The sequence below is a fragment of the Bradyrhizobium oropedii genome (assembly GCF_020889685.1).
GTDB classification, from domain to species: Bacteria; Pseudomonadota; Alphaproteobacteria; order Rhizobiales; family Xanthobacteraceae; genus Bradyrhizobium; species Bradyrhizobium oropedii.
In genome coordinates, this window is the sequence record NZ_JACMYO010000014.1 from 1 (window position 1) to 57,671 (window position 57,671).

At 65.0% G+C, this 57,671-nt stretch carries 45 protein-coding genes and 3 pseudogenes; 26 read left to right on the forward strand and 22 right to left on the reverse strand.

Features of this window, described 5'->3' with window-relative positions; all coding sequences use genetic code 11:
- Both H8A95_RS06380 and H8A95_RS06385 read right to left on the reverse strand, forming a co-directional pair.
- A partial coding sequence (locus H8A95_RS06380) for a xanthine dehydrogenase family protein molybdopterin-binding subunit (RefSeq protein ID WP_229182390.1) occupies positions 1-2,311 on the reverse strand: 2,311 nt, incomplete at its 3' end.
- The gene (locus H8A95_RS06385) at positions 2,311-2,778 is read right to left on the reverse strand and encodes a (2Fe-2S)-binding protein (RefSeq protein WP_229182391.1); all 468 of its coding nucleotides are present in this window, start codon (positions 2,776-2,778) and stop codon (positions 2,311-2,313) included. The genes H8A95_RS06385 and H8A95_RS06380, both read right to left, overlap by 1 nt.
- Before the next feature lie 276 nt (positions 2,779-3,054).
- Here H8A95_RS06385 and H8A95_RS06390 point away from each other — a divergent pair, with 276 nt between their 5' ends.
- The 8 genes from H8A95_RS06390 (at position 3,055) to H8A95_RS06425 (ending at position 11,292) form a co-directional block, all read left to right on the forward strand.
- Entirely contained in the window at positions 3,055-4,503 is a 1,449-nt protein-coding gene (locus H8A95_RS06390; RefSeq protein ID WP_229182392.1) for a 6-hydroxynicotinate reductase, read from the forward strand.
- Positions 4,500-5,408 (forward strand): UPF0280 family protein, encoded by a 909-nt coding sequence (locus H8A95_RS06395; RefSeq protein ID WP_229182393.1) that lies wholly within the window; start codon positions 4,500-4,502, stop codon positions 5,406-5,408. The genes H8A95_RS06390 and H8A95_RS06395 overlap by 4 nt, the downstream gene beginning before the upstream one ends.
- Positions 5,409-5,424: 16 nt before the next feature.
- Positions 5,425-6,009 (forward strand): amino acid synthesis family protein, encoded by a 585-nt coding sequence (locus H8A95_RS06400; protein ID WP_029078203.1) that lies wholly within the window; start codon positions 5,425-5,427, stop codon positions 6,007-6,009.
- 28 nt (positions 6,010-6,037) lie between these two features.
- Positions 6,038-7,252 (forward strand): ABC transporter substrate-binding protein, encoded by a 1,215-nt coding sequence (locus tag H8A95_RS06405; protein WP_420839339.1) that lies wholly within the window; start codon positions 6,038-6,040, stop codon positions 7,250-7,252.
- Between the two features lie 187 nt (positions 7,253-7,439).
- The gene (locus tag H8A95_RS06410; protein ID WP_229182394.1) at positions 7,440-9,332 is read left to right on the forward strand and encodes an ABC transporter permease; all 1,893 of its coding nucleotides are present in this window, start codon (positions 7,440-7,442) and stop codon (positions 9,330-9,332) included.
- Positions 9,329-10,120: an ABC transporter ATP-binding protein gene (locus tag H8A95_RS06415; RefSeq protein ID WP_229182395.1), complete on the forward strand. Its 792-nt coding sequence runs from the start codon at positions 9,329-9,331 to the stop codon at positions 10,118-10,120. Before H8A95_RS06410 ends, H8A95_RS06415 begins: the two co-directional genes overlap by 4 nt.
- The gene (locus H8A95_RS06420) at positions 10,117-10,821 is read left to right on the forward strand and encodes an ABC transporter ATP-binding protein (RefSeq protein ID WP_229182396.1); all 705 of its coding nucleotides are present in this window, start codon (positions 10,117-10,119) and stop codon (positions 10,819-10,821) included. Before H8A95_RS06415 ends, H8A95_RS06420 begins: the two co-directional genes overlap by 4 nt.
- A 15-nt stretch (positions 10,822-10,836) precedes the next feature.
- The gene (locus H8A95_RS06425) at positions 10,837-11,292 is read left to right on the forward strand and encodes a MarR family winged helix-turn-helix transcriptional regulator (protein ID WP_229182397.1); all 456 of its coding nucleotides are present in this window, start codon (positions 10,837-10,839) and stop codon (positions 11,290-11,292) included.
- A gap of 141 nt (positions 11,293-11,433) precedes the next feature.
- Here H8A95_RS06425 and H8A95_RS06430 read toward each other — a convergent pair whose 3' ends face one another.
- Positions 11,434-12,630 carry an amidohydrolase family protein gene (locus H8A95_RS06430; RefSeq protein ID WP_229182398.1) on the reverse strand — a complete coding sequence of 399 codons (1,197 nt, stop codon included), beginning with the start codon at positions 12,628-12,630 and terminating at the stop codon, positions 11,434-11,436.
- Between the two features lie 172 nt (positions 12,631-12,802).
- Here H8A95_RS06430 and H8A95_RS06435 point away from each other — a divergent pair, with 172 nt between their 5' ends.
- Positions 12,803-13,576 (forward strand): ferredoxin--NADP reductase, encoded by a 774-nt coding sequence (locus H8A95_RS06435; RefSeq protein ID WP_050423388.1) that lies wholly within the window; start codon positions 12,803-12,805, stop codon positions 13,574-13,576.
- 149 nt (positions 13,577-13,725) lie between these two features.
- On the opposite strand, the pseudogene soxA reads toward H8A95_RS06435, so the two are convergent.
- The 5 genes and pseudogenes from soxA to H8A95_RS06460 all read right to left on the reverse strand — a co-directional run.
- Positions 13,726-14,118 (reverse strand): annotated as a pseudogene (gene soxA / locus H8A95_RS06440) (sulfur oxidation c-type cytochrome SoxA); the annotation flags it as partial.
- Positions 14,117-14,503: pseudogene (locus H8A95_RS06445) on the reverse strand ((2Fe-2S)-binding protein); the annotation flags it as partial. The pseudogenes H8A95_RS06445 and soxA, both read right to left, overlap by 2 nt.
- A 154-nt stretch (positions 14,504-14,657) precedes the next feature.
- A complete protein-coding gene (locus H8A95_RS06450; RefSeq protein WP_229182401.1) occupies positions 14,658-16,058 on the reverse strand; it encodes an MFS transporter in 1,401 nt (466 codons plus the stop codon).
- Between the two features lie 334 nt (positions 16,059-16,392).
- On the reverse strand, positions 16,393-17,373 hold the full coding sequence (locus H8A95_RS06455) for a Bug family tripartite tricarboxylate transporter substrate binding protein (protein WP_229182402.1): 981 nt from the start codon (positions 17,371-17,373) through the stop codon (positions 16,393-16,395).
- 93 nt (positions 17,374-17,466) lie between these two features.
- The gene (locus H8A95_RS06460; protein ID WP_229182403.1) at positions 17,467-18,255 is read right to left on the reverse strand and encodes an IclR family transcriptional regulator; all 789 of its coding nucleotides are present in this window, start codon (positions 18,253-18,255) and stop codon (positions 17,467-17,469) included.
- A gap of 102 nt (positions 18,256-18,357) precedes the next feature.
- Between H8A95_RS06460 and H8A95_RS06465 the strand changes: the two genes are divergently transcribed.
- From H8A95_RS06465 to H8A95_RS06475, 3 genes are read left to right on the forward strand one after another with little or no spacing between them, the layout of a single operon-like run.
- Complete coding sequence (locus tag H8A95_RS06465; protein WP_229182404.1) at positions 18,358-19,602, forward strand: acyl-CoA dehydrogenase family protein; 1,245 nt, start codon at positions 18,358-18,360, stop codon at positions 19,600-19,602.
- A gap of 47 nt (positions 19,603-19,649) precedes the next feature.
- Positions 19,650-21,470, forward strand: coding sequence for a flavin-containing monooxygenase (locus H8A95_RS06470; RefSeq protein ID WP_229182405.1), 1,821 nt, complete (start codon positions 19,650-19,652; stop codon positions 21,468-21,470).
- A 50-nt stretch (positions 21,471-21,520) separates the two neighbouring features.
- On the forward strand, positions 21,521-23,464 hold the full coding sequence (locus H8A95_RS06475; RefSeq protein WP_229182406.1) for an alkyl/aryl-sulfatase: 1,944 nt from the start codon (positions 21,521-21,523) through the stop codon (positions 23,462-23,464).
- 299 nt (positions 23,465-23,763) lie between these two features.
- Here H8A95_RS06475 and H8A95_RS06480 read toward each other — a convergent pair whose 3' ends face one another.
- The 6 genes from H8A95_RS06480 to H8A95_RS06505 all read right to left on the reverse strand — a co-directional run bounded on the left by H8A95_RS06480 (position 23,764) and on the right by H8A95_RS06505 (position 29,716).
- Positions 23,764-24,468 (reverse strand): ABC transporter ATP-binding protein, encoded by a 705-nt coding sequence (locus H8A95_RS06480; protein ID WP_229182407.1) that lies wholly within the window; start codon positions 24,466-24,468, stop codon positions 23,764-23,766.
- Positions 24,461-25,210 carry an ABC transporter ATP-binding protein gene (locus H8A95_RS06485; RefSeq protein WP_229182408.1) on the reverse strand — a complete coding sequence of 250 codons (750 nt, stop codon included), beginning with the start codon at positions 25,208-25,210 and terminating at the stop codon, positions 24,461-24,463. The genes H8A95_RS06480 and H8A95_RS06485 overlap by 8 nt, the downstream gene beginning before the upstream one ends.
- Before the next feature lie 10 nt (positions 25,211-25,220).
- Positions 25,221-26,207: a branched-chain amino acid ABC transporter permease gene (locus tag H8A95_RS06490; RefSeq protein ID WP_229182409.1), complete on the reverse strand. Its 987-nt coding sequence runs from the start codon at positions 26,205-26,207 to the stop codon at positions 25,221-25,223.
- The gene (locus tag H8A95_RS06495; protein ID WP_229182410.1) at positions 26,207-27,076 is read right to left on the reverse strand and encodes a branched-chain amino acid ABC transporter permease; all 870 of its coding nucleotides are present in this window, start codon (positions 27,074-27,076) and stop codon (positions 26,207-26,209) included. Before H8A95_RS06495 ends, H8A95_RS06490 begins: the two co-directional genes overlap by 1 nt.
- Before the next feature lie 16 nt (positions 27,077-27,092).
- Complete coding sequence (locus H8A95_RS06500) at positions 27,093-28,346, reverse strand: ABC transporter substrate-binding protein (RefSeq protein ID WP_229182411.1); 1,254 nt, start codon at positions 28,344-28,346, stop codon at positions 27,093-27,095.
- Positions 28,347-28,648: 302 nt separating this feature from the next.
- The gene (locus H8A95_RS06505; protein WP_229182412.1) at positions 28,649-29,716 is read right to left on the reverse strand and encodes a glycosyltransferase family 4 protein; all 1,068 of its coding nucleotides are present in this window, start codon (positions 29,714-29,716) and stop codon (positions 28,649-28,651) included.
- A gap of 316 nt (positions 29,717-30,032) precedes the next feature.
- Here H8A95_RS06505 and H8A95_RS06510 point away from each other — a divergent pair, with 316 nt between their 5' ends.
- From H8A95_RS06510 to H8A95_RS06530, 5 genes and pseudogenes are all read left to right on the forward strand, one after another.
- Complete coding sequence (locus H8A95_RS06510) at positions 30,033-31,796, forward strand: ABC transporter ATP-binding protein (RefSeq protein WP_229182413.1); 1,764 nt, start codon at positions 30,033-30,035, stop codon at positions 31,794-31,796.
- An 84-nt stretch (positions 31,797-31,880) separates the two neighbouring features.
- Positions 31,881-34,082, forward strand: coding sequence for an amylo-alpha-1,6-glucosidase (locus H8A95_RS06515; protein WP_229182414.1), 2,202 nt, complete (start codon positions 31,881-31,883; stop codon positions 34,080-34,082).
- 47 nt (positions 34,083-34,129) lie between these two features.
- The gene (locus H8A95_RS06520) at positions 34,130-34,660 is read left to right on the forward strand and encodes a PRC-barrel domain-containing protein (protein WP_229182415.1); all 531 of its coding nucleotides are present in this window, start codon (positions 34,130-34,132) and stop codon (positions 34,658-34,660) included.
- Between the two features lie 88 nt (positions 34,661-34,748).
- Positions 34,749-35,988 (forward strand): annotated as a pseudogene (locus tag H8A95_RS06525) (MFS transporter).
- Positions 35,989-36,220: 232 nt separating this feature from the next.
- A complete protein-coding gene (locus H8A95_RS06530) occupies positions 36,221-37,846 on the forward strand; it encodes a L,D-transpeptidase (RefSeq protein WP_229182416.1) in 1,626 nt (541 codons plus the stop codon).
- Between the two features lie 88 nt (positions 37,847-37,934).
- On the opposite strand, the gene H8A95_RS06535 is transcribed toward H8A95_RS06530, so the two are convergent.
- Together H8A95_RS06535 and glgA are read right to left on the reverse strand one after the other, a co-directional pair.
- The gene (locus tag H8A95_RS06535; RefSeq protein WP_229182417.1) at positions 37,935-38,993 is read right to left on the reverse strand and encodes a class I SAM-dependent methyltransferase; all 1,059 of its coding nucleotides are present in this window, start codon (positions 38,991-38,993) and stop codon (positions 37,935-37,937) included.
- Positions 38,994-39,184: 191 nt separating this feature from the next.
- Positions 39,185-40,612, reverse strand: coding sequence for a glycogen synthase GlgA (gene glgA, locus H8A95_RS06540; protein WP_229182418.1), 1,428 nt, complete (start codon positions 40,610-40,612; stop codon positions 39,185-39,187).
- A 154-nt stretch (positions 40,613-40,766) separates the two neighbouring features.
- Here glgA and H8A95_RS06545 point away from each other — a divergent pair, with 154 nt between their 5' ends.
- The 8 genes from H8A95_RS06545 to H8A95_RS06580 all read left to right on the forward strand — a co-directional run bounded on the left by H8A95_RS06545 (position 40,767) and on the right by H8A95_RS06580 (position 49,924).
- On the forward strand, positions 40,767-41,999 hold the full coding sequence (locus tag H8A95_RS06545) for a CaiB/BaiF CoA transferase family protein (RefSeq protein WP_229182419.1): 1,233 nt from the start codon (positions 40,767-40,769) through the stop codon (positions 41,997-41,999).
- A 236-nt stretch (positions 42,000-42,235) separates the two neighbouring features.
- The gene (locus H8A95_RS06550) at positions 42,236-43,777 is read left to right on the forward strand and encodes an ABC transporter substrate-binding protein (RefSeq protein WP_229182420.1); all 1,542 of its coding nucleotides are present in this window, start codon (positions 42,236-42,238) and stop codon (positions 43,775-43,777) included.
- 6 nt (positions 43,778-43,783) lie between these two features.
- On the forward strand, positions 43,784-44,734 hold the full coding sequence (locus H8A95_RS06555; RefSeq protein ID WP_163158115.1) for an ABC transporter permease: 951 nt from the start codon (positions 43,784-43,786) through the stop codon (positions 44,732-44,734).
- Positions 44,721-45,590, forward strand: coding sequence for an ABC transporter permease (locus H8A95_RS06560; protein ID WP_229182421.1), 870 nt, complete (start codon positions 44,721-44,723; stop codon positions 45,588-45,590). Before H8A95_RS06555 ends, H8A95_RS06560 begins: the two co-directional genes overlap by 14 nt.
- Positions 45,587-46,573, forward strand: a complete 987-nt coding sequence (locus H8A95_RS06565) for an ABC transporter ATP-binding protein (protein ID WP_229182422.1) — start codon at positions 45,587-45,589, stop codon at positions 46,571-46,573. The genes H8A95_RS06560 and H8A95_RS06565 overlap by 4 nt, the downstream gene beginning before the upstream one ends.
- The gene (locus tag H8A95_RS06570) at positions 46,570-47,538 is read left to right on the forward strand and encodes an ABC transporter ATP-binding protein (RefSeq protein WP_229182423.1); all 969 of its coding nucleotides are present in this window, start codon (positions 46,570-46,572) and stop codon (positions 47,536-47,538) included. Before H8A95_RS06565 ends, H8A95_RS06570 begins: the two co-directional genes overlap by 4 nt.
- A gap of 122 nt (positions 47,539-47,660) precedes the next feature.
- Positions 47,661-48,731 carry an alcohol dehydrogenase gene (locus tag H8A95_RS06575; RefSeq protein WP_229182424.1) on the forward strand — a complete coding sequence of 357 codons (1,071 nt, stop codon included), beginning with the start codon at positions 47,661-47,663 and terminating at the stop codon, positions 48,729-48,731.
- A 110-nt stretch (positions 48,732-48,841) separates the two neighbouring features.
- On the forward strand, positions 48,842-49,924 hold the full coding sequence (locus H8A95_RS06580) for an isocitrate/isopropylmalate dehydrogenase family protein (protein WP_229182425.1): 1,083 nt from the start codon (positions 48,842-48,844) through the stop codon (positions 49,922-49,924).
- 52 nt (positions 49,925-49,976) lie between these two features.
- On the opposite strand, the gene H8A95_RS06585 is transcribed toward H8A95_RS06580, so the two are convergent.
- From H8A95_RS06585 to H8A95_RS06600, 4 genes are read right to left on the reverse strand one after another with little or no spacing between them, the layout of a single operon-like run.
- Positions 49,977-51,224, reverse strand: a complete 1,248-nt coding sequence (locus tag H8A95_RS06585; RefSeq protein ID WP_229182426.1) for a hypothetical protein — start codon at positions 51,222-51,224, stop codon at positions 49,977-49,979.
- Between the two features lie 10 nt (positions 51,225-51,234).
- Positions 51,235-51,552: an acyl carrier protein gene (locus tag H8A95_RS06590; RefSeq protein ID WP_229182427.1), complete on the reverse strand. Its 318-nt coding sequence runs from the start codon at positions 51,550-51,552 to the stop codon at positions 51,235-51,237.
- Complete coding sequence (locus H8A95_RS06595) at positions 51,549-53,123, reverse strand: amino acid adenylation domain-containing protein (RefSeq protein ID WP_229182428.1); 1,575 nt, start codon at positions 53,121-53,123, stop codon at positions 51,549-51,551. Before H8A95_RS06595 ends, H8A95_RS06590 begins: the two co-directional genes overlap by 4 nt.
- A 44-nt stretch (positions 53,124-53,167) precedes the next feature.
- Positions 53,168-54,238 carry an LLM class flavin-dependent oxidoreductase gene (locus tag H8A95_RS06600; RefSeq protein WP_229182429.1) on the reverse strand — a complete coding sequence of 357 codons (1,071 nt, stop codon included), beginning with the start codon at positions 54,236-54,238 and terminating at the stop codon, positions 53,168-53,170.
- Positions 54,239-54,492: 254 nt separating this feature from the next.
- Here H8A95_RS06600 and H8A95_RS06605 point away from each other — a divergent pair, with 254 nt between their 5' ends.
- On the forward strand, positions 54,493-56,259 hold the full coding sequence (locus H8A95_RS06605; protein ID WP_229182430.1) for a carbamoyltransferase family protein: 1,767 nt from the start codon (positions 54,493-54,495) through the stop codon (positions 56,257-56,259).
- A gap of 139 nt (positions 56,260-56,398) precedes the next feature.
- Here the strand turns inward: H8A95_RS06605 and H8A95_RS06610 are convergent, their stop codons facing one another.
- A complete protein-coding gene (locus tag H8A95_RS06610) occupies positions 56,399-56,737 on the reverse strand; it encodes a hypothetical protein (protein WP_229182431.1) in 339 nt (112 codons plus the stop codon).
- Positions 56,738-57,265: 528 nt separating this feature from the next.
- Complete coding sequence (locus tag H8A95_RS06615; RefSeq protein WP_016844123.1) at positions 57,266-57,661, reverse strand: helix-turn-helix domain-containing protein; 396 nt, start codon at positions 57,659-57,661, stop codon at positions 57,266-57,268.
- Positions 57,662-57,671 lie beyond the last annotated feature (10 nt).

The window sequence follows — 57,671 nt, forward strand, 5'->3', positions numbered from 1 at the left end:
TCCCGATCACCGCGGCGCAGAGCGCGGCCATGCCGGCGAGCACGCCGCCGCGCTTTGCAAACGGATTCTGCCAGCGGCTGAGGTCCGCCGGCTGTGCGGGCGGCGGCAGTGGCGCGGGTGCTGTGGGTTGCTCACCGCGCAATCCCTTCAGGATGCGCTCCGGCGTGAACGGCAATTCGCGGAAACGTACACCGGTCGCATCATAGATCGCATTGGCGATCGCGGCCGCGCTCGGCACCGAAGCGGACTCGCCGACGCCGAGCGGCGGCTGGTCCTGCCGCGGCAACATCAGCACGTCGATCTCAGGCAATTCAGGGAATTTGATGATGGGGTAGGCGCCCCATTCCCGCGCCGTTACGGCGCCGCGCTCGAAGGAGACTTCCTCCATCAACGCGCGGCTGGTCGACTGGATCACGTTGCCTTGGATCTGGTGCCGTACACCATCCGGATTGATCATCAGCCCGGAATCCTGGCCGGCGACGACACGGGTCACGCTGACATCGCCGGTCGCCTTGTTGACCGCGACGTCGGCTATCCAGGCTGACCATGCCGCGCCGTAGCCTGGAAATTTGCTGTGCACGTAGAGCGCATAGGCAAAGCCGCGGCCGCGCACGATATCGCCGTCCGCCTCGGGCTCTTTCCACACCGGGCGCGGCGTCCAGCCGGCGCGCTCGGCGACGGCGTTGACGAGGTCGATTGCGCGCTTGTCCTTCAAATAGCGCAGCCGGTACTCGATCGGATCGACCTCGGCCTCGGCCGCAAGCTCGTCGATATAGGATTCATGCGCGAAAGTATTGGGCAGCGCCGAGACGCCGCGAAACCAGGATGCGCGCACGATCGGCGGCATGTCGTTGGCGATCACGCGCATGTTCTCGTAGTCGTAGGGCGGGATCGCGGTGCGATCGCCCATCTCGAACACGGCGGCTTCAGGTGCGATCCGCCCGGTGAGCAGCAGCGCCAGCGTGGGTGCACCGTTCGAGGGATAACGCGTGGCGAAGTCGTAAGCAGCGACGCTGCCGTCGGCATTGAGGCCGCCATTGACGTCCATCAGCTGCGCGGTGCCCTTCGGCTCCCAGGCATGTTCCTGCTCGCGGGTGAGCTGCACACGCACGGGGCGGCCGACCGCGCGCGACAGCAGCAGCGCATCGGCGGAGACGTCGTCGGCGCAGTTGCGGCCGTAGCAACCGGCGGCCTCCATCCGGATCACGTCGATCTCGGATTCCGGCCGCCGGATCAAAAGCGCCAGATCGCCGCGCAGGATGTGCGGGTTCTGCGTGCCGGACCAGACGCGGATCTCGCCTTCGCCGTAATCGGCGACCGCACAGGACGGGCCGATCGAGCCGTGCATCTGGTACGGCCAGAGATAGGTCCGTTGCATCGGCTTCGCGGCCGCCTTGAGTGCGGCATCGACGTCGCCCTTGTCGATCAGCTGGCGCGGCGTCGAGGGATTGGCGCGCAGTGCATGTTCGATATCGGAGAGATCGGTCAGCTCGGGTCCGGGCTTCCAGCTCACCTTGAGCTGCGCCGCGGCCTTGATTGCGTTCTCCTCGCGCTCGGCGACGACGCCGACGAAATCGCCGATCCGCACCACCGCAACAAGCCCGGGGATATCCCGCACCGAGGCTTCATCGACCGCGATCAGGCTGGTGCCGACGAACGGGCCGGCATCGACGCCGGCATAGGGTGGACGGACGACGCGGCCGTGCAGCATGCCGGGCACGCGCACATCGTGGACGTAGACGAGCTCGCCGGTGGCCTTCGCCGGCAGGTCGATGCGCGGCACCGACTTGCCGACGACGGAATAGGCGCTGACGTCCTTGACCGGAACGTCGTCAGCGAGCTCGAGCCGGATGGTCTCGTCCGCGATCAGCTCGCCATAGCTGACGCTGCGGTTGTCGTGGCCGCGGATCAGGCCGTCCTCGATGGTGAGTTCGTCAGCCGGCAATTCGAGTCGTTCAGCCGCGCGCGTGAGCAGAAACTGCCGTGCTTGCGCGGCGGCCTTGCGCAAGGGGACGGCGGTGATCTGGATGGTCTCGCTCGCGATCGTCGCGCCCTGGTTCGGCACCACGGCGGTGTCGCCGAGAATGACGACGACGCGGGCAAAGGAGACGTCGAGCTCTTCGGCGACGATCTGTCCGAGCGCGGTGCGGATGCCGGTGCCGAGATCGACGTGACCGTTATAGGCGTTGACCGAACCGTCTGATGTGATGGTGATGAAGGTCTCGAACGCGCCTTCCGCACCCAGCACCGCGGGGCGGACGACCGACAGCGAGCCGCGATTGCGTTGCCCTGGAGACCGTGTGTCCGTCATCAATCGCGTGCCTCGAGCACGTGGCCGGCGGCACGCATCGCCGCGCGGATGATCTCGATATGCGCGCCGCAGCGGCAGAGATTGTAGCGCAGCGCTTCCAGCACGTCGTTCTCGGACGGATTCGGATTGCGCGTAAGCAACGCCTTGGTGGTGATGATCATGCCGTTGAGGCAATAGCCGCATTGCGCGGCCTGTTCGCGAATGAACGCATCCTGCACCGGATCGGGATGCTCGCGCGTACCGAGACCTTCGAGCGTGACGATGTCGCGCCCTGCACAGCCCTCGATCGGAATCACGCAGGCGCGCGCGGCGACGCCGTCGATCAGCACCGCGCAGGCGCCGCACTCACCGAGCCCGCAGCCGTATTTCGGTCCGTTCAATGCGAGATCGTTGCGCAGCACGTAAAGCAATGCGGTGTCGGGAGCGGCGTCGACATCATGATTCCTGCCGTTCACGGTCAGGCGCATTGCTCCGGTTCTCCCCTGATGTTTGCGCTGCAATGTCAGCGTCAGATCGGCGACGAGGATAACGTTTGTATACAAACGTGCAAGCGGCGGCATGCCGCGCTGCAGCGAGTGCACGCTTTATGAACAGGGTGCGCAAGCGAACGGCAGCTTTTGATCGCAAAGGCCGCTTGACAGGTGTCGGGCCCGCGCGCAGGATCATTCGTATACGAACGATATAGGCAGGGAGGCGGAAGCGCAGTATGATCGACCGCCACCACAAGTCCAGGCTTGGTCACGATGGCTGACACAATGACCGTCGCCGCCGGCGACAAGATCCGCTGCGATGCCTGTCCGGTGATGTGCTACATCAAGCCGGGCGCGGCCGGCGCCTGTGATCGCTATGCCAATCATGACGGCGCACTGGTGCGCGTCGATCCGCATGTCGTGCTGGAGCGCACGGTCTCGCATGGCGGCAAGCTGGTGCCGTTCCAGGTCAGCGGCGATTGGGACGGCAAGATCGTCCGCCAGCCCGACCTCTTCGTCACCGCGATCGGCGCCGGAACCACCTATCCGGACTACAAGCCGGCGCCCTTCATCGTGTCGTCGGAAGTCGACGGCGTCGATATGATCACCGTCGTGACTGAAGGCATTTTCTCGTATTGCGGCGTCAAGGTGAAGATCGACACCGACCGCTACCTCGGGCCGGAGACCGCGACCGTGCGCGCGGACGGCGAGGCGGTCGGCCACGTCACGACCAGCGAATATGGCTCGCAGATGCTCTCGCTCGGCGGCGTGCATCATCTGACCGGCGGCTCCAAGAAGGAAGGCCGCGTCACCTGCGATACGCTGATGGATCTCTCCAACTGCAAGGCGGTGGAGCTTGTGATCGACGGCGGCGCCACCGTCGTGGTGCAGGCTGGCAGGCCGCCGATCGTCAACGGCGTGGCGGAAGAGCGGATGCGGGTCGGCTGCGGCTCGGCGACGATCGGCATGTTCGCCAAGCAGTGGTATGGCAAGGTCGATGAAGTCGTGGTGGTCGACGACCACATCACCGGCGTGCTCAGCGAGCACCAGGCCGGCAAGCTGCTCGACATCGCCGACACCGGCATCAAGATGAAGGGCCGCCGTTCGACGCCCGGCCGCTATTTCCAGGTCGCCGATCCCGGCACCGGATGGGGCGGCACCAACATTTCAGACCCGCTGTCGATCCTCGGCCCCTTCAATGCCAAGGAAGCACGGCCCGGGCTCACCATGTTGATGGTTTCCACGACCGGCGAACATGCGTCCTACTACGTGCTCGACGAGGCCTTGAGGCCGGTCGAGACCGAGATGCCGGCGGACCTCAAATTCTCGGTCGAGCGCATCCAGGAGAATTGCGAGCCGGCGTTGTGCACCGTGCTGTTCATGGGTGGCGCGGGCGGATCGCTGCGCGCCGGCGTCACCGACAATCCGGTGCGGCTGACGCGTTCGGTGAAGGACGCGCTCACAAGGGTCACCAGCGGCGGCGCGCCGGTTTATGTCTGGCCCGGCGGCGGCATCACCTTCATGGTCGATGTCACGCAGATGCCGGCCGGCGCCTTCGGCTATGTGCCGACCCCGGCGCTGGTGGCGCCGATCGAGTTCACGATGCGGCTGTCGGATTACGCGGCGCTCGGCGGCCATATGGACTACGTCAGGCCGCTGTCGTCATTGCGCGACAGCGCCGACATCCGGCCGATGCCTTATCTCCCCGGGCGGCGCGCATGACGAGGCTCCCGCAAATCGCGCTTCTTCCTGACCGCAAGCGGTTGCATTTGCAGGACGGTCCCATTGATCTCGTCATCGAAGCCAAGGGCGGGGAAACTGAGGTTACTGCCGCATATCAGGCTGCGGCGCAGCGCTTCACCGGCTTGCTCGATGAACTCTGCGTGGAACTTGCTGAACTGCGCAGCGCGGCCGATCCCGATCATTGCGCGCTGAAGGGTGTGGTCGCACGGCGCATGCATGCGGCGGTCGCGCCGTTCGCCGCCGATTGCTTCATTACCCCGATGGCGGCGGTCGCGGGCTCGGTCGCCGAGGAAATCCTCGGCGCGATGGTCGGGGCGGCAACGCTCGACCGCGCCTATGTCAACAATGGCGGCGACATCGCGCTGCATCTCGGCGTTGGCGAACAGTTCAGCGTCGGCCTGATGGATCGGCTGGACCGCCTTGGCGTGATGCGCATGATGACAGTAGATAGCGACATGCCGGTCCGCGGCATCGCGACCAGCGGCCGCCATGGCCGCAGCTTCTCGCTTGGCATTGCCGATGCTGTCACCGTACTGGCGCGGACGGCATCGCAGGCCGATGCCGCTGCGACCGTGATCGCCAATGCGGTGGATCTGCCCAGCCATCCCGCGATCCTGCGCGTTCCGGCGAGCGAATTGCAGCCCGACAGCGACCTCGGCGCACGGCTGGTGACGCGCGATGTCGGGGCCTTGGCGGAACACGAGATCGAGGAAGCACTCGAGGCGGGGGCGGCGCGGGCTCGCATGCTCCTGATGTCGGGATTGATCGAGGGCGCGGCATTGCGTCTACTGGGCGAAACGCGAATTGTCGGCGCAGCTGGGCAGGAAACGCCGGCGTCGCACGCGTTTCAAGGACGAACGATAAGCAACATGCTGCAGGCATGACCGGGAGCGAGGCAAGATGAGCGCCGTCATTCGCAAGATCGTCACCGTGGTCGAGGAGACCCATCTGGAGATGGGCAAGACCATCGCGCCGCCGACAAGGCGTGCCGCTGCGATTGCCGTGATCGAAAATCCGTTTGCCGGCCGCTATGTCGAGGATCTCTCGCCGCTGATTGCGATCGGCGAGGAACTCGGCGAACTGCTTTCGAAACGGGCTGTCGCCGCGCTCGGGATCGATGGCGCCAAGGCGCACAGCTACGGCAAGGCCGCCGCCGTCGGCGAAAATGGCGAGCTCGAGCACGCGGCCGCGATCCTGCATCCGAAGATGGGCGCGCCGGTGCGCAAGGTGCTGTCGAAGGGCGCGGCGCTGATCCCGTCGTCGAAGAAGCGCTCGGGCCCCGGCACCACGCTGGATATTCCGCTCGGGCACAAGGACGCGGCCTTCGTGCGCAGCCATTTCGACGGCATGGAGGTGCAGATCAACGACGCGCCGCGAGCCAACGAGATCATGGTCGCGGTGGCGGTGACCGACAGCGGACGGCCGCTGCCGCGGGTCGGCGGGCTGACGGTCGATGAGGTGAAGGGCGAAGACGGATTGCGATAATCTCTTTCAAGAAAAACTGGAGGACGGGATGCGTGGTTATTTCGTAGGGGCAGGATTGGCGATCGCGGTCGCGACCATGGCAACGGGCGCCATGACGACGCAGGCCATGGCGCAGAGCGAAATCAAGATCGGCGAGATCAACTCTTATTCCTTGCTGCCGGCGTTCACCGAGCCCTATCGCAAGGGCTGGCAGCTTGCGGTGGAAGAGATCAATGCGGCCGGCGGCATCAACGGCAAGAAGCTCGTCGTCATTTCCAAGGATGACGGAGGCAAGCCGGCGGATGCGCAGACCGCGGCGAACGAGCTGGTGTCGAGCGAGAACGTCGCGATGCTCACCGGCACCTTCCTCTCCAATATCGGTCTCGCCGTCTCTGACTTCGCCAACCAGAAGAAGGTTTTCTTTCTCGCAGCTGAGCCTTTGACCGATGCGATCACCTGGTCGAAGGGCAACCGCTACACGTTCCGCCTGCGTCCGTCCAACTACATGCAGGCCGCCATGTTGGTTGAGGAGGCGGCAAAGCTTCCCGCAAAACGCTGGGCGACGATCGCGCCGAACTATGAATACGGCCAGTCGGCGGTCGCGGTGTTCAAGAAGCTGATGTCGGAGAAGCGGCCCGATATCCAGTGGGTCGACGAGCAGTGGCCGCCGCAGGGCAAGATCGACGCCGGCCCGGTGGTGCAGGCGACTGCCGCGGCGAACCCCGAGGCGATCCTCAACGTCACCTTCGGTGCCGACCTCGTCAAGCTCGTGCGCGAGGGCAACACCCGCGCCCTGTTCAAGGGCCGTACGGTGGTGAGCTTCCTGACCGGCGAGCCGGAATATCTCGATCCGCTGAAGGACGAGACGCCTGAGGGCTGGATCGTCACCGGCTATCCCTGGTATTCGATCAAGACGCCTGAGCACGACGCGTTCCTGAAAGCCTATCAGGCCAAGTACAACGACTATCCGCGGCTCGGCTCGATCGTCGGCTACCAGACCATCAAGGCGGCGGCGGCGATCCTCGCCAAGGCCGGCTCGAGCGATCCGGAGAAGCTGATCGCGGCGGCGGAGGGCATCTCGATGCCGTCGCCGTTCGGCGAGATCACCTTCCGCAAGATCGACCACCAGTCGACGCTCGGCGCCTTCACCGGCAAGACCGCGCTGAAGGACGGCAAGGGCATCATGGTCGACACCGCCTATCGCATGGGCTCGGACTATCTGCCGAGCGATGCTGAAATCGAGAAGCTGCGGCCGAAGGATTGAGGTCTTGAACTTCTCCCTCTCCCCGTTCTTACGGGGAGAGGGGCGGGGTGAGGGGCTTTCTCCACGAGCCGCGCTCGCGGAGAGTCCCCCTCACCCGAATTCAAGCTCGCGCTTGAATTCACCTCTCCCCGCAGGCGGGGAGAGGTGAACGGAAACTGACGCTTGTGTTCTCCAACGCGGACCGCCCATGGCCTTCTATGTCGTCCAGTTCCTGACCGGTCTTGCCAGCGCGGCGTCGCTGTTCCTGGTCGCTTCGGGTCTGTCGATCATCTTCGGCGTGACGCGGATCGTGAACTTCGCGCATGGCGCGTTCTACATGCTCGGCGCCTATGTCGCCTTCACGCTGACCGAGCGCTTCTCCGGTGCGTTCGGCTTCTGGGGCGGCATCATTGTCGCGGCGCTGGCGGTTGCTGCGATCGGCGTGCTGGTCGAGATGGTGCTGCTGCGCCGGATTTACCATTCGCCCGAGCTGTTCCAGCTGCTCGCGACCTTCGGCCTCACGCTGATGGTCGAGGACCTGGTGGTGCTGATCTGGGGCCCGGACGATCTGGTCGGCCGCCGCGCGCCAGGCTTCAAGGGCGCGATCGAATTCTTCGGCCAGAATATTCCGAGCTATGATCTGTTCCTGATCGCGCTCGGGCCGGTCGTGCTCGGCGTGCTCTGGCTCTTGTTCCAGCGCACCCGCTGGGGCGTGCTGGTGCGCGCTGCGACGCAGGACCGCGACATGGTCGCAGCACTCGGCGTCAATCAGAAATGGCTGTTCACCAGCGTGTTCGCGCTCGGCGTCTTCCTCGCCGCGCTCGGCGGCGCGCTGCAGATTCCGCGCGATGCGGTCAATCATGCGATGGACCTGCGCGTCATCGTCGAGGTGTTCGTCGTGGTCGTGATCGGCGGCCTCGGCAGCATCATCGGCGCGTTCGTCGCGGCCGTGCTGGTGTCGGAGCTCAACGCCTTCGGCATCCTGATCTTCCCGAAGATCTCCATCATTCTGGTGTTCCTGGTGATGGCGGTGGTGCTGATCGTCCGTCCCTGGGGCTTGTTCGGCAAGCCGGAGGCGCCCGCCCGGCGCACGCCGGGCCTGACGGTCAATCCCTGGCGGCCGCTGACGACGAATGAACGGCTCGCGGCGATTGCCGTGCTCGTGGTCGCGGCGGCGCTGCCCTTCGTCGCCGGCAATTACGTGCTCACCGTCGGCTCGGAGATCGCGATCTTCGTGATCTTCGCGGTCAGCCTGCATTTCCTGATGTCGGTCGGCGGCCTCGCCTCGTTCGGCCACGCGGCCTATTTCGGCCTCGGCGCTTATGGCGTGGCGCTGCTCGCCAAGATGGCGGGCCTGCCGATGATCGCCTGCCTGCTGCTCGGTCCGCTGCTCGGGCTATTGGGCGCGGCCGTGTTCGGCTTCTTTGCGGTGCAGCTCTCGGGCGTCTATTTCGCGATGCTGACCTTGGCCTTTGCCCAGATCGTCTGGTCGATCGCATTTCAATGGGTGTCGGTCACCGGCGGCGACAACGGCATCCTCGGCGTCTGGCCGGAAAAATGGGCGGCGAGCCCGTCGCATTTCTACTGGCTGTCGCTCGGCATTGCCGCGCTCGCGGTCGTGATCCTCCGCATCATCGTGTTCTCGCCGTTCGGGTTTGCGCTGCGGGCCACGCGCGACTCGCCGCTGCGCGGCGAAGCCATCGGCATCAACGGCAAGCGCATCCAGTGGACAGCCTTTGTGATCGCGGGCACGGTCGCCGGCCTCGCCGGCGCGCTGTTCGCCTACCTCAAGGGCAGCGTGTTCCCCGACAATATGGGCATCTCGCTGTCGGTCGATGCGCTTGTCATGGTGCTGCTCGGTGGCGTCGAGACGGTGTCGGGCGCGGTGGTCGGCGCCATCGTCTACAAGGCGCTCAACATCTGGCTGGTTAGCCAGACCGATCTCTCCAAGCTCGTGCTCGGTGGCTTCGTCGTGCTGATTGTGGTCGCGTTCCCCAAGGGCATCGTCGGCACGCTGGAAGCATTCGTGCATCGCCGCCGCAAATCATCGTCATCGGCGTCGTCGCCCTTGCTGACCTCCCGCATCGAGAGCGCCGAATGAGCATGGTCCCCACATTGCTGTCGGTCGAGGGGCTGACAAAATCCTATGGCGGCGTGCACGCGGTGCGCGGCGTCTCCTTCGAACTGCGCGCCGGCGAGATCCTGGCGCTGATCGGTCCGAACGGCGCGGGCAAGAGCACTTGCTTCGACATGCTCAACGGCCAGAACATTCCGGATAGCGGCCGTATCCGCGTGCTGGGCGCGGAGACCACCGGCAAGAAGCCGCGCGTGATCTGGCGCATGGGGGTGGGCCGCACCTTCCAGATCGCCGCGACATTCCCGACCATGACGGTGCGCGAGAACGTGCAGGTCGCGCTGGTCTCGCATGGCGCGCAATTGTTCAATCTGTGGGCCTCGACCGCGCGCCAGGCGCGCGATGAGGCGGGACGGCTGCTCGACCTGGTCGGCATGGGCGCCTATGCAGAGCGGCCCTGCGGCGAACTCGCCTATGGCGACGTCAAGCGGCTGGAGCTTGCGATCGCGCTCGCCAACCAGCCGAAGCTGCTGCTGATGGACGAGCCGACCGCCGGCATGGCGCCGCGCGAGCGTGTCGAGCTGATGCGGCTGACGGCGCGGATCGCGCGCGAGCAGTCGATTGGTGTTCTGTTCACCGAGCACGACATGGACGTGGTGTTCGAGCATGCCGATCGTATCCTGGTGCTCAATCGCGGCACCTTGATCGCCGAAGGCTCACCCGAGGAAGTGCGCGGCAATACGCAGGTGCGGGCGATCTATCTCGGCGAAGGCCTGCTCTATGACGCCCGACACCGCGAGGGAGCATCCGCATGAAGCTCACGGTGAATGACCTCAACAGCTTCTACGGCCCGGCGCATATCCTGTTCGATATCGCGCTCGAGGTCGGCGAGGGCGAAGTCGTCGCGCTGCTCGGCCGCAACGGCGCCGGCAAGTCGACCACGTTCCGCTCCATCGTCGGCCTGGTCGAGAATCGTTCGGGGCGTGTGATGTTCGAGGGCAGGGACGTCTCCGAGCTGCCGACGCATGCGATCGTGCGCGGCGGGCTCGGCTATGTGCCGGAGGAGCGGCGCATCTTCACTAACCTGACGGTCGAGGAAAATCTCGAGGTCGGCCGCCAGCCGAAGCGGGCTGGCGCGCCGCAATGGGACCGCGACAAACTGTTTAAGCTGTTCCCGAACCTCGGTGAGATGCGCGGCCGGCCCGGTGGACGCATGAGCGGCGGCGAGCAGCAGATGCTGACGATCGCGCGCACGCTGATGGGCAACCCGTCGCTGGTGCTGCTGGATGAGCCCTCGGAGGGCCTGTCGCCGAAGATCGTCGAGCAGATGGTCGATGCGATCCTGGCGATGAAGAAAGAGGGCGTCAGCATCGTCGTGTCAGAGCAGAATTTGCATTTCGCCCGGCTGATCTCGGATCGCGCCTATATCATCGAGCGCGGCCGGATCTGTTTTGGCGGCACCATGGCGGAACTCGATGCGCGTCCGGATATCCGCGACGCGCATCTGTCGCTGTAACGGCGAGGTGGGACGATGGCGAGGAGTGCTGCACAGAAGCGAAGCGTCAAGGCGGCCAAGCCGGGTTACGTGCTGGATGACCAGATCGGCTTCATCCTGCGCCAGGTGTCGCAGCGCCACGCCGTGATCTTCGCCCGCGAGATCGGCATCAATTTAACGCCGACGCAGTGGGCGGCGCTGTCGAAGCTGTCGGAGGTCGGCGCGTGTTCGCAGAACCAATTGGGGCGACTGACCTCGATGGACGTCGCGACCATCAAGGGCGTGATCGACCGCCTGACCGCGCGCGGCCTGACCGAGACCGCGCCCGATCCTGACGACGGCCGAAGGCTGCTGGTCAGCCTCACCCGCGCCGGCCAGCAGCTGGCCGACAAGGCCGCGCCGAATGCGCTCGTGATCTCAAGGGAGACGCTGTCGCCGCTCGACGCCAAGGAGCGCGAGACGCTGATGGCGCTGCTCGGGAAGCTGCGGTGATTCCAAATCCATTACCGTTACCCTGAGGAGCCGCGCGAAGCGCGGCGTCTCGAAGGGTCGACGGCTCGGCTTTGGCCGCGGGCCGTTCACCCTTCGAGGCTCGCTCCGCTCGCACCTCAGGGTGACGGATATTCTATCGAACTACTTCGCCATGATCTCCGGCACTTTCCCCGCTGGCGGGGTGTTGCGGCTGCGCTGGGTGCGGACGATGCCGTCGATGATGGTCATGCCGATGCCGGGGAGATCGCCGAGCTGAACGCTTTCCAGGATGTTCTTGCCCGGCGAGTGCTGCGCCCTGTCCATCAGCACGAAATCGGCGGAGCGGCCCACCTCGATCAGGCCGCAATCGAGCTCGCGCATCCGCGCGGTGTTGCCGGTCGCAAGGCAGAACGCTAGTTCGGCGGGCAGCTCGCCGAGCGAGGACAACAGCGAGACCATGCGCAGAATGCCGAGCGGCTGCACGCCGGAGCCGGCCGGCGCATCGGTGCCGAGGATGACGCGGTGCAGATCGCCCATCTCGCGCGCAGTGCGCAGCGTGAACAGCGCCGAACGCTCATTGCCGTTATGCACCAACTCGAGCCCGCGCTTGCAGCCCTCGCAGATGCAGCGGATCTGGTCGTCCGGCAGGGCGGTGTGGCCGCCATTGATGTGGCCGACCACGTCGGTGTCGGCCTCCAGCACCACGTCCTTGTCGATCAGGCCGGAACCGGGAATCGAAGGTCCGCCGGTGTGGATCGTGCTTTGAATGCCGTATTTGCGCGCCCAGCCGACCATTTTCCGCGCCGTCGGCCCGTCCTTGACGCCACCGAGCCCGACCTCGCCGAGCAGCTTGACGCCGGCGGCGGCCATTTCCTTGAAATCGTCCTCGACCATCTCGCATTCGATGACGGGCGCGCCGGCATGCACCTTGACGCCGCCCGGCCGCAGCGTCCAGAACGCGCGCTGCGCGAAGATCGCCATCGCCTTGACGCCGACCACGTCGCGCGGACGGCCGGGCATGTGGACCTCGCCGGCGGAGATCATCGTGGTGACGCCGCCATGCAGATAGCTGTCGATCCAGTTGATCTGGTTCTGCCGCGGCGTCCAGTCGCCGGCGACGGGATGGACGTGGCTGTCGATCAGGCCGGGCGCGACCGTCGTTCCCATGGCATCGACGATCGTGGTGGCGCCTTCGGTGTCGACGTCCTTGAGGCGGCCGATCGCTGTAATCTTGCCGTTCTCGGCGACGATGGTATCGGCATCCAGAATTGGTCGTTCCAAGGCTCCCGACAGCAATAGCCCGATATTGCGGATCACCAGCTTGCTGGGGCCGGTGGCCTGGGGCGCGTCGTGAGCCATGGGTGTTTTCCTTCTGTTTTCTTTCCGAAATTGCCCGGGAATTTGAGCCCGGCTTGACTTTTGGATCAAGTCGGATTATTCGTTTGTATACGAATGATCGTATACAAACGATCCGGCCGGTCAACAGGGTTCAAGTCCTTCCCCGCCGCAGCACAAATCAGGGATTGGTGCGATGAGCAATTTCAACCAGGAAAGCGTCCTCAGCGTTCATCACTGGACCGACACGCTGTTCTCCTTCAAAACCACGCGCAATCCGTCGTTCCGTTTCCGCAACGGTGAGTTCACCATGATCGGGCTCAAGGTCGGCGAGAAGCCGCTGCTGCGCGCCTACAGTGTCGCCAGCGCGAATTACGAGGACACGCTCGAGTTCTTCTCGATCAAGGTTCCGGACGGCCCGCTGACTTCGCGCCTCCAGCATCTGAAGGAAGGCGACGAGATCATCGTCAGCCGCAAGGCCACCGGCACGCTGGTCATCGACAACCTCGAGGACGGCCGCAACCTCTACCTGATCGGCACCGGCACCGGCCTCGCGCCGTTCCTCAGCGTGATCAAGGATCCCGAGACCTACGACCGCTTCGAGAAGGTCGTGCTGCTGCACGGTTGCCGCCGCGTCAAGGAGCTCGCCTATGGCGAGATGATCACCGAGAAGCTGCCGCAGGACGAACTGATCGGCGAGCTGGTGCGCGATCAGCTGGTCTACTATCCGACCGTGACGCGCGATCCGTTCCGCAACCGCGGCCGCATCACCGATCTCATCACCTCGGGCAAGCTGTTCGCCGATATCGGCCTGCCGGCGCTCGATGCCGCGCATGACCGCGTCATGATCTGCGGCTCGCCGGCGCTGGTCGCCGACACCCGCACGTTGCTCAATGGCCGCGGCTTCGTCGAGGGCAATCACGGCGAGCCCGCGCAGTTCGTGGTCGAGAAGGCGTTCGCCGAGCGCTGAATCTTCGCGCTGACCTCCAGCCCCGTCATTGCGAAGAGTTCGCGACAAAATTGCGCAGTAATTTTGTCACCGAAGCGAGGAAGCAATCCATCTTCCGGTACAGCCGGGAGTAATGGATTGCTTCGCGTCGCCTGCGACGGGCTGATGTGCTAAGGTCGGACGGCCGGCGTCTCGACCGGCATGCCGCGCGCCCGCGACATCAGATAGAGCTCGAGCTCGACCAGCTCGGGCGAACCGTAATCGTAGGCCTGCGCGCGGATGCCGGTGATGCAGGCGCGCAGCCGCCGCTGCAACGATCCGAGCGACTGCCATTCCAGCCGGTATAGTGGATAGCCGGTCGGCTGCGCTTGCGTGATCGCGCTGCCCGCGAGCTTCTTGTCCCAATTATCATCGTGGCAGTTCGCACAGGCCAGATTGAGCTGGCCCTGCCGCTGCATGAACAGCGCGTGGCCCTTTTCGACGAACGGCGCCAGCTCCGGATCGTCGCCGGCTGCGATCGGCACGCCGCGCGATTGCTGTGCAACATAGGCTGATAGCGCCATTGGTGATGGCGTCGTTGATGTCGTCGTCTGATGGCTTCGGGTTTTCCTTCAGCAGCGCCGCCACCGCCATGATCATGCCGCTCTGGCAATAGCCGCATTGCGGCACGTCGCTGGCGATCCAGGCGAGCTGCACCTTGTGCATCACGCCGCCCGCCGCGAGACCTTCGATGGTGGTGATCTCCTTGCCGGCCGCTTCGTTCACCGTGATGCCGCAGGAGCGTATCGCGACGCCGTCGACATGCACGGTGCAGGCGCCGCATTGTGCAATGCCGCAGCCGTATTTGGTCCCCGTCAATCCGACATTCTCGCGAATCGCCCACAGCAGTGGCGTGTCGTCCTCGACGTCTACATTGATTGTCTTGCCGTCGATTTTGAGGTTTGCCATCGCTTTCCCCTGAATGGTCCAATCCTCCGATTGGACTTCGGTGCGATGTTGGCCTCGAAACTGGAACGGTTCAAATCAAGAATATGCGCTTGCGGCGCGGAAGAAAGTTGATGGCGCGGTGTATGGTCGCGCCCCTGCGCGCGTTACATGCCTGTTATGTCTTTTGCGGTGAGGCGACGGCCAGACGCAGGAAGCTCATGACGCTGCCGAGCACGCCAAATCCGGCACCGAGCGCCAGCGCCACGGTGGCGCCCTCGCGATCGGCCAATGCGAAGCAGAGTGCGGCCAGCGCAGCGCCGGTGGTCTGCCCGATCAGCCGCGCGGTCGCAACGATGCCGCTGGCGCTGCCGCTGCGATGCGACGGCGCGCTCGACATGATCGCCTTCATGTTGGGGGTCTGGAAGAAGCCGAAGCCGATGCCGCAGACCATCGTGCGCCAGACGATGTTGGCGACGCTCGGCTCGGCCGGCAGGGTCGCGAGCAGCGCCATGCCGAGCCCCAGCAGCAGCATGCCGATGCCGCCGAGGATGCCGGCCGGATAACGATCCGACAGTCGGCCGCCGATCGGCGCCATGAAGGCGACCACCAGCGGCCAGGGCGTCATGAAGAAGCCGGTCTCGACCTGCGAGCGATGCAATATGTCCTCGAAGTAGAACGGCAGCGACACGAAGGCGAGGCCCTGCACAGCGAATGAGCAGACCGCCGTCGCGGCCGACAGTGCGAAGATCGGCCGCCGGAACAGGTCGATCGGCAGCATCGGCGCCGGATGATCGGCATGCCGTCGGGTCAGGATCCAGCCGAGCAGCAGCGCGCCGACGAGCTCGGAGATGACCAGCGCAGGCGCAGCCTTGTGGGCGGCGCTGCCGATGCCGATGATGAAGAGGCCGAGACAGGCGCAGGCCAGCGCGGCGCCGGCAAAGTCGAAGGCGTGGGTGGCGCGCGGCGTCTTCGGCAGCGTCTTCATGCCGATCAGCACTGCGAGGACGCCGAACGGAATGTTGACGGCGAACAGCCAGGGCCACGGACCGAGCGCAAGGATGCCGGAGGCGATGGTCGGCCCCAATGTGAACGCGGTCGCGACCACGAGCGCATTGTGGCCGAAGCCGCGGCCGTGCATCCGGCTCGGATAGACGAAGCGCACCAGCGCAGTGTTGACACTCATCAGGCCGCTGGCGCCGAGGCCCTGTAGCGTCCGCGCGACCAAGAGGCTCGGCAGCGACCACGCCAGCGCACACCCAAGTGACGCCAATGTGAATAGCAGCAGGCCGCCGAGATAGATCCGCTGGTGGCCGACGATCTCGCCGAGCGCGCCGAGCGGCAGCAGCGTCGCGACCAGCGCGATCTGGTAGACGTTGACGACCCAGACCACTTCGGCAGGGCTGACATGCAGATCGTTGGCGATCGCGGGCAGCGCGATATTGGCGATCGCGGTATCGAGCGAGGCCATCGCCAGCGCCGTGAAGATCGCCGCCACCGCCCAGCGCCGGGTCTCCCAAGGCAATCCATCGGTGATCGCCGCCGCAGCCGTGCTTGATGTCGGGGTCTTCTCGAGCATGCCTGAAAATGTCTCCGGGATCGCCGTGTACTACGCCGGCATCCCGTTCCCCAGCCGCGCTGCTGCATGATGCGTATGCGAAGTGGCCTTGCCGGGGCGCGCGCCGGCAGGGTGCGGGTGAGGGCGGGCGCGTGTTCGTGATTTTTACCAATGCACGGGGACCGCGGGTACGATCGGCGCCCGGCTTTCCCTGCGCCCTCTTGTTCAAGAGGGCGAAGCGCAAAGCAAAGCTCTGGCGATTGTCGTACTGCGTCCCCATCCATAACTGTCATCGCCCGGCTCAAGTGAACCGGGCGATGACACTGAACAAGCTGTTTGACGGTTGAATCGGACTCTACTGAAGCGCCATTCCCGAGGTCTTGATGACGGTTGTCAGCTTTTGCTGATCGACTTTCATCAGCTCGGCGAGCTCGTCGAGCGACATCGGCTTGCCGGGAATGTTGGCGAGCGAGAGCTGGCGCTGCACGTCGGAGTTCTGTAGCGCCTTGTTGACCGCCGCATTAATCCTGGCGAGCAGCAGCGTCGGCGTCGCCGCCGGGACGTAGATGCCGTACCAGGGCACGTAGGCGGCCTCGGCAAAGCCTGCCTCCGCGATCGTCGGGACGTCGGGCAGGTCGGGGACGCGCTTGTCGGTGAACACCGCGAGCGGCTTGACGCTACCGGCCTTGATGTGCGGCAAAGCCAGCTCGAGCGAGACGATCTCGAAATGCATCAGGTTGGTCATCAGGTCGATCAGCGCCTGTGGTTGGCCCTTGTAGCCGACATTGGTCAGCTTGATTCCGGCGACCTGAAACAATTTCTGCGCGCTGAGGTCGATCGACGATCCCGTGCCGGGATTGCCGAAGTTGAACTCTCCCGGCCGCTTGCGGGCCAGTTCGACGAATTCGCCGATGGTCTTCACCGGCATCGACGGATGCACCAGCGCGACGCTTTGATTCCAGACCGCGAGGCCGACGCATCTGAAATCCTTGGCCGCGTTCCAGCCCGCATCTTTGTAGAGATCGGGGTTGACCAGCAGGGCGGGGCCGGTGACAAGCCAGGTGTAGCCGTCCGGTTCGCTGCGCGCGACTGCGGCGGTGCCGATATTGCTGTTGCCGCCGGGACGCGCCTCCACCACGACGGTCTGCTTCCAGTCGCGGCCGACCTGCTCGGTCACCGCGCGCGCGACGATGTCGACGATGCCGCCGGCGGGGTAGGGCACGATGATGTGGATCGGTCGGCTCGGATAATTGTCCTGTGCCCGAGCGCGAATGCTGCCGCAGAGCGCCGTGACGATGCCCACGAGCAAGGCCATCGCGGTCGTGATGCCACGCATGTCGTCCTCCCCCCATGTGCCGCATCGTTCGCGCGATGCGGACCTTGATGCATGATCTCTGGGAAAGCGCCTCACGCGCTTCCGGATCGTGCCCTAGCTGTTGGCCACCAGCGAGCGGATGCTGCGGGCGAGCCCGAGGATGCGCGGCCCGCATTCGCGCTCGATCTGCTCGGCGCTGAAGCGGAACGAGGGGATGCCGCAATTGACCGACAGGCATTCGCCGGTCGGCGTGCGGTAGAGCGGCGCGGCGACGCCGAAGATCTCGCGCCGCCATTCGCCGAGCGAGACGGCGAAGCCGCGCTCGTTGCAGAGCTCGATGTCCGGCAGCGTGCGCCGCTCGACATAGTCGAGTTCCTCGGGACGTTCGGCCTTCACGCGGGCGACATAGGCGTCGCGTTCGTCCTTGGTGAACAACGACAGTAGGGCGCGCCCGACCGCGGTCGGCGCCAGCGACGAGACGAAACCGACGTCAGGCACGTGCGGCACCGCGTCCGTGGTGCGCAGCGTTTCGACATAGATGAAGTCGAGCCCGAACGGCATCGCGATCGATACCGTGCCACCGGTATACGCAGCGAAGTCGCGCATCAAGGGACGCGCGAGCTGGCGGACCTTGAGCTGCGACAGCACCGGATAGGCGGCGGCGAGCACGCCGAGCCCGAGCACGAAGCGGCCCTTGGCGTCGCGCCTGAGGTAGCCGAGCTGCTCCAGCGTGTAGGTCAGGCGCGAGACGGTCGGCCGCGACAGGCCGGTGTATTCGGCAAGCTCTGCATTCGACAGTGGACCTGCGTGGTTGCGGAAGGTGGCCAACAGGTCGAGCCCGTGCGCCAGGGTGGTCGCAAAGGACGGATCGGTCTGGGGTTCGAGCGAGGACAATGCCGCCATACGAAATAATGGTCGAATCTGCGTTAATCTGTCAAGATATCGAAATGAATTTGCAAATCGTTTCGATATGGGATTATGTCCCGTCCAAAGATGGGAGGCGGCATGGATTTCGGTCTGTCCGAGCGATCGGAGCGTTGGCGGCGCGATCTGCTGGCCTTCTTCGAGCAGGAGGTGCTGCCGCGCCATCGCGCCTGGCTCGACCACGTCCGCGCCCACAACGACACGCCGCCTTTCATGGCCGAGTTGCAGCAGAAGGCCCGCGCGGCGGGACTGTGGAATCTCGGCCTGCCCGAACTTGCCGCCGACGAGCCGGGCACGCGGCTGTCCAATCTCGACTACGCGCCGCTGGCGGAGATCATGGGACGGCTGTTCTGGGCGCCGGAGGTGTTCAACTGCCAGGCACCCGACGTCCCGAACATGATCGCGTTGCAGAATTGCGCGACGCCGGAACAGAAGACGCGCTGGCTGGCGCCGCTGCTCAACGCCGAGACGCGCTCCGCCTTTGGCATGACCGAGCCCGACGTGGCGTCGTCCGATGCCACGAACATCACGACACGGATGGTGCGTGACGGCGATCACTATGTGATCAACGGCCGCAAATGGTTCATCACAGGCGCCGCGCATCCAAGCTGCAGCTTCCTGATCGTCATGGGCGTCACGGATGCCGGCGCCGAGCGTACCAGCCGGCATTCCTGCATCATCGTGCCGATGGATGCGCCCGGCGTGCGGCTGGTGCGGCGGCTGCGCTGGATGGGCTGCGAAGATCATGTCGCGCCGATCGGCGAGCTCGTGTTCGACAATGTCCGGGTGCCCGCGGAAAACCTGCTAGGCGCCGAGGGCGAGGGCTTCAAGGTCGCGCAGGTCCGGCTCGGGCCGGCGCGCATCCACCACTGTATGCGCTCGATCGGTCTCTGCGAGCTCCTGATCGAGCTGATGATGGCGCGCGCCGCGGAGCGCAGCGCGTTCGGCCGTACCGTGATCCAGTACGACACCGTCCAGCGCTGGATCGCCGAAGCTCGCGTCGAGCTGGAGCAGGCGCGGCTGCTTGCCTATCGCTGCGCCTGGCGGCTGGATCAGGCCGGCCATCATGGCGCCTGGCGCGACGTCTCTCTGATCAAGGTCGCGGTGCCGGCGATGCTGCAGAAGATCGCCGACCGCGCCATGCAGGTGTTCGGCGCAATGGGCGGCTCCGACGACACGCCGATCCATCAGGCGCTGGCCTGGGGACGGCTGTTGCGGATCGGCGACGGGCCCGACGAGGTGCATCTGCGGCAGATCTTCCGGATGGAGCCGATGCCGGACTGGTCGATCGCCAACTCGCCCTATCTTGCTGCACATCCCGCCTGAGCGGCGCTACAGTGTCCACCGAATTTCCCAGAACGAGGCGCCTTCCGATGACGATGACCGAGCAAGCCCGTGACGCAAAACCCTCCGCGATCGACAAGGAGCGGCTGCGACGGAAATATCAGGAGGAGCGCAACAAGCGGCTGCGTCCTGACGGCAACGACCAGTATCTCGAGATCAAGGACCAGCTCGCACATTATCTCGAGGATCCCTACACGCCGGTCGTGGCGCGCGCGCCGAAGACCGACCACGTCAACTTCGCTTTCATCGGGGGCGGGTTTGCCGGGCTCGCCACTGCCGCGCGGCTGACCGAGGCCGGGGTCAAGGATGTGCGCATTGTCGAGAAGGGCGGCGATTTCGGCGGCACTTGGTACTGGAACCGATATCCCGGCGCGCAATGCGACACGGCCTCGATGGTCTACATGCCGCTGTTGGAAGAGACCGGCCACATGCCGTCGGAGAAATACGCGCATGCGCCCGAGATCCTGGCGCATTGCCAACGGATCGGCCGGCAGTTCAACCTCTACGACAACGCGCTGTTTCACACTGAGGTGACGAGCCTCGATTGGGACGCCGCGCAATCGCGCTGGATCATCCGCACCACCAGGGGCGACGCCTTCACCGCGCAATATGTCGGCATCGGCACCGGTCCGCTGCATGTGCCGAAGCTGCCCGGCATTCCCGGCATCGAGCGCTTCAAGGGCCACTCGTTCCACACCAGCCGCTGGGATTACGACTACACCGGCGGCGATCCCAAGCGCGGCTTGATGGATAAGCTTGCCGACAAGCGCGTCGGCATCATCGGCACCGGTGCAACGTCGGTACAGTGCATCCCGCACCTCGCGCGCGCCTGCAAGGAGCTCTACGTGTTCCAGCGCACGCCGTCGTCGGTCGATGTGCGCGGCAACGGCCCGATCGATCCCGGCTGGTTTGCCGATATCGCGAAGCCGGGCTGGCAACAGCGCTGGCTGGAGAATTTCACCGCCAACCAGGCCGGTGGATCCGCCGAGGAAGATCTGGTGCAGGACGGCTGGACCGACCTGTCGAAGCGGATCCGCGCCAAGGTCATGCTGCTGCCGCGCGAGCAGCGCACCGTGGAAAACATGCGGGCCGTCTTCGAGGATTCCGACTTCGAAAAGATGGAGGAGATCCGCAACCGCGTCGACACCATCGTCGGCGATCCCAAGACGGCGAAGGATCTCAAGGCCTGGTACGGTCAGCTCTGCAAGCGACCATGCTTCCACGACGCCTATCTTCAGGCGTTCAACACGCCGGGCACGCATCTGGTCGATACCGACGGCAAGGGCGTCGAGGAGATCACCGAGAACGGGATCGTCGTCGCGGGCAAGGAATATCCGCTCGACTGCATCATCTACGCATCCGGCTTCGAGGTCGGCACCGAATACAAGCGCCGGGCAGGTTTCGACGTGACGGGCCAGGACGGCATCAAGCTGTCGGAGCACTGGGCCGAGGGCATGCGCAGCAAGCACGGCATCCATGTGCATGGCTTCCCGAACCTGTTCTTCGTGCAGCCGACGCAGGGCGCCAATTTGATCTCCAACGTGCCGCACAACCTGACCGAAGCGGCGCGCACCATCGCTCTGACGGTCGGTCACGCGCAGCACAACGGCTTCAAGGAAATCGAAGTCAGCAAGGACGCCGAGAACCGCTGGGTCGAATTGCTGCTGACCGCGGTCGGCCGGATGATCGGCGGGCCCGATTGCACGCCCGGCTATTACAACAATGAGGGACGCGAGCCGGGGCCGGCGGCGAAGCTCAATGTCGGCTATCCGGCGGGCGCGCTGGCCTACTTCAAATATATCGACGAGTGGCGCAGCAGCGGCCAGTTCGAAGGCCTGCAGTTCCGCTGAACGATGTGCGATCGAGACTGAGTTTCCGCCAAACGAGGGAGTGCCTGTATATGACCCAGACAACCGCAGGCGAAGCGCCGCACGAAGGTCCGAAGGCGGCATCCGCGCCGGTCATCGCGCAGCACGAGGCCACGCTGAAGGCGCTGCCGTTCGCCGACACCAGGGATTTCGATGACGCCGCGCGCGGCTTCCTCGGCACCATCGAGAATGCGCGCGTCACCTCGGCCCAGGGCAGGGTGGTCTGGAGCCTCGAGCCGTACGGCTTCCTCTCGGACGAGAAGGCACCCGCGACCGTCGATCCGAGCCTGTGGCGGCAGTCGCGGCTCAACATGCATCACGGCCTGTTCGAGGTGGTGCCGGGTGTCTACCAGGTGCGCGGCCTCGACATCGCCAACATGACGCTGATCGAGGGCGACAAGGGCGTCATCGTGGTCGACACGCTGACCTCGATCGAAGGCGCGCGCGCCGCGGTGGAGCTGTACTTCCAGCATCGCGGCAAGCGGCCGGTCGCGGCCGTCATCTTCACCCACACCCACACTGATCATTGGGGCGGCGCACGCGGGGTGCTCGACGACGCCATGCTGGCGGCGGGCGTGCCGATCATCGCGCCGAACTTCTTCATGGAGCACGCGGTCTCCGAGAACATCATCGCGGGACCGGCGATGCTGCGCCGCGCGCAGTACCAGTTCGGGCCGTTCCTCGCCAAGGGCGCGCGCGGCCATGTCGATTGCGGTCTCGGCAAGACCATGGCGGCGGGCGGCGTCGCGCTGCTGCGGCCGACCGATTTGATCATCGCGACCGGCGACACGCGCGTGATCGACGGCGTTGAGTTCGAATTCCAGATGGCGCCGAACAGCGAAGCGCCGGCGGAGATGCACTTCTTCATCCCGCGCTACAGGCTGTTGAACCTCGCCGAGAACTGCACGCACAATTTCCACAATCTGCTGCCGTTCCGCGGCGCCGACGTGCGCGACGCGCTGGCCTGGTCGAAATATCTCGGCGAAGCCCTGCAGATGTGGGGCGGCAAGGCCGAGGCGATGTGCGGCCAGCATCACTGGCCGGTATGGGGACGCGAGCGGATCGACACCATGATCCGCGAGCAGCGCGACCTCTACAAATACGCGCACGACCAGACCATCCGGCTGATGAACCACGGGCTCAATGCGGCCGAGATTGCCGAGACGATCCGCCTGCCGCAAAGCCTGGAGGGCGCCTGGCACGGCCGCGGCTATTACGGCCATATCAGGCACAATGTGAAGGCGATCTATCAGAAGTATCTCGGCTGGTACGACGCCAATCCGGTCAATCTCAATTCCTTGCCGCCGGTCGAGGCCGGCAGGAAATATGTCGAGTATATGGGCGGTGCCGATGCGATCCTGAAACGCGCCGCGGCTGACTTCGCCAAGGGCGAATTCCGCTTCGTGGCGCAGGCCGTCAGCCACCTCGTGTTTGCAGAGCCTGACAACCAGGCGGCCCGCGCATTGCTGGCCGACACGTTCGAGCAGCTCGGCTATGCGGCCGAGAGTTCGACCTGGCGCAACGCCTATCTGTTCGGCGCGCAGGAGCTGCGGCAGGGCATGCCGAAGACGCCGCCGCGTTCGCCGATGCCGCGCGAGACGCTCGCTGCGCTCCGCACCGAGCAGCTCTGGGACGTGCTCGGCGTCCGCCTCAACGGCCCCAAGGCCGAAGGCAAGCGCATTGTGCTGAACTGGAGTTTTACTGACACCGGCGAGACCTTCGTACTCAATCTTGAAAATTCAGCCCTGACCTACGTCACGGGGGCGCAGGCGGCCGACGCGCACGCTAGCTTCACACTGGCGCGCAGCGTGCTCGACGAGGTCATCGCCAAGCTGACCACGTTCCCGGAAGCCGTCGGCGCCGGCAAGGTCAAGGTATCAGGCGATCCGCAGCGGCTCGGCGAATTGATGATGCTGATGGATGAATTCCCGCGGATGTTCGAGATCGTCGAGCCGAAGCGGACGGTGGTGACGTAGTAAGGTTCGTACCGTCTCGCCGGATCGAGCAACTCCGCCACCGTCACCCTGAGGAGCGCGTAGCGCGTATCGAAGGGTCGACGGCCCGGCTGGTGGCCGATTCATCCTTCGAGGCTCGCTCCGCTCGCACCTCCAGCGACAAAGGCGAAGCCTTTGCGCGGGGATGACGGGTGGATAAATTTGGCAAGGCGTCATTGCGAGGAGCGTAGCGACGAAGCAATCCATCTTTCCTCGCCTGGGAGAAGATGGATTGCTTCGCTTCGCTCGCAATGACGGGAGCGGGCGCCTCGATCGCTATCTCAAATCCCGAGATACGCCGCCTGCACCTGCTTGTTGTCGGCAAGCTCTGCACTCGAGCCCTGCATGATCACGTCGCCGCTTTCCAGCACATAGGCGCGCTGCACCAATGACAGCGCGCGGCTGACATTCTGCTCGACCAACAGTATCGCGGTGCCCATCTTGTGGATCTCGCCGATCTTCTCGAAGGTCACGTCGGTCATCACGGGGGCCAGGCCGAGCGAGGGCTCGTCCAGCATCAGCAAACGCGGCTTCAGCATCAGCCCGCGGCCGACCGCGACCATCTGCTGCTCGCCGCCGCTCATGGTGCCGGCGAGCTGCTTCCTGCGGTCGGCGAGCCGCGGGAAGATGCTGTAGACGAGCTCCATCGTGCGCGCCCGATCCGCCTTGGCTTTCGGCGTGTAGGCGCCGATTTCGAGATTTTCCTGCACCGTCATCTCGGGGAATACCTGGCGGCCTTCCGGAACATGCGCGATGCCGAGCTCGGGAATCCGGTACGGCGGCAGCGTGGCGAGGTCGACGCCGTCGAACGTGACCTTGCCGCCGAACAGTTTGACGAGGCCGGAGACGGCGCGCAGCGTCGTGCTCTTGCCGGCGCCGTTGGCCCCGAGCAGGCCGACGGCTTCGCCCTCGCCAATCGAAATGCTGACATCGGTAATGGCGGGGACCGAGCCGTAGCTGGCGCTGACGCCGGAGAGCTCAAGCATGAGCGTCTCCCTGCGCAGTCGGATGCACGTAGGAGCCGAGATAGGCGCGGATCACTTCCGGATTCTCCACGATCTCCTTCGGCGCGCCCTCGGCGATCTTCTGGCCATGGTCGAGCACCACGATGTGACGGGCCACCGCCATGATCGCGCGCATCACATGCTCGACGATCACGATGGTCAGGCCGCTGGCGGAAAGCTTCTTCACCAGCGCCACCGCCTGGTCGATCTCGGCCGGATTGAGCCCGGCCATCACCTCGTCGAGCAGCAGGATCCTTGGCTGCGTCGCAAGCGCGCGGGCCATCTCCAGGCGGCGCTGGTCGATGGTGGTGAGGTCGCGGGCACGGGTCTGCTCCCTGGCGCCGAGGCCGACGAACTCGATCGCCTCGCGCGCCTTCTTTTGCGCGGCGGCGACATGGCGATCGCGCAAGAAGGCGCCGGTCATCACATTGGCGAGCACCGTCATCGCACCGAACGGCTTTGCAACCTGGAAGGTGCGGGCCATGCCGAGCGCGCAGACGTCGTGCGGCTTGAGTCCCACGACCTCCTGGCCGAAAGCGAGCACCGAGCCGGAGTCCGGCCGGTGAAATCCCGTGATCAAGTGAAAGCTCGTGGTCTTGCCGGCGCCGTTCGGCCCGATCAGCGCCACCGTCTCGTTCTCCTGCACGGTGAAGCTGACGTCCTGCACGGCGCGCAGGCCGCCGAAGCGCTTGCTGAGACCCTTGATGACCAGTGCGTCTGCCATCGCGGCGACCTCAGGCGCGTGCCGGCTTGCGCCGGAGGGTGCGGTGATAGACATCGGTCGCGAACCCGATCAGCCCTGTCGGCCTCCACAGGATCACCGCCATCAGGATCAGGCTGTAGACGGTGAGCTGGATGCCGCCCACCGAGCTGCCGAGCCAGCTTTGCAGCAGCGCCGAGGTGGTCTCCAGCAGCACGGTGCCGATCACGGGCCCCCACAGCGTGCCGATGCCGCCGACGATCGAGACCAGCGCCGCCTCGATCGAGACGCTGAAGCTGAACGCGGTCGCGGGATCGATGAAGTAGATGTATTGCGTGTAGAAGGTGCCGGCGAGCGCGGTCAGGAACGCGCTGATCATGTAGATGTCGCGCTTGACCTTCGGCGCGTTGACGCCGATCGCTTCGGCGGCATCTTCATCTTCGCCGATCGCGACGAGGTAGTATCCGATCCAGGATTTCTCGATTTGGTGGGTGATCCACAGCCCGACCACGAGCAGGCCGAGCACGACGTAATAGTACGACGACTTCTCCTCGAACTGCATCATTAGCGGCGCGCTGCCGAGGTTGGGGATCGTGGTGCCTTCGGCGCCCCAGGCGAAGTCGCGGAACTTCAGGAAGATCAGCATCAGCACCTGCGCGGTGGCGATGGTGGCAATGGTGAAATAGGGGCCGCGCAGGCGGAAGCAGAGCCAGCCGATCGGCAGGCTCGCCAGCGTCGCGACCACGCCGCCGGCGATCATCCCGATCCAGGGCGAGATACCGTAGTTCACCTGCATGATGGTCGAGGTGTAGGCGCCGAGCCCGAAATAGGCGGCGTGTCCGAGCGACAGCTGCTTGGCATAGCCGCCCATCAAATTCCAGGCGACGCCGATGAAGGAGAACAGGAGGATGCGGATGAAGATGTCGATCGCGAACGACGAGCTGACGAGCTGGGGCAAAGCCAGCATGACGATTGCCCCGATCGCGAGCCACAGCCATTTCATGTTGCCTGAGGTCTGCATCAGCGGCCCCTCCTGGCGCCGAGGCCGCTCGGCCTGAAGGCGAGCGTCAGCAGCAGCAGCGCGAACACCACGATCAGGCCGGAATCCGCGCCCACGAACTGGATGCCGAGCGATTCCGCGATGCCCATCATCAGGCTCGCGACCAGCGCGCCCATCACATTGCCGAGCGTGCCCATCACGACGGCGACGAACGCCATCAGCACGAACACCTGGCCGACGAATGGATAGGCCGAATAGAACGGCATCAGCAGCGAGCCGGCCGCGCCCGCGAGCGCCAGCGCAGTACCGAACGCAACCGCGAACACGCGGTTCGGATTGATCCCCATCAGCATCGCGACGTCGCGGTTCTGCGACGCCGCCCGCATGGCGCGGCCGAGATCGGTGGTGTGGAGGAACACCCAGAGCAGCCCGCTCAGCGCCATCGCGACCGCGAAGGCGATCAGCTTTGCCACCGGGATGTAGAGTCCGCCGATGTGCCACGCCTCATCCGAATAGGAGGTGTGGACGGTGCGGTAGTTGGCGCTGAACAGCATCAGCGAGAGATTGAGCAGCAATAGCGACAGCGCGAAGGTCAGGAAGATCTGCGGCATGTCGTTCGGCCCGAGCACCCTGCGGATCAGGAAATGCTGGATCAGGACGCCGGCGACGAACAGCACCGGCATCGAGACCACCAGTGAGACCAGCGGATCGATACCGAACTGGGTGGCGAGGAAGAACGAGATATACATGCCGAGCATCACGAACTCGCCCTGGGCGAAATTCACGATCTTGACCACGCCGAAGATCAGCGTGACGCCGATGCTGACAAGCGCATAGATGCCGCCGATGAGCAGGCCGTTGATCACAGCCTGGGCTAGTGTCTCCCACATCTGATCCGACCGCGGCTCAGGTCTTCATCAGCGGGGCGCGGGCGTCTTCCTTGGGGAAGATGCTGGCGAGATCGGCATTCTGCCACTGCACGCCGACCGGACGGCCATAGACGTTCTTGCCGTCGGGGCCGAACTTCACCTTGCCGCCCGGCGCCATCGCCGCATAGCCCGAGGAGACGTCGAGCGTCGACAGCGCCTCGCGCACTTTCTTTGGATCGGCGGAGGCGGCGCGCTCCAGCGCGTCGGCCAGCATGAAGGTCTGCGCCACCAGGCCGCCGGCATATTCGAACGCGAACTCGCCGGTGCGCTTCTTGAATTCGGCGTTGACCTTCTGCGCATCGTCGTTGACGTCGTGGTTCCAGTGCGCGACGCCTTGCAGGCCTTCGGCGGCCTTGCCGACATTCTTGTAGAAGTCCGGCATCACGAAGCCGCCGGAGCCGCCATTGATCGCGATATTGAGCCCGACCTGCTTCACCGTGCGCACGATCAGGATGAGGTCGTTGAGGTAGGACAGCGAGAACAGCGTGTTGGCGCCGGAGGCCTTGACCTTGTTGATCAGCGGGCTCGCATCGGTGAATCCGGCCGAGTAGGGCTCGAACATCACGATCTCGACGCCTTCGCCCGGCGCCAGCTCCTTCAGCCCGTTCGAGGTGGAGGTGCCGAAGGCGGTGTTCTCGAAGATGACGGCGACCTTGGCCTGCTCGCTGACGAGCTTGGCCATCTGCAACTGCGCCTTGGCGAATTGCGAGGCGCGTGCGAACGGCGTGAACGTGTAGCTGCGGCCCTTGTTGAGCTGGTCGGAGCTCGAGCCGGTGATGATCGGAACGCGAGCGCGCTCGCAGACCTCGCTCGCGATCAAGGTCAGCGCGCTGGCGTAGCAGCCATGGATCGCCGACAGCTTGTTGCCCGATATCAGGCGATCGGTCTCGGTGCGCGTCACCGTGGTGTCGCTCTGCACATCGGAGACGATGAGATTGAGCTTGGCGCCGCCGAGCGACTTGATGCCGCCGGCCTCGTTGACCATGTCGACTGCGAGCTTGGCCGCGGCGACGCAACCGACGCCGATTTGCGCCATGCTGCCGGTGCTCGGATAGAGCGCGCCGATGTTGATCGGGTCGGCGGCCCAGCCGCGCAGCGGAACGGCGCCGAACGCGCCGGCCGCGAGCACGCCGCCGGATTTGACCAGGAACCTGCGGCGGTTCAGCTTTTTCTGCGAGGCTTTGGTCGGCACGGCATTATTAATGGCCGACGGCTTGCGGTCCCCTGTCATGGCGTTCCCCCTGTGCGACCGCGGCACGGTTGCTCCGTCCGCTCGCTTATTATTTTTTGCTCAAGCGGAGCACATAAGAGCACGTAATTCGGCAATCGCAAAGGCGATATCGGCCGAACTCAAGGGAGGAGTGTCGCGACTGGTGCGTCGCAACAATCGCGCGGCACGCGCGTCGGGGTTGGCTTTGCCGTGTAGGAGTTGACGCCGAGCCCGGCGGCATTATTGACAATCGAATGACCCAACGGACCGGCACGGACAGTGCCGGCCGGCCCGCCGGATCATTCGATCGGCCGCTGCAACGGCTACTCCGCGCTCGCCACCAGCTTGAAGCGCGGTTTGGCTTCCATCAGGCTGCGATAGGCGGCGAGATAGTCCAGCGCCATCCGGCGCGCGGTGAAGCGCGTCTCGAACTGCTTGCGGATCGCATCGCGATTGAGCGTCGAAAGGCGCCCGACGGAGGAGATCGCGCTGATCTCGTCTTCGACGATGAAGCCGGTCAGGCCATCCTCGATGATCTCGGGCACTGAACCGCGGTTATAGGCGATCACGGGCGTGCCGCAGGCCATCGCTTCGATCATCACGAGGCCGAACGGCTCCGGCCAGTCGATCGGAACCAGGAGCCCGATCGCGCCGCTGAGGAAGTCCGGCTTCTCGCGGTCGCTGATCTCGCCGATGAACTCGACCAGCGGATTGTTCGTGATCTGGGGCTTGATCAGTTCGTCGTAATATTCCTGGTCGGCGCGATCGACCTTGGCCGCGATCTTCAGCGGAATGCCGCAGCGGGTCGCGATCTTGATCGCGCGATCGACGCCTTTCTCCGGCGCGATGCGCCCGAGCACGGCGAGATAGGATTGCCTGGCCGGTTGCGGCGTCAGCAGATTCTCCGGCAGGCCGTGATGGATGGTACGCACCCAGTGCGCCTGCGGCACCGGCCGCCGCTGTGCGTTGGAGATCGAGATCACCGGGATTTTGGAGAAGGTATTGAAGACCGGCTGATGCTCCGGCAGGTCGAGCCGGCCGTGCAGCGTGGTCACGAACGGCGTCGGCTGCCGCGCGAACAGCGACCAAGGATAATAGTCGAGATGGCAGTGCAGGAAGTCGAACTCATCGTCGTCGGCTTTCTGCCGGACGCGTTCCAGCATCACCATGTGCAGCGCATTGGGATCGCGGACGGAGCCGTCGAGGCGCAGTGCCTTCGGCCAGGTCGCATCGAGCTTCGCGGAGGTCTGTGAATCGCCACTGGCGAATAACGTCACGTCATGTCCAAGCGTTACAAGTTCTTCGGTCAGCCAGTGCACGACCCGTTCGGTGCCGCCGTAGAGCTTGGGGGGAACAGCCTCCGTCAGCGGGGCAACCTGCGCGATGCGCATTTCTCCGTCTCCTTTTTGTGATGTGGAAGAATGAACTAGACCCTCAGCCCTCTGTTGGCACCGACATGCCAAAGACGGGAACGTTCTCGCACGTGCGAGGTTCCTTAGAAGTGGGAGTTCTGCCGCTTCTTTCTTCCATCACACTGTGGTCTTGCTGATGCCATCACGCTCCAACACGTTTTTGCCGACGCCAGCGTTGCAAAATTGTTGCGCAGTGATGGCTGCATCAAGGAATCCCGCCGCCCTTCACGTCATCGTGCACGAGAGCTTCGACTAAAATTTTCTCGTTCACCTTCAACAGCTTTTGCAGGACGTCATGGACCATCTGTCAGGATACGCGCATCGCCCGTTCCCCTTTGTGCTGCGCTATCTGCGCCGGCGGCTGCCGTCGCATGTTGTAATCTTGTCGGCCGTTGTCGTGGCGGTTGCCTGCTCGGTAGGCACGCAGTACGGCGTGAAGAATCTGGTCGACGCGTTGTCGGCCGGGCCGTCGGCCGCGAATGGCGTATGGCTGGCATTCGCTCTGCTCATGTCGCTGATCGCCGCCGACAACTTCATGTGGCGGATCGCGAGCTGGACCGCGAGCTACACCTTTGTCAGCGTCTCCGGCGACCTCCGCCGCGACATGTTCCGCCATCTCACCGGCCACGCGCCGAGCTATTTCACCGACCGGCTGCCGGGCATGCTCACCAGCCGGATCACGGCAACGTCGAACGCGGTGTACACCGTCGAGAACATGTTTGTATGGAACGTGTTGCCGCCTTGCATCGCGACCTTCGCGGCGATCACCCTGGTTGGAACCGTCAGCGTGACAATGTCAGCAGTGCTGATCCTGATCGCGGGAACCATGGTGGTGGCCATGTTCCGCATGGCGGCTGCCGGCCGGCCGCTGCATGACGATTTCGCCAACAGGGCGGCCGCTGTGGACGGCGAAATGGTCGACGTCATCAACAACCTGCCGCTGGTGCGCGCGTTCTGCGGCCTCGGCTACGAGCACGATCGCTTCGATGCGACGGTCAATCGGGAACTCGTCGCGCGCGGCCGTTCCCTGCGTTATCTCGAAAAGCTCCGCCTCGTTCACGCCGGCGTGACTGTTGTCCTGACGATCGCGATGCTGGCCTGGGCGCTCTCGCTCTGGCAGCAGGGCTTGGCCACCACCGGCGATGTCGTGCTGGTGTGCACGCTCGGCATCTCGATCCTCAGCGCCACCCGCGATCTCGCCGTCGCGTTGGTCGACGTCACCCAGCATGTCGCGCGCCTCACCGAGGCGCTGGCGACGTTGTTGCAGCCGCATGAGCTGAAGGACCATCCGGAAGCCGAGGTGCTGGTGAAGAGTGGCGCGGCGATCGCCTTCAACAATGTCTCGTTCCGCTATCCGGGCGGCCTTCAGGTGTTCGAACGCTTCAGCCTGCGCATCCAGCCCGGCCAACGCGTCGGACTGGTCGGCCAGTCCGGTGGTGGCAAGTCAACACTGTTTACCCTTCTGCAGCGCTTCTACGACGTCGAGCAGGGCAACATCACGGTCGATGGCCAGGACATCTCGCGCGTCACCCAACTGAGCCTGCGTGCGGCGATCTCCGTGGTGCCGCAGGATATCTCGCTGTTCCACCGTTCGATCCTGGAGAATATCCGCTATGGCCGGCCCGACGCCACCGACGACGAGGTGCTGCGGGCGGCGATCGCGGCGCGCTGCGACTTCATCGAAACCTTGCCCGAGGGCATGAACACCATCGTCGGCGATCGTGGCGTTAAGGTCTCGGGCGGTCAGCGTCAGCGGATCGCGATCGCACGCGCCTTCCTGAAGGACGCGCCGATCCTGCTGCTCGACGAGGCCACCGCGGCGCTCGATGCGGAATCCGAGGAGGCGATCCGCGAGGCGTTGTCGCGGCTGATGCGCGGGCGTACGGTGGTGGCGATCGCGCACCGCCTCGCGACCTTGCGCAGCTTCGACCGCGTGGTCGTGCTGCAGGGCGGCCGGATCGTCGAGGACGGTCCGCCCGATATCCTCGTGAAGGGAAGGGGTCCCTACCGCGACCTGGTCGCGCGCGAGATGGGCCGCCTCTCCACCAGCGCGGCCTGACCCCGCGTCATCAAGCCTGTTCTTGCGTTCCAGTGCGTTCGTTCGAGTCAGGAAAACGGCCAATAAAAGTCGCCAGAGGTTCAGATGGCAGCTGACGTCGTCACGCAGATCATCACTGCTCGCATCACTGAGCACGTCGCCGAATCGCCGTTCTACATTCCGATGACCGGGCCCGCGGCGCGGCCGCGGCGTTCGCTCAAGCATGACGACACCTTCATCGTGCTCGACAGCCATGGCGATATCGGCGCCTCGGCCGGGGGGCCGGACGGCCTGTTCAACGCCGACACGCGCTACCTCGCACGGCTGGAAATGGTGCTGGAGGACGTGCAGCCGCTGCTGCTCGGTTCCAACATGCGCGACGACAATTCGGCGCTGACCGTCGATCTGACCAATTCCGACGTCTATCGCGACGGCCGGCTGACCCTGCCGAAGGACACCCTGCACATCGTGCGCTCGATCTTCCTGTGGCGCGGCACGGCCTATCAGCGCATCGGCCTGCAGAACCACGGCGATCATGCCGCGAGCTTCGATCTCACGCTCTTGTTCGACAATGACTTTGCCGATCTGTTCGAGGTGCGCGGCGAGCGCCGGCCGCGGCGCGGCATCGGCTCGAGCAAGCTATTGGGGCCGACCGACGTCGTGCTGGAGTATTGCGGCCTCGACGAGCAGACGCGGATCACCGCGCTGCATTTCGATCCGCGGCCGACGCGGCTGTCGGTCAACGCCGCGACCTATCATTTCGACCTCGAGCCCGGGCAGGTGACGTCTCTGTTCGTCGCGGTCTCCTGCAACAAGCCGATCATGCAGAAGCCGGCGCCGTTCTTCCGCGGGCTGCTGGCGCATCGCCGCGAGATGCGCAACTCGTCGGCCGGTGCGGCCTCGATCGAGACCTCGAACAACATCTTCAACGAGGTGCTGTGCCAGGCGATGGCCGACCTCAACATGCTGATGACCGAGACGCCGCAGGGCCGTTACCCCTATGCCGGCATTCCCTGGTACTCGACGACGTTCGGCCGCGACGGGCTGATCACCGCGCTGCAGATGCTGTGGGTCGATCCGCGGATCGCCAAGGGCGTGCTGAAGCGGCTCGCGCTGTTCCAGGCCAAGGCGGTCGATCCGCTGGCCGATGCCGCGCCGGGCAAAATCCTGCACGAGATGCGCGGCGGTGAGATGGCTGCGCTTCGCGAGGTGCCGTTCGCGCATTATTACGGCAGCGTCGATTCGACTCCGCTGTTCGTGCTGCTGGCAGGGCTCTATCTGGAGCGCACCGGCGACGTGGAGACGTTGCGCGAACTGTGGCCGGCGGTGGAGGCCGGATTGCAATGGATCGACGGTCCCGGCGATCCCGATCGCGACGGGTTCGTTGAATATCAGCGCGCGACCGACGAGGGGCTTCGCAATCAAGGCTGGAAGGACTCCTTCGACGCTATCTTCCACGCCGACGGAACGCTCGCCGAAGGCAATATTGCGCTCGCGGAAGTGCAGGGCTACGTGTTCGCGGGCAAGCAGCTTGCGGCGCGTGCGGCGCGCACACTTGGCTTTGCCGATAAGGCTGCCAAGCTGGATGCGGAGGCCGAGCGGCTGCGCGAGCGGTTCGAAGAGGCGTTCTGGTGCGAGGAACTCGGCACCTATGCGCTCGCGCTCGACGGCACCAAGCGGCCGTGCAAGGTGCGCACGTCGAATGCCGGACAGACCTTGTTTTCCGGCATGGTGCGGGAGGACCGCGCACGGCGGGTCGCCGCCGACCTGATGAGCCAGAAATTCTTCTCGGGCTGGGGCATCCGCACCGTCGCCGCGGGCGAGGCGCGCTACAACCCGATGTCCTATCACGACGGCTCGATCTGGCCGCATGACAATGCGCTGATCGCACTCGGGTTTGCCCGCTACGGCCTCAAGCATTCGGTCGCGCATCTGTTCAAGGGCCTGTTCGACGCCGCAAGCTATATGGAGTTGCGGCGGCTGCCCGAGCTGTTCTGCGGCTTCCGTCGCGAACGCCGGCGCGGCCCCGTGCTCTATCCTGTCGCCTGCGCGCCGCAGGCCTGGGCCAGCGCGACGCCGTTCACGCTGCTCGAGGCGGCGCTCGGACTGGAGTTCGACACGACGCGTGGCGAGATACGGCTGCGCGATCCGCGGCTGCCGGAATTCCTCAACGACGTGGTGCTGCGTGATCTCAGGCTCGGCGCGTCCAGCGTCGATCTGAGGCTGCGCCGCCACGGCGACGAGGTGTCGCTCGAAGTGTTGCGCACGCGCGGCCAGATCCAGGTGTCGATCGTGCTGACGCATTGAGCGTCGTCGCGCGGCATGCGCGCCAGGAAAATCGTGGGGAGAGGTACATGCGTCCGAGGATCATGGTTATGCTGGTCGCAGCCGCGCTGCTGACATGCGCGGGTGTCCGTGCCGCCGACGACGCAGCGCCGGCACCGGCGCCATCACCGCCGCCGGTGGCCGAGGCGCCGCCAACAGCTCCTGTACCGCCGCCGGCGCCGAAGGAGCAGGCCAAGGAGCCGTCGCCGCCGCCGTCGGTGACCGTGATCGGAGCGCGCGATGCGCACGGCATTCTCGGGCGCGACGTTCGCAGTTCCGCCAACGAGGACATGGGCCGCATCGTCGACGTCATCGTCGACCGCGACGGCAAGGTCCGCGCCGCGGTGATCGATTTCGGCGGCTTTCTCGGCGTCGGCAGCCGCAAGATCGTGGTCGACTGGAACGCGCTGCGCTTCGCCGGCGTTTCCAGCAAGAGCGACAGCATCACGCTGGACCTCAACAAGCAGCAGGTGAGCGCTGCGCCTGAATACAAGGAAGATACGCCGCTGATCGTGCTGGGCGCGGCCGGCAATCTCCACCCATGGGATTACGAACATTAGGGGGCTGAAGCTGGTCGCGCGTCCGAACCCTTCTTTCGAGACGGTTGGCGACGATCGTGGCGAGCGATCAGCCGGCGGCACCAATATTGTGTCGATCCCCCCTGATCAGCCCAGTCCGGAGGGGCCGCGCGCGCCATCGCGCGAAAGCCAGCGCGGGCTCGACTGGTTCATCTTCTTCCTGGCCGACGTGCAGACCGGCTTCGGCCCGTTTATCGCAGTCTATCTGACGACGCAGAAATGGACCCAGGTCGAGATCGGCTTCGTGCTCTCGATCGGCGGCATCATCGGCCTGCTGGGCCAGATGCCCGGCGGGGCGATCGTCGACGCGGCCCGCTCGGAGAAGGTCGTCGCGGGCTGTGCGGTGGCCGCGATCGGCGCCAGCGCGCTGGCCTACGCGCTGTGGCCGATCTTCCCCCGTGGTGACGCTCGCCGCGGCACTGCACGCGCTCGCAAGCTGCGTGCTCGGTCCGGCAATCGCCGCGATCAGCCTCGGCCTGGTCGGGCCGCTTGCAATCGGCGAACGGCTCGGCCGCAATGCGCGGTTCGCCTCGCTCGGCAGCGGCTCGGCTGCGGCGCTGATGGGCGCCTGCGGCTATTTTCTGTCGAGCCGTTCCGTGTTCCTCGTCACCTTCATCCTGGCGATCCCGACCTTGTTGTCGCTGGCACGGATCCGCGAGCGCGAGATCGACATCGCGCAGGCGCATGGTGAGGTGAAGCGTGAGGTTCCCGACAAGCGCGCCACCAGCGTCTTCACTCTGGTGCGGCACCGGACACTGCTAATCTTTGCCGGCGCGATGATGCTGTTCCAGCTGGCCAATGCCGCGATGCTGCCGCTGATGGCGGGCGTGGTCACGACGCGGTCGAGCCAATGGGCGCCGGTCCTGATTGCGGCATGCATCATCGTGCCGCAGGCGATCGTCGCGTTGTGCTCGCCGTCGGTCGGCCGCAAGGCCCAGGCTGTGGGCCGGCGGCCATTGCTCTTGCTGGCCTTCGCCTCGCTGGCGATCCGCGGCCTGTTGTTCGCAACGGTGCGCGATCCCTATCTGCTGGTCGCGGTGCAGATATTCGACGGCATCACCGCGGCGATCTTCAGCGTGCTGGTGCCGCTGATCGTGGCCGACGTTGCGTTCGGCAGCGGCCATTTCAACCTGGCGCAGGGCATTGTCGGCACTGCGGTCGGCATCGGCGCGTCGCTCAGCACGGTGCTGGCCGGTTATGTCAGCGACAAGCTCGGCAGCGGCACCGCCTTCATGGGCCTGGCCGGCGTCGCAGCCCTCGGGCTGTTCATGATCTGGCTGGTGATGCCGGAGACGCGGCGGACAGCATGACGGCGAGGCGCGGCCGCATTGGCCACCATCTTCCGGATAAGGGATTTCGGCTGTCGCAGGGCGGTTTTGGCCGGGCGGTACCCTTCCTCCTGCATCCGCCGTCATATATGAATGAATAGTCCCCCAGAGCGAGGGTCTGCGGCGTGGAACCGCGGCAGCGATTAATCAATCCAAAATCGTGATCTGGTACGGATCGACTCAGCGCGGGCAGGCATTTCGACCGAGGAATCGCATGGTAAATCGAACGACGACGGCGCAAACCACCGGAGCGATGCGGCGTTGGGGGCATCCCGCCATTGTGACATTCGCGGCGATGGTCACACTTGCGCCACTGACCGGCGGCGCGGCGGCAAAGCAGCAGCGTTCCGCGGCAACCATCGAGGCGACGGCACCGCGTACCGCGGGCGAGCCGATCATGGCGATCGTGTCGATCAAGGCCCAAAAAGTCACGTTCTACGACGCGGATGGCTGGATCTACCGCGCGCCGGTGTCGAGCGGCGTCAAGGGACGCGAGACGCCGGCCGGCATCTTTGCGCTGGTCGAGAAGGACAAGGACCATCACTCAACCATGTACGACGATGCCTGGATGCCGAACATGCAGCGCATCACCTGGAACGGCATTGCGCTGCATGGCGGGCCGCTGCCGGGCTATGCGGCCTCCCATGGCTGCGTCCGGATGCCCTATGACTTTGCCGAGAAGCTGTTCGACAGGACGCGAATCGGAATGCGCGTGATCATCGCGCCGAACGACCCGGAGCCGGTCGATTTCACCCACTCGGCGCTGTTCGTGCCGAACGCACAGGCCATCGCGGCTGCTCCGGCGCGTGCCGAGAAGCTGGCTCGCGAGGCGGCGGATGCCGCCAAGACCGCTGACGAGGCGAAGAAGGCTTCCGCGGTTGCGACGAAGGAAGCGGCACAGTCCACGCCGGCGTCGCTGCGCAAGCTGGAACAGATCAAGACCCGCGCCGATGCTGCGGTTGCGTTCGCCGACAAGACGCTCGCCGCGGCTAAATCCGACCAGGCCAAGGCGCGTGCCGAGGATTTGAAGCAGAAGGCCGCTGCCAAGGCTGCGGAGGCGACCACCCAGTTCGAGGCCGCCCAGGGTGACGCGAAGCCGAAGCTCGATGCCGCAGCCGCCGCGAAGGAAGCCTTCAAGGCGGCCGAGAGCAAGAAGGCCGACACCCAGAAGGCGGCGACCGAGGCCAAGCTCGCGCTGGAGCCGGTCTCGGTCTACATCAGTCGGGCGACGCAGAAGCTCTACGTCCGGCGCAACACCCATAAGCCATGGGCTGACGGCGGCGAGGTGTTCGATTCCAGCATCGAGGTTCCCGTCACGATCCGTGATCCGGACAAGCCGATCGGCACACATATCTTCACGGCGATGGCGCGCAACGACTCCGGCCTGCGCTGGACCGAGGTGACGATCGACGATGGCGACAACGCCAAGGACGCGCTCGACCGCGTCACCATCCCGCAGGATGTGCTGGATCGCATTGCGCCGACCGCCGTGCCGCGCTCCTCGATCATCATTTCGGATGAGCCGTTGAGCGCCGAGACCAACTACCGCACCGAGTTCGTCGCCGTGCTGAGCAACCAGCCCCAGGGTGGTTTCATCACGCGCAAGCCGACGCCGCGGCCGATGGATGAGGATTACCCGGTTGCAAGCAGGGACGAGGATGGTTTCGGCTTCTTCTCTCAGCGCAGCTGGAATCCCCAGTCCGGCACCCAATACGGCTATCCCCAATACGGCAATCCTCAAGGGCCGACCCAGTACGGCAATCCGTATTATGGCAATCCGCAGGCCGCCAATCCGCGCCGGCGCGGCGGCCAGTACTACTGGCAATCGCAGGACTGGTAGCAGGACGCTGACGGCGTAGCCGCCGATCAGGCCAGCACTGAGAACGTTGGACGGCGGTGTGATGCCGCCGTCCAATTGCGTTGTGCAGTTACGGTCGAGCTTCCAGGATCAGGTTGAACGGCGTTTCCGCCGCGCGGCGGAAACGTGAGAAGCCGGCCTGACGCGCGACTTCGCGCAGCCTGGTTTCTCCGGCCTGCGCACCGAGCGCGAGCCCGACTTCCTGATCCAGCGACGCCGGCGTGCAGATCATGGTCGAAGCGGCGTAGTAGATGCGTCCGATCGGGTTGAGGTTGTCCTCCAGCCGGTCGTTGGCGAACGGCTCGATCAACATGCAGGTGCCGTCGTCGGCGAGGGTGGAGCGGGTGTGCTTGAGGGCGCCGACCGGATCTCCCATGTCGTGCAGGCAGTCGAAGAAGCACACCAGGTCATAGTTGTTGGCAGGGAAGTCCTTGGCGGAGTGCGTCTGGAAATGAACGCGGTCCGACAGTCCGGCCTCCCGCGCGGACTGCCGCGCGGCGTGGATCGAGCCCTCGTGATAGTCGAAGCCGTAGAAGGTTGATTTCGGAAATGCCTCCGCCATCAACCGTGTCGAGACGCCGTGCCCGCAGCCGACGTCAGCCACGATGGCGCCTTTCTTCAGCTTGTCGACGACGCCCTCGAGCGCGGGCAGCCATTCCTGGACCAGATAGTGCTTGTAGCTGGTGCGGAAGAAGCGGGCGGTGCCGCAGAACAGGCACTCGCTGCGCCTGTTCCAGCCGACGCCCTTGCCGGTCTTGAACGCATCGGTAATCTTCGGCTCGTCGAGAAAGGTCGCGCCGACAAGGCTCCCCACAGCGCCGAGGAAGACCGGGCTGTCCTCGTTGGCAAGTGCCAGCGCCTGCTCGGGCAGCATCGAGAATTTTCCGGTGGCGCTGTCGTATTCGACGTAGCCGGAAGCTGCCTGCGCCGAGAGCCATTCCTGAACGTAACGTCCGGCTGTTCCCGTTGCCTTGGCCAGGGCCGCGGCGTTCATCGGACCTTGCTCTGCAAGAGTCTTGTAAAGCCCGAGCTTGTCTCCCAGCAGCATCAGCGAGGCGTTCATCGCCGCGCCGACATCGCCAATCATCTTTCCCATGAATGAATTAAGACGCTCCTCGTTGACGTCCATGATGTTCCTCCATCGCAATCGGGTTTTGCAAAAAGTCCATCATTGCCAATTTCATGCTTGCGCGATCGTCCAGGCAAATAGCCGTGGGTGCGGACATGATCGCACGAATGGGCTCGGCGGCGGAGACGGAATGTCACAAACCAGCTGGGATGCCAGAGCGGCCTCCTTCACAAGCTTGCGAGGCGAACGCCTTACGCCGCCGCCCGCGGCATGATGAGCTTTCTGTACAGCGCGCCGTAGCAGGCGGCCGACAGGTCCCAGCTGTAGGACTTGGCCATCGCGCTCGAACGCATGGCGTTGAGGCGATCCTTGGCGCGATAGGCGTCGAAGGCGCGCCTGACACCGCCGAGGAAGGATTCCGCCGAGGGCTGTGCGAACAGGAAGCCGGTCTCGCCGTCGGCGATGGTCTCCGCAAGCCCGCCGGTCTGGTGGCCGATCGGCAGCGAGCCGAAGCGCTGGGCATACATCTGGCTGAGGCCGCAGGGCTCGAAGCGCGACGGCATCAAGGTGAAGTCGCTACCGGCGAAGATCCGGCGCGCCTGCGCGTCGTTGAATCCGATGATGACGCCGATCGCGTCGGGGCGGCGCCGATGGGCGGTCACCAGCGCATCCTCGATCGCGGTTTCGCCGCTGCCGGTGACGACGATCTGCCCGCCGTCCCTGATGATCTCGTCGGCAGCCGACAGCACGAGGTCGACGCCTTTCTGATGCACGAGCCGCGCAACCAGGCCGAAGATCGGCCCGCGCGAGACCGCAAGCCCGAACTGCCGGCGGACATAGTCGGCGTTGGCCTGCTTGCCCTTCCAGTCGCCGGCGCCGAACGGCTGTGCGAGCTGCGCGCAGTGACGCGGGTCCCAGCTCTCGTCGATGCCGTTCAGGATGCCGGTCAGCTGGTCGGCGTCGGAGCGCACCCGTAGCAGGCCCTCCAGCCCGCAGCCGAGTTCAGCCGTGGTGATCTCCTTCGCATAGGTCGCGCTGACCGTGGTCAGATGCGAGGCGTAGACGAGGCCGCCCTTGAGGAAGGAGAGCTTGTCGTAGAACTCCAGCCCATCGATGTGGAATGAGCTCTCCGGTGCGCCGATCCGCCGCAGCGAGTCCTTCGGAAACAGGCCCTGATAGGCGAGATTGTGGATGGTCAGGATCGACGGAATCCGTAGCTGACGCCATGCGAGGTAGGCAGGTGTGAGCGCGGCCTGCCAGTCGTTGGCGTGAACGAGGTCCGCTGCCCAATTCTTGTCCAGCGTTCCGGCTGCAAGTTCGGCAGCGGCGGAGGCAAAGCGGCCGAAGCGGATGTCGTTGTCGGGCCAGTCGCGGCCGGACTCATCGCCATAGGGATTGCCCGGCCGGTCGTAGAGCTCTGGACACAGCAGCACATAGACCGGCAGCCCGTCTTTGGTCGATGCGCGCCCGAGCGTGCAGGCCGGCATCTCCGCAAGTGCTGCGCATTGTCCAACGATTTCAATATGCGTGAACTGTTCGACGACGTCCCGGTAACCGGGAAGCATGATCCGCACGTCGCTCCAGGGCCGAAGCGCCCGGGGAAGTGCAGCGGAAACGGCGCCGAGCCCGCCCACGCGGACGAAATCGTCCATCTCGGTCGTGACGAATAAGACCTTCAACAAGCGCCCTCGTTCCAGCCCGTGACAGGGCCATGCAAGATCGGGTCCAATCTGCCTTTGAGTAAAATGCAAGACGGCCCGCGGCCTCAGTCTGGACGAGACGCTTTCCTGTCAGGGCGGCTCACTTTAGGGTCACACGACGCCGAACAACGAAATGACGAAGCTGGAGGAAGCCTTGGCAACGACAATAGCCGCTGACGATGAGGGGAATTTGACACGGAGCTTTGACGGCCTTCGCGTGCTCGATTTTTCGACCACGATCGCCGGACCTCATTGCACGCGGATGCTCGCCGACATGGGCGCGGAGGTGATCAAGATCGAGCCCGGCGAGGGCGAGACGATGCGGACGCGACCGCCGGTGCGCAACAATTGCTCGACCGCATTCGGCCAGCTCAATATCGGCAAGAACAGTCTGGTGCTCGACCTGAAGTCGCCGGCCGGCGTCGAAGCCGTGCGCCGGCTGATCGCGACCGCCGACGTGCTGGTGGAGAATTTCCGCCCCGGCGTGATGCGGCGGCTCAAGCTCGACTATGCCTCCGTCCGCGACATCAATCCAAAACTGATCTTCTGCTCGATCTCCGGCTACGGCCAGACCGGCCCGTCGGCGGAATTGCCGGCCTATGCGCCGGTGATCCATGCCGCCTCGGGGTATGAGATGGCGCATCTCGCCTACCAGCCGGGCCGCAGCCGGCCGGACTATTGCGGGATCTATCACGCCGACGTCCTGACCGGCGTCTATGCCTTCGGCGCGATCTCGGCGGCGCTCTATCAGCGCGCTGCCAGCGGCAAGGGCCAGCACATCGACGTCTCGATGCTGGAATCGATGCTGAGCCTCACCCTGAACGAAGTGCAGGCGGCGCAGTTCGAGGTGAAGCCGCCGCAGCGGCCGATGTTCGGCCCGATCGAAACCACCGACGGCTACGTCATGGTGGCGATCGCCAGCGAGAAGACGTTCCAGAACCTGATGCAGGTGATCGGCCGGCCCGAATGGGTGTCCGATCCGCGCTTTGCCAAATATTCCGATCGGCGGGACAACTGGGCGGGCCTGATGGAGGGCGTCGAGGCGTGGTCGCGCGCGGTCAGCACGCAAGCCTGTCTTGTTGCGCTCAACGAGTATGGTGTGCCGTCGTCGGCCTATCGCACCGTGCGCGAGGCACTCGCCGATCCGCAAATCGCTCACCGCGGCGCGCTGGCCGAGGTCGAGGACGGCGGCGGCAGCTTCAAGGTGCTCAATTTGCCGTTCCGCATGTCCGGTGCGACGGTCGGTGCGCGCAAGCGGATGTCGACGCTCGGCGAGCACACGCTGTCCTATCTGAAGGAGATCGGCCTCTCCGAGGATCAGATCGCAGGCTTTGCAGCGCAACCGGCGAAAACCGCGCGCAGTTAGAGCACGATCCGGACCCGAAGGGTTGCGTTAGCGCAAAGTGGATGCCGGTTTTCCGAAAGATCATGCTCCAATAAGTAGATGAGGTCACGATGCGAGCTCATGAGATCGCATCGTGATCGCCCTGCGGCTTTTCATCCGTTTTACGGTCTTGTCGCGCGCGGCGATTCCGGACAAGCTGCCGCCCGACATACGACGATCCGGAACACCGGACGTCGCCCATCTGGGAGGGAGCATTGATGAAGCTGGTCGGGCGCGCGCACGCGATGGCGCGTATATTTCTTGTGGCGGGATTAGGTGCGGCTGCATTCGGTGCACCGGCCCATGCGCAGAAGCAGGGCGGCACGCTCACCGTCGGGCAGGAGCTCGACATTCCGGGCTTCGATCCGCTCAAGGTCGGCGTCTACGACACGTCGGCGAACACCGCAGCGGCCGCGATCTTCGACACGCTGACCACGCTCGACGACAAGGGCGAGCCGAAGCCGAAGCTCGCGCTGTCGTGGGAGCATTCCGAAGACTTCAAGACCTGGACCATCAAGCTGCGGCCCGGCGTCAAATTCCATGACGGCACGCCGTTCAACGCGCAGGCGGTGAAGGAGAATTTCGACCGCCAGAAGGATCCGGCCAACAAGTGCCGCTGCGCCTTCTACATCACGAGCATCATCAGCGTGAATGCGGTCGACGACCTGACGGTGGTCTACAATTTCAGCGACCCGTCGGTGAATTTTCCGGCAACCCAGTCGATCCAGAGCTCCAACAACGTGATGCAGTCGCCAACCGCGTGGAAGACCAAGGGCGACGATTACAATCGCAACCCGGTCGGCACCGGTCCCTACGTCCTGAAATCCTGGACCGCCGGCGACCGCATGGTGCTGGAGAAGAACCCGGATTATTGGGACAAGGGCAAGCCCTATCTCGACCGCATCATCCTGAAGCCGCTGCCGGATGCGCAGTCGCGCTTCGCCTCGCTGCAATCGGGTGAGGCCGACATCATCTGGGACGACGAGGCCGACGCCGACAACATCATCAAGGCGCGCAAAGACACGAGTCTGACCGTGCATACCTATCAAGGCTCGGGGGCTTCAGTCGCCGCCTTCAACACCAAGGTCCCACCGCTCGACGACGTGCGTGTGCGCCAGGCGCTGGTGATGGCGCTCGACCGCAACAAGATGTCGCAAGCGATCACCAATGGGCTGGCGCGACCGGCCAGCAATCCCTATGGCGACGGCTCCTGGGTGAAGTGCAAGGACGACGGCGCGTTGCCCTACGATGTCGAAAAGGCCAAGGCGCTGCTCAAGGACTACGGCAAGCCGGTCGAGTTCAAGATGCTGGTCACGGCGACGCCGCGTGGCCGCACCGGCGGTCAGGTGCTGCAGCAATTCTGGAAGCGCATCGGCGCCAATATGGAGATCGAGCAGGTCGATCAGGCGACCATTCCGCCGCGCGCCTTCATGCGCCAGTTCCAGCTGACGCCGTGGCGCATCGTCGATCTCGCCGATCCCGATCCGCAGATGTACGCCAATTTCCACACCGGCAGCCCGGTGGCGCTGGCGAACTACTCCAATCCGGAGCTCGACCGGCTGCTGGAGCATGCGCGAACCACCGCCGACGTCGCCCAACGCACCGACGATTATTGCGCGATCAGCCGCCTGATCAACAAGGAGGCGATCTGGTTCTGGACCTTCCAGAACACCTATTACGCGATCTCGAGCGCGAAGGTGAAGGGCGTTCCGAAGATGTTCAACGGGGTGCTCGACGTCTCCTACGCCTGGAAGGAATAGCCTTTCATGCTGTTCTTCGTCGCGCGCAGGCTCCTTTATCTGGTGCCGGTGCTGATCGCGGTCTCGGTTCTGACCTTCGTGATCGCCTCGCTGTTGCCTGGCGATCTGGCCTACGTGATCCTCGGCGACCAGGCGACGCCGGAGAACGTTGCGGCGCTGCGTCACGACATGGGGCTCGATCAGCCGATCTGGCTGCGCTATCTCGGTTGGCTGTGGCACATCCTGCAGGGTGATTTCGGACGATCCTTCCGCACCGGGCAGACCGTGCTGCAGGCGGTCAGCGAGCGCATCCCGGTCTCGTTCGAGCTGATGATCCTGGCCGAGCTGATCGGGCTTGCGATCGGCGTGCCGCTCGCGATCGCCTGCGCGGCCAAGGCCGGCAGCGCGTTCGACCGTTTGATGACCGGCTCGGCCTTCGGCATGCTGTCGGTGCCGACCTTCCTCTCTGCGATCCTGCTGATCTATCTGTTCGCGGTCGAGCTGCGGCTGTTGCCGGCGACCGGCTATGTGCCGTTCACCGAGGACCCGGTCGCCAATCTGCGTTTCATGGTGCTGCCGGCGCTGACGCTCGGGCTTGCGGAATGGCCGGGCATCATGCGCGTGCTGCGCTCCGACATGATCGCTGCGCTGCAGGAGGACTATATCGCGCTCGCCAAGGCGAAGGGCCTCAAGCCGTCGCGCATCCTGTTCGTACACGCGCTGAAGCCGTCGTCGCTGACGCTCGTCACCATCACCGGCATCAATATCGGCCGCCTGATCGGCGGCGCCGTCATCGTCGAGACGATCTTTGCCTTGCCCGGAATCGGACGTCTGCTGGTTGGCGCGATCCTTACCCGCGACCTCATCATTTTGCAGGGCGTGGTGCTGCTGGTCGCCGCCGGCTTCGTGATCATGAACTTCATCGTCGACATGCTCTACGCCGTGCTCGACCCGAGGATCCGCCATGGCCACGCTTGAGCTCAGTCTCGAGGAAGAGGCCGGTGCGACGCCGGTCCGCCGCCGCCGGCTTGGCATGCTGTTCTGGTTCGCGATCGGCTGGATGGTGCTGGTGTTTGCGGTCGCGATCTTTGCCGACCTGCTGCCGCTGCCGAGCCCGACCGACATGGACATGCTGGAGCGGCGGGCGCCGATCTCGGCCGAGCATTGGCTCGGCACCGACGGTCTCGGCCGTGACGAGCTGTCGCGGCTGATCTACGGCGCGCGGATCTCGCTGATCGTCGGCCTCTGCGCGCCGATGATCGGGGTCACCATCGGCGGCGCGCTGGGCATGCTCGCCGGCTATTTCCGAGGCCGCTTCGAATCCTTCGTGGTCGGCAGCATGGATGTGCTGCTGGCGTTCCCGCCGCTGATCCTGGCGCTCGCGGTCACCGCCTATCTCGGCCAGTCGATCTTCAACCTGACCTACATCCTCGGTGTGCTCGGCATTCCCGCCTTCATGCGGGTGTCGCGGGCAGCGACCCTGACGCTGGCGCGACGCGAATTCGTCATCGCGGCGCAGGCGCTCGGCGCCACGCATGCGCGCATCCTGCTGCGGGAGCTGCTGCCCAACGTGCTGCTGCCGCTGCTCGCCTTCTTCCTGCTCGGCGTCGCCGTCACCATCGTGGTCGAGGGCTCGCTGTCCTTCCTCGGCCTCGGCGTGCCGCCGCCGATCTCGAGCTGGGGCAGCATGATCGGCGAGGGACGTGAAAGCCTTGATGTCGCGCCAATGCTCGCCTTCATTCCGGCGATCGCGATGTTCCTGACCGTGCTCGCGTTCAACCTGATCGGCGACACGATGCGGGCGCTGACCGACCCAAGGCAGGGTGCGCTATGAGCGGTGCATTGCTTTCGGTCGAGGACGCGGTGGTCGACCTGCCGACGCCGCGCGGCAATCTGCGGGCGGTGGATCATGTCGATCTCGCCGTCGGCGCCGGCAAGACGCTCGGCATTGTCGGCGAGTCCGGCTGCGGCAAGACCATGCTGTCGCGGGCGGTCCTGCAACTGCTGCCCAAGAAGGCGAAGCTGTCCGGCCGCGTGATGTTCAACGGGCAGGATCTCACGACCCTGTCGGCTGAGAAATTGCGCAAGCTGCGCGGCCGCTCGCTCGCGGTGGTGTTCCAGGACCCCATGACCTCGCTCAATCCGGTGCTGACCATCGGCACCCAGCTGATCGAGACCATTCAGGAGCATCTCGAGCTCGATCTTGCTCAAGCCAGGCAGCGCAGCATCGAATTGCTGGCGGCGGTCGGCATTCCCGCCCCCGAGCAGCGGCTGGCGCAATATCCGCATCAGCTCTCCGGCGGCATGCGCCAGCGCGTCGCGATCGCTATAGCGCTGTCCTGCGAGCCGCAGCTGCTGATCGCGGACGAGCCGACCACCGCGCTCGACGTCACGATCCAGGCCCAGATCCTCGATCTGCTGGCACGCGAGCAGCAGCGCCGTCATATGGCGATGATCATCATCACGCATGACCTCGGCGTGGTGGCCGGCCGCACCGACGAGGTCGCGGTGATGTATGCCGGGCGCGTCGTCGAGCGGGCGCCGACGCCTGCCTTGTTCAAGCAAATGCGGATGCCCTACACCGAGGCGCTGCTCGCGGCGTTGCCGAAGCTCGATGTCGCGCCGCATACGCCGCTGCCGGCGATTTCGGGACGTCCGCCCGATCCGACCCGGCCGATGAAGGGCTGCTCGTTCTCGCCGCGCTGCCGTTATTCCGCCGGGCGCTGTACCACCGAAAAGCCGCGGCTCAGCCCTGCTGAGACGCAGGAGCATCTCTATGCCTGCTTCCATCCGATCGCGGCGGGGGTAGGCGCATGATGTTGCAGGCCGCATCCGATCCGCTGATGAAAGTGGAAAACCTCGTCGTCGAATATTCGGTGGGGGGTAAGACCATCCATGCCGTGTCCGATGTCAGCCTCGAGATCGCGCGCGGCGAGACGCTGGGGCTGGTCGGCGAATCCGGCTGCGGCAAGTCGACGCTCGGCCGCGCCGTGCTGCAATTGCGCCAGGCCGTCTCGGGCAAGGTGCTGTTCGACGGGCACGATCTCACCACCCTGAAGGGCGAGCCGCTGCGCAAGATGCGCCGGCGCGTGCAGCTGATCTTTCAGGACCCGATTGCATCGCTCAACCCGCGGCGGCGGATCGGTGATATCGTCGCCGAGCCGCTGGTGATCGCGGGGGTTAGGGATCCCGAGGAACGCGCTCGGCGCGTCAGCGACGTGCTGTCGGCGGTCGGCCTCGATCCGGCGCTGGTGAGCGGGCGGCTGCCGCATGAGTTCTCCGGCGGACAGTGCCAGCGCATCTGCATCGCCCGCTCGCTGGTGCTCAATCCGGAATTCGTGATCTGCGACGAGCCGGTGTCCGCGCTCGACGTTTCAATTCGCGCGCAGATCCTCAATCTGCTGGAGGAGATGAAGGCGCGCTACGGCCTGACCCTGCTGTTTATCGCCCACGACCTAGCCGTGGTGAAGGCGGTCAGCGATCGCGTTGCGGTGATGTATCTCGGCCGGCTTTGCGAGGTCGGTCCGTCGGAGCAACTGTTTGCCCGGCCGGCGCATCCCTATACCGCGCTGCTCATCGAAGCGATCCCGGTGCCAGATCCGGACGTCCGTCCGACCCAGAGCGTGCCGGTCGGCGAGCCGCCGTCGCCGATCGCCCCGCCCTCCGGCTGTCGCTTCCGCACCCGCTGTCCGCGGGCCGACGCGCGCTGTGCCGGCGAGGTGCCGGAACTGCGCGTGGTGGCGCCCGGCCAGTTCGCGGCTTGCCATCACCCACTGATCTGAATAGGCCTTGGCCCTTCGAACGAGCTGCATGGCGGCTTGCTCGAAAATGGGGTCATGAGCGTTTGTCCCGCGCGGGCAGGCGTGGCAAGGTCGGCGCAAGAACAAGCTTCGGGAGAACAGCGATGAAGAGTTTCCAGGTCGTCGATTTCAACGCCCCCTTGAAAGAGGTCGATCATCCGACACCGCGGCCGTCCGGCACGCAGGTCTTGATCAAGGTCAAGGCCGCCGGCGTCTGCCACAGCGACCTGCACATCTGGGAAGGCGGCTATGATCTCGGCCATGGCCGCAAGCCGCTGTCACTGAAGGATCGCGGCGTCTCGCTGCCGCGCACGATGGGCCATGAGACGGTCGGCGAGATCATAGCCTTCGGCCCCGATGTCAAAGATGCCGACAAGGGCGGCCTCAAGGTCGGCGATGTCACATTGGCCTATCCCTGGCTCGGCTGCGGCAAATGTCCGACCTGCGTCGGCGGCGACGAGAACATGTGCGCGATCAAGCCGAATGCGCTCGGCGTCTATTGCGACGGCGGCTACGCCGATCACATGACGGTGCCGCATCCGAAATATCTGCTCGACCTCAAGGGGCTCGATCCGGTCACGGCCGCGCCTTACGCCTGCTCGGGTGTCACGACCTACAGCGCGCTGAAGAAGGTCGAGAAGGACCTCGACACGCCGATCGTGATCTTCGGCGCCGGCGGTCTCGGTCTGATGGCGCTGTCGCTGTTGAAGGCGATGGGCGGCAAGGGCGCGATCGTGGTCGACATCGACGCCAGGAAGCGTGAGGCGGCCGAGGCCGCCGGCGCGCTCGCGACCGTCGACGGCAAGGCGCCCGACGCACTGGAGCAGCTGATCAAGAAGGCGGGCCAGCCGATCCGCGCCGCGATCGATCTGGTCGGCAATGCCCAGACTTCGCAGCTCGGCTTCGACTGCCTGACCAAGGGCGGCAAGCTCGTGATCGTCGGCCTATTCGGCGGTGGCGCGACCTGGGCACTGCCGCTGATCCCGATCAAGGCGGTCACCATCCAGGGCAGCTATGTCGGCAATCTCAGGGAGACGCAGGAGTTGCTCGACCTGGTGCGGACCAAGAAGATTCCGGCGATCCCGGTCACGCCGATGCCGCTGGCCAAGGCGAACGAGGCGCTGACCAATCTGCAGAAGGGCCAGCTCGTCGGGCGCGCCGTGCTGACGCCGTAACTGCCACCGCCGTCATTCCGGGGCACGCGAAGCGTGAACCCGGAATCTCCAGATTCCGGGTTCGATGCTGCGCATCGCCCGGGAATGACGATCATCTTTCGGGAGTCCCCATGTCCGCCAACGACGCACTCCACATCGCAGTTCTCGGTGGCGATGGCATCGGTCCCGAGGTGATGGCGCCGGCGCTCGAAGTGCTGCGCAAGATCGAGGCGTCGGCCGGCCTCAAATTCCGCTTCACCGAGGCGGCGGCCGGCGCTGGCCATTACAGGGAAACCGGCAAGTCGATGCCGGAGAGCACGATCCGGCTGTGCGAGGAGGCCGATGCGATCCTGCTCGGAGCCTGCGGCCTGCCGGCGGTGCGTTACCCCGACAACACCGAGATCGCGCCGCAGATCGAATTGCGCGTGATCTTCGATCTCTATGCCGGCGTGCGGCCCGCGCGATTGATCCCGGGTGTGGCCAGCACGATCGTCGGCGCCGATCAGAAGGGCATCGACCTGGTCGTGATCCGGGAATCGACCGAAGGCCTGTTCGCCTCGATGGGCAAGGGCGTCGTCACCGAGGGCGAGGCGCGCGAGACGATGGTGATCACGCGCCGCACCTCCGAGCGGCTGTTCGAGTTCTCGTTCCGGCTTGCCGAACGCCGCAAGGCGCGCGGCAAGGTCAATGGCGGGCTGACCTGCGTCGACAAGGCAAACGTGTTCAAGGCGTTCGCGTTCTTCCGCAGCATCTTCGACGAGACCGCGAAGCGCCATCCTGACGTCAGGGCCGATCACCTCTACATCGACGCGACCGCGGCCGCGCTGGTGAAGCGTCCCTGGGACTTCGACGTCATGGTGACCGAGAACATGTTCGGCGACATCCTGTCTGATCTCACTGCCGGCCTGATCGGTGGCATGGGCATGGCGCCGTCGGCCGACATCGGTGATCGCTACGCCGTTTTTCAACCGTGTCACGGCACGGCACCCGACATCATGGGGCAGGGCAAGGCCAACCCGACCGCGATGATCCTGTCGGCTGCGATGATGCTGGACTGGCTCGCCGACAAGCACGGTCTCGAAGGCGCAGCGGAAGCCGGCGAGCGAATCGAGCGCGCGGTCGACAAGGTCTACGCCGGCGGCATCAAGCCGTTCGAGTTCGGCGGCAGCAACGGCACCGCCGATGTCGCGAAGGCCGTGCTGGCGGCGCTCTGACGGCGACGAGACCGAGCCCGCCTCGTTCTGCTGCGTTGGCTGACCGGAGCCGTTACGGCAGCAGCGTTGCGTCGCCGTCGAACGGGCCGGCGTACCAGGCGCTCTCATCTTCGAGGGCGCGAGCCAAGCCCTCGTCCGTCGTCTTGTAGACGAGCGGATCGGTCGGGTAAGTCCTGACGTAGGGATTCCATCTCATCAGGATCTGCCTGATATGTCTGGGCACGCCGACCAGCTCGAACAGATGATCGCCCGAAGCGACCGCGTTCGCATAGGCCGCCTCGAGTAGCGCCTCGGTCACATCTGTGTCATCCTGCTCCACCAGGATGTCGGCGAGCATCGACCGTCGCAAACCTGTCTCGCGGTCGACCGCATGCAGCACGACGGCATACCCGGCCAGGCGCTGGAATCGATGGCAGCACAGCACGGCAACCGTCGAAGAGCTTCCAGGAAGCGTGAAGTGCCACCTGAGAGAGGCGGGCCTTCGGTCGGCCAGCAATCGAGGGGCCTCGCCCAATTTGCGTCGCCACAGCGCTTCGAATTCGTCCCCGATGTCCTTCACATCGATTTCCGCTACTTTGCTGGTCAGACGGCCCCGTGGTCCGCGGCGGAGCGAATCCAGACGCATGGCCGACGAGGCAAGGAAAGCTCCGATAGACTCCATTCCGCTCCCGACGTCGAACTTCGCTGCGAGCACCCGCGCGAACTGATGGACATCCAGGATCCAGAACAAGATCTTGTCGTAGTCGGGGTCGGGCAACGACCTCGCATGTAGGGCTTTTGATTGATTGACCACGGACGCCGTCGAGTGCGTGATGACGAAGAGATCGATATCTCGCTGCCGGAAGAACGAAGCGAGCAGTGCGATGCAGCGCGTGCGGTACGCCGGCTCGATCACTAGACCGGCAGCTGTCGCGGCGACCATCGTTCGGCTTTCGAACTGGTAGAGCACGGGAATGTTTCCCTGGTACCCGACAATCCCCTGCGCGGTTTCCAGCACCCACCCCATGCTGGGTTGCGATTTGACGGCGGCCATCGCGGGATTTTGTCGCCAGAGCCGATCCCAGTTCTCCGGGCTGTCTTTCGCAAGCCCCCCGCGTTCTTTCAGCCTCGCGACGCTTTCGAAATCCGCGAACCGGACCTCCCGCTGCTTCGCCGGCGCCAACGCGCTTCCGGAGAGTGGCGCCGATTCGGCTTGAGCGGACGCGGGACGTCGCCGGCTTTTCAGGAACCGAAGCAGGAGGTCGGCGGCGTGATACTTGGAGCGCGGCTGAATTTGCGCCCGCGCACGGGTCCCCACCATCAATCCCTCCCTAGCCGAATGGCGGCAACGACCCGGTCGGACCGTTTTGCGATCGACGCTGCGTCAACTGCGCCGACACGAACCGGCACAGCGGCCCGATCAGCGTCATCTGTTCCGGATCGAGGTTCTCGAAATCGATCTCCCTGTCGAAGTGCTCGCCCGCTGACATCATCATCTCGACGAAGGCCAGCGAATCGAGCGCCCCCGACAGCAGCAGGTCGTAGTCGTCGGGAAGATCACGCAGCGGATGTTGTCCGCGGTCCTCTAGCATCCGGTTGAGGAAGGCTCCGAAGAACGCGCGGACGTCATCCGTGGTAGGACCGTTCATTGGCTGTCTCCCAAAACCGCCGGCATAGCCTTGCGGTCGTATTTTCCGTTGGCGTTGCGTGGCAACCGGCTGCGGACGTGCCATCGTCTCGGGATCATGTAGTCCGGCAGCCGGGCGGCGACCGCCGCGCGAAGCCGGTCGAGATCGACCGGCCCGCCTTCGATGAGCATTTCTATGCCGCCATAGCCGCTCGACGTGATGGGCCAGCCGATCGCCACGACGCCGTCGACGCCCGAGGCCTCGCGCACCACCGCCTCGACCTCGCCGAGTTCGACTCTGTGCCCGAGGATCTTCACCTGGGAATCCATGCGGCCGAGATGGGTCAGGGGACCATCGCCGGCTGGCCGGCGCACGCGGTCGCCGGTGCGGTAGAATATGTCTTTCCGTCCGGGCGGGACCACGAAGGCCGCAGCAGTCTTCTCGGGATCTTTCCAGTAGCCGAGCGACATCTGCGGACCGCTCATCAGTAGTTCGCCGTCGGCGCCCGGCGCGACCTCGTTCAGGTGCTCGTCGACGACGAGCACGTCCATTCCCGGGAATGGCGCGCCGATCGGCACGATGCCCATCTCCGCTTCGGTCGGCGTTCGCTTCGGATCCCACCGGTAGCCGGTGCACGCGATGGTCAACTCGGTGGGGCCGTAGATATTTTCGATGATGCTGTTGGGCGCGGCCATCGTCCAGGCCTCGACGCTGCTGACGGGCAGCGGCTCGCCGCAGAACAGGCTCAGCCTGAGCGAGGGAAACCCTCCCGGCTTCAGCAGGCCGCATTGCTTCATCAGGGCGACCATCGAGGGCACCGAGAACCAGACCGTCAGCCCTTGCTCGCGGATGAATCGTCCCGGATTGAGCAGCGTCTTCTGCGAGGGGCAGCACACGCATGCGCCTCGTTCCCACGCCACGAACATGTCGGATGCCGACAGGTCGAACGTCATGTCGAACGTCTGCGAGACAACGTCGCGCTCCGTGATCGCGAAGCGCTCCGCGGCATGTTCGACATAGGCGGCGACGTTGCGGTGTGTGACCATCACCCCTTTCGGGGTCCCGGTGCTGCCGGAGGTGAACAGCAGATAGGCAATCGCGTCCTCGCGCGCCTCCGGCTCGTGCCAGTCGACGTACCCTTCGAGATCGGCAGCTCTGACGACGGCGTGCCGCGGCCATCCTTCGCGATAGGGGCGCAGGTCCTCGAGACCGGGCGCGATGACGAGCTGCGGTTGGTCCACGCCATCCATGAGCGCGTCCATTTGCGGCAAGGATTCCGCGTCGACGATGATCGATCGGCATTCCGAACAGACCAGCATCGACCTGGTCCGCTCGATCGGGAAGGTGCGGTTCAGCGGCACGTAGCCGTTTCCGGCCAAAAGCGACCCGAGCACGCCGGCGAACGCCGTCGCGCTGCGATGCGCGAACACGGCGGTGAGGGGCGTCGACGACCCTTCGCGATGCGCCTGGATACAGGCTGCGATGCGGACGGCGGCCTCGCATAGCTGTCGATACGACAGCGACGTGCCCCGCGCGACGACGGCAGGGTGGTCGGGAAACAGTCTCGCCGAGCGCAGGAAGCCTGTCCACAATCCCCGCCGTGATCCGTCCGCGCACAACTCCATCGAACGATTGCCTAGTCTGCGAGGCCCTGACGCGCCGGATCGCGAAGCGCTGACGGCATCAGACGCCGGGCCTTCGTCAGCGCCTGTCCGAACACCTCGCCCGTATGGACCAGTTCCTCGCGGGTGGGTGGGATGTCCAGGATGAACGTCCTGTAGCCGGCCGCAGCGTAGCGCGCGAGCTCGTCGGAGACGACCCTGTAGTCGCCGACCAGATACGGGCAGAAGGTCTTGTAGTTTTCGAACGGCACTAGCCAATAGGGCGTGTCGTGCGTGACGGACGTCTGAGCTGCGAGATCGGACATCTGCTTGTGCCACGCCGAGTCCGAGACCTTCATGGCGAGCTTGTGCGCCAGTTGACCCTTCCTGTCGGTCGGGAAGCGTTCGTGCGCGACCCGCCAAGCCTCCTTGGCGCTCGAGCGGGCGATGATGCCGACGCGCACACCCGAGCCGGTGCAGGCGGCGTCCGCGTGCCCGTACTCTACGGCCGGCTTGGGATACTTCACCGGTGTTGCGCCCAGCGCCTTGGCGGCAGCGAGGCCCGCTTCCGAGGAGCCAGACACGAATATGCCGGGCAGCAACTCCCGCGGCAGCGGTGGCGTCATCCTGAGATTGCGGATGACATGCGATTCCCCTTCGCGAGTCACCGGCTCGGCATTCTCGAGCAGCAGCTTGATGATGCCGGTGTACTCGATGAGCCTGGCGTACCGCTTGTCGTGCGGCGTCGCATCGCCAAGCGCCGCGAGCTCGGTTGTGTACCCGCCCGCGACCATGTTCAGATAGAGCCGGCGTCCGTACATATGCGCGAGCGAACTCACCATCTTGGCGACGCTGTACGGATGCATGTAGACCGGCTGCACTGCCACCAGCGGACAGAGCTCCCGGGTGCTTTCCAGGATGATTTGCGAGACGAGCCAGGGATCGACCAGGGAATTCTCTGTGTAGACCAGGATCCCTTTGCAGCCCGCCTCTTCGCTCCAGCGGGCGACGGCCTTCACCCGTTCGACATAGTCCGCCGCCTGCACCGCGCCGGATTGCGGGCACGTGCTGAAGACTTCGAACTGAATGTCGGAAAACGTATCCATCATCCACCTCCATCCAAAAGCGTTGAAACGCCGTGGCTGGTGGAGAACCGGATCATGGTAGCATGATGCGTTCGTGAGCTCCCCCAACGCAAAGGTGGTACTCCGTCAAGCGATGAGAACGGATGGCTGGTCGACTATTCGGGGGCGGCGCACTGCACCTTTTGCGGACCTTTGATTTCTCGGGTTTCTCTGCAACGATGCCGCGAAACCTGCTCGAAAGTCCCTTGAGCGCGATCCGTCCAGGGGTGGTTAATATGGCGAATGTCATCGGCATCAGCGGCTTCGAGAACGCGATCCCGTTCAAGAAGACGCACTGGCCGGGCCTCGACGAACGCGAATACCGGATCTCCCAAGGCCACGATTCCGCTGCGGTGCTGGTGGTCGACGGCAGGATCGTCGCCGGTGCTGCTGAAGAGCGCTTCAGCCGCAAGAAGCACACCGGCGACTTCCCGATCGGCGCGATCAGCTACTGTCTGGAGAGCGCCGGCCTGAAGCCGGCCGACATCGACGCGATCTCTCACGGCTTCGATTATTCGCCTTACAAGGCCGCCTTCATGCTGGATCCGACATCGGCCCGACAATACAGGGAGGTCTTCTCGCGCGAAAAGTTGCTCTCGCAAATTGAGGAGCACCTGCCCGGACTTGCCGCCGGCAAGGTCCACCACGTCAACCATCATCTGTCCCACGCCGCCAGCGCCTACTACACCTCCGGATGGGACGAATGCCTGGTGGTGGTTCTGGACGGCATGGGCGAGGTCCACGCCGTCACCGTCTATCACGCGCATGACAATCAGATCGACAAGCTCGCGGAGATCACCGCCCAGGATTCGATCGGCATCCTCTATTCCACCCTGACGCTGCATCTTGGCTTCGATTTCAACTCCGACGAATACAAGATCATGGGTCTTGCTCCCTACGGTGACCCGGCCCGCTACCGTGCTTTCTTCGAGCGGACCGTGGAGCTGCGCGACGATGGCCTGATCAGGATTCCTTTGCTCCGCCTCAATAGCGAACGCCACGATCGCGAAACCTACGGCGCGACGCGACGCCATCTCGGCGAGCATTTGATCCCGGCCCGCGCGCCGGACGCCGACGTCACCGACGACCATCGCGACGTCGCCGCGGCGCTGCAGGAATGCCTCGACGGGGTCATGCTCCACGTCTGCGGCCATTTCGGCCGCAGCACCGGCCTGCGCAGGCTCGCGATGGCGGGCGGCGTCGCGCTGAACTGCACCGCCAACGGCCGTCTGCTCCAGTCGGGCCTGTTCGACGATATCTACGTTCAGCCGGCCGCCGGCGACGACGGCTCCGCGCTCGGCGCCGCACTCTGGTCGGCATCGCGCGACCGCGGCGTCAAGAACGTCCGGATGCCGGTGCCCTTCCTGGGTCCCGCACATTCGCAGGCCGAGATCGACAGGGCGCTCACCGAGACCGCGGGCCGCATCGAGATCACGCGTTTTCCAGATCTCGACGAGACCTGCGCGGCGGCGGCCAGGCTGATTGCGGCCGGGCGCGTGCTCGGCTGGTACCGCGGCCGCATGGAATTCGGACCCCGCGCGCTCGGCCATCGCAGCATCCTGGCCGATCCCGGTCATCCCGAGATGCGCGACCGCATCAACGCGATGGTCAAGATGCGCGAGGCCTTCCGCCCGTTCGCGCCGGCGGTCAGCCTCGAGCAGGTGCATGACTGGTTCGAGGTGCCGAAGGGGCTAGAGCTTCCCTACATGATCATGACTGCCGACGTGCGCCCCGCGCATCGCGCCGCGCTGCCGGCGATCACGCATGTCAACGGCTCGGCTCGCGTGCAGACGGTCGGCGTCAGGGATAATCGGGAATTCCACGCGTTGCTGCGGGCCGTCGGCCGGGCGACCGGCCGCGAAATGGTGCTGAACACGAGCTTCAATGTGAAGGGGCAGCCGATCGTCAACACCCCGCGCGAAGCCATCGACACTTTCCTCGGCACCGGCATCGAGTATCTGTTCCTCGAGAACGTGCTCGTCCGTCGTGCGGGACAAAAGTAGTCGGCGCTAACGTCTCGGCGACGGAGCATGATCTCTGCGCAAACGCCTCGTGCTTGTTGCTGCGGAAAGCTGCTTCGCACTTATCCGGATCATGCTTGAGCGCGAAAAGGTGAGGGGGCCGAAGCCCCCTCGCTGATGATTAGCGCCGGTGTCCGCCGTGATGCCCGCCGCCATGGTGTCCGCCACCGTGATGACCGCCACCATGATGTCCGCCGTGAGGGCGGTACCCGTGATGATGTCGGGGCTGGAAGTGCGGACGATGATGCCATCCGTGATGGCGCGGTCCATAGCCATAGCCCGGCTGCCAGTAGCAACGGCCCCAGCGATCGCAGACCTGGCGCACCTTGTCGACATTGGACGTTTCGCCTGCGATGTGGCCGGCCTGTGGAAGCCCGTTCGGCATCGCCGATGCCGCACCGGACATCAACGCTGCGCTTCCGAGCGCGGCCAGTCCAATAACGGCAAGCTCGATATTCATTGAGATCTCCTTGGTTGAAGCCTGAAAACGTCCATGCGGCCACTTCGTTGCTGCGACAAAAAAGACGAGCCCGTACACTTGGTTCTGGCGAGGCCGGTTCAACGCAGGAAATGCGGGAGTTGTGAGGTCGCGCCGCGCGCGGGCGACAATTGGCCGCGCGACAGAATGGCGATGCGTCGTGCGCACATGTGCTGATGAGATGTGCAGTCAGGGCGTGGAGCGGAGAAGCCCGCGCTCATGCGCGGCGAACCGCGCGAAGACCAACCTCAACTCGATTTGCGGGATCACGGCGCGATGCCTGCCGTCACCTCGCGACCGTGTATCAGGCGCGGGACTGAAGAAGCCTGGATCACAAATCCTTGAGGGACCGCCGCGGCCAAAGAAAAAGCGCTGCCATCGCGGATGGCAGCGCTTCGACTTCCCGGCCGGACCGGCGCGTGCGCGTAGCGGTCGCGGCGAGCGGCCCAGCGGCCGATCCCTGCTGCGGCGTGGTGGATCGCGTTCGCGGCGTCGCGACCCGTTCCGCGCTCAGTCTTCGTTGGCGGCGATCGATTCCATCAGCGACACCAGCTGGCGCTGCACGGTCTGATCCTTGATCTTGCTGTAGGCGCGCAGCAACCGGAGGCTGAACGCGCTGTCGAGGAACAGCAGGCTCTCGACTTCGCGGGCCTTGTTGTCGCCGTCGTAGAAGAAGGTGACCGGCACATCGAGCGCGGTCGCGATCTGCTGAAGGCGAGCAGCGCCGACGCGGTTGACGCCCTTCTCGTACTTCTGAACCTGCTGGAAGCTGACGCCAAGCTTGTCGCCGAGTTCGGCCTGCGAGATCTTCTGCTCGACACGGCGCAGGCGAATCCGCTTGCCCAACTCAATGTCCGGCTTGCCGGCACTGCGCTGCTTCATCTTCTTTGCTGCTGATCTGTTCATTCTTGTGACC

Coding starts and splice junctions, on each gene's coding strand:
- H8A95_RS06385 (WP_229182391.1), bottom strand. CDS start 2,778: ATGCGCCTGACCGTGAACGGCAGGAATCATGATGTCGACGCCGCTCCC.
- H8A95_RS06390 (WP_229182392.1), top strand. CDS start 3,055: ATGGCTGACACAATGACCGTCGCCGCCGGCGACAAGATCCGCTGCGAT.
- H8A95_RS06395 (WP_229182393.1), top strand. CDS start 4,500: ATGACGAGGCTCCCGCAAATCGCGCTTCTTCCTGACCGCAAGCGGTTG.
- H8A95_RS06400 (WP_029078203.1), top strand. CDS start 5,425: ATGAGCGCCGTCATTCGCAAGATCGTCACCGTGGTCGAGGAGACCCAT.
- H8A95_RS06405 (WP_420839339.1), top strand. CDS start 6,038: ATGCGTGGTTATTTCGTAGGGGCAGGATTGGCGATCGCGGTCGCGACC.
- H8A95_RS06410 (WP_229182394.1), top strand. CDS start 7,440: ATGGCCTTCTATGTCGTCCAGTTCCTGACCGGTCTTGCCAGCGCGGCG.
- H8A95_RS06415 (WP_229182395.1), top strand. CDS start 9,329: ATGAGCATGGTCCCCACATTGCTGTCGGTCGAGGGGCTGACAAAATCC.
- H8A95_RS06420 (WP_229182396.1), top strand. CDS start 10,117: ATGAAGCTCACGGTGAATGACCTCAACAGCTTCTACGGCCCGGCGCAT.
- H8A95_RS06425 (WP_229182397.1), top strand. CDS start 10,837: ATGGCGAGGAGTGCTGCACAGAAGCGAAGCGTCAAGGCGGCCAAGCCG.
- H8A95_RS06430 (WP_229182398.1), bottom strand. CDS start 12,630: ATGGCTCACGACGCGCCCCAGGCCACCGGCCCCAGCAAGCTGGTGATC.
- H8A95_RS06435 (WP_050423388.1), top strand. CDS start 12,803: ATGAGCAATTTCAACCAGGAAAGCGTCCTCAGCGTTCATCACTGGACC.
- H8A95_RS06450 (WP_229182401.1), bottom strand. CDS start 16,058: ATGCTCGAGAAGACCCCGACATCAAGCACGGCTGCGGCGGCGATCACC.
- H8A95_RS06455 (WP_229182402.1), bottom strand. CDS start 17,373: ATGCGTGGCATCACGACCGCGATGGCCTTGCTCGTGGGCATCGTCACG.
- H8A95_RS06460 (WP_229182403.1), bottom strand. CDS start 18,255: ATGGCGGCATTGTCCTCGCTCGAACCCCAGACCGATCCGTCCTTTGCG.
- H8A95_RS06465 (WP_229182404.1), top strand. CDS start 18,358: ATGGATTTCGGTCTGTCCGAGCGATCGGAGCGTTGGCGGCGCGATCTG.
- H8A95_RS06470 (WP_229182405.1), top strand. CDS start 19,650: ATGACGATGACCGAGCAAGCCCGTGACGCAAAACCCTCCGCGATCGAC.
- H8A95_RS06475 (WP_229182406.1), top strand. CDS start 21,521: ATGACCCAGACAACCGCAGGCGAAGCGCCGCACGAAGGTCCGAAGGCG.
- H8A95_RS06480 (WP_229182407.1), bottom strand. CDS start 24,468: ATGCTTGAGCTCTCCGGCGTCAGCGCCAGCTACGGCTCGGTCCCCGCC.
- H8A95_RS06485 (WP_229182408.1), bottom strand. CDS start 25,210: ATGGCAGACGCACTGGTCATCAAGGGTCTCAGCAAGCGCTTCGGCGGC.
- H8A95_RS06490 (WP_229182409.1), bottom strand. CDS start 26,207: ATGCAGACCTCAGGCAACATGAAATGGCTGTGGCTCGCGATCGGGGCA.
- H8A95_RS06495 (WP_229182410.1), bottom strand. CDS start 27,076: ATGTGGGAGACACTAGCCCAGGCTGTGATCAACGGCCTGCTCATCGGC.
- H8A95_RS06500 (WP_229182411.1), bottom strand. CDS start 28,346: ATGACAGGGGACCGCAAGCCGTCGGCCATTAATAATGCCGTGCCGACC.
- H8A95_RS06505 (WP_229182412.1), bottom strand. CDS start 29,716: ATGCGCATCGCGCAGGTTGCCCCGCTGACGGAGGCTGTTCCCCCCAAG.
- H8A95_RS06510 (WP_229182413.1), top strand. CDS start 30,033: ATGGACCATCTGTCAGGATACGCGCATCGCCCGTTCCCCTTTGTGCTG.
- H8A95_RS06515 (WP_229182414.1), top strand. CDS start 31,881: ATGGCAGCTGACGTCGTCACGCAGATCATCACTGCTCGCATCACTGAG.
- H8A95_RS06520 (WP_229182415.1), top strand. CDS start 34,130: ATGCGTCCGAGGATCATGGTTATGCTGGTCGCAGCCGCGCTGCTGACA.
- H8A95_RS06530 (WP_229182416.1), top strand. CDS start 36,221: ATGGTAAATCGAACGACGACGGCGCAAACCACCGGAGCGATGCGGCGT.
- H8A95_RS06535 (WP_229182417.1), bottom strand. CDS start 38,993: ATGGACGTCAACGAGGAGCGTCTTAATTCATTCATGGGAAAGATGATT.
- H8A95_RS06545 (WP_229182419.1), top strand. CDS start 40,767: ATGACGAAGCTGGAGGAAGCCTTGGCAACGACAATAGCCGCTGACGAT.
- H8A95_RS06550 (WP_229182420.1), top strand. CDS start 42,236: ATGAAGCTGGTCGGGCGCGCGCACGCGATGGCGCGTATATTTCTTGTG.
- H8A95_RS06555 (WP_163158115.1), top strand. CDS start 43,784: ATGCTGTTCTTCGTCGCGCGCAGGCTCCTTTATCTGGTGCCGGTGCTG.
- H8A95_RS06560 (WP_229182421.1), top strand. CDS start 44,721: ATGGCCACGCTTGAGCTCAGTCTCGAGGAAGAGGCCGGTGCGACGCCG.
- H8A95_RS06565 (WP_229182422.1), top strand. CDS start 45,587: ATGAGCGGTGCATTGCTTTCGGTCGAGGACGCGGTGGTCGACCTGCCG.
- H8A95_RS06570 (WP_229182423.1), top strand. CDS start 46,570: ATGATGTTGCAGGCCGCATCCGATCCGCTGATGAAAGTGGAAAACCTC.
- H8A95_RS06575 (WP_229182424.1), top strand. CDS start 47,661: ATGAAGAGTTTCCAGGTCGTCGATTTCAACGCCCCCTTGAAAGAGGTC.
- H8A95_RS06580 (WP_229182425.1), top strand. CDS start 48,842: ATGTCCGCCAACGACGCACTCCACATCGCAGTTCTCGGTGGCGATGGC.
- H8A95_RS06585 (WP_229182426.1), bottom strand. CDS start 51,224: ATGGTGGGGACCCGTGCGCGGGCGCAAATTCAGCCGCGCTCCAAGTAT.
- H8A95_RS06590 (WP_229182427.1), bottom strand. CDS start 51,552: ATGAACGGTCCTACCACGGATGACGTCCGCGCGTTCTTCGGAGCCTTC.
- H8A95_RS06600 (WP_229182429.1), bottom strand. CDS start 54,238: ATGGATACGTTTTCCGACATTCAGTTCGAAGTCTTCAGCACGTGCCCG.
- H8A95_RS06605 (WP_229182430.1), top strand. CDS start 54,493: ATGGCGAATGTCATCGGCATCAGCGGCTTCGAGAACGCGATCCCGTTC.
- H8A95_RS06610 (WP_229182431.1), bottom strand. CDS start 56,737: ATGAATATCGAGCTTGCCGTTATTGGACTGGCCGCGCTCGGAAGCGCA.
- H8A95_RS06615 (WP_016844123.1), bottom strand. CDS start 57,661: ATGAACAGATCAGCAGCAAAGAAGATGAAGCAGCGCAGTGCCGGCAAG.